The sequence below is a fragment of the Colwellia sp. 75C3 genome (assembly GCF_002836255.1).
Taxonomy (GTDB): domain Bacteria; phylum Pseudomonadota; class Gammaproteobacteria; order Enterobacterales; family Alteromonadaceae; genus Colwellia.
Window position 1 is genome coordinate 1 of record NZ_PJAU01000053.1, and the last position, 57671, is coordinate 57671.

At 37.6% G+C, this 57671-nt stretch carries 55 protein-coding genes (1 of these 55 running past the window's edge); 23 read left to right on the forward strand and 32 right to left on the reverse strand.

Annotated elements, in window-relative coordinates; all coding sequences use genetic code 11:
* Positions 1 to 690 precede the first annotated feature (690 nt).
* The 3 genes from CXF85_RS12360 to metB form a co-directional block, all read right to left on the reverse strand.
* On the reverse strand, positions 691 to 2070 hold the full coding sequence (locus tag CXF85_RS12360) for a hypothetical protein (RefSeq protein WP_101228914.1): 1380 nt from the start codon (positions 2068 to 2070) through the stop codon (positions 691 to 693).
* A 603-nt stretch (positions 2071 to 2673) separates the two neighbouring features.
* Complete coding sequence (gene metL / locus CXF85_RS12370) at positions 2674 to 5220, reverse strand: bifunctional aspartate kinase/homoserine dehydrogenase II (protein WP_101228916.1); 2547 nt, start codon at positions 5218 to 5220, stop codon at positions 2674 to 2676.
* Positions 5221 to 5271: 51 nt separating this feature from the next.
* Positions 5272 to 6438: a cystathionine gamma-synthase gene (gene metB, locus CXF85_RS12375; RefSeq protein WP_101228918.1), complete on the reverse strand. Its 1167-nt coding sequence runs from the start codon at positions 6436 to 6438 to the stop codon at positions 5272 to 5274.
* 203 nt (positions 6439 to 6641) lie between these two features.
* On the opposite strand from metB, the gene metJ reads away from it, so the two are divergent.
* Both metJ and CXF85_RS12385 read left to right on the forward strand, forming a co-directional pair.
* Entirely contained in the window at positions 6642 to 6971 is a 330-nt protein-coding gene (gene metJ, locus CXF85_RS12380; RefSeq protein WP_101228919.1) for a met regulon transcriptional regulator MetJ, read from the forward strand.
* A gap of 278 nt (positions 6972 to 7249) precedes the next feature.
* The gene (locus CXF85_RS12385; RefSeq protein ID WP_232771179.1) at positions 7250 to 8530 is read left to right on the forward strand and encodes a sensor domain-containing diguanylate cyclase; all 1281 of its coding nucleotides are present in this window, start codon (positions 7250 to 7252) and stop codon (positions 8528 to 8530) included.
* Positions 8531 to 8630: 100 nt separating this feature from the next.
* On the opposite strand, the gene CXF85_RS12390 is transcribed toward CXF85_RS12385, so the two are convergent.
* The 4 genes from CXF85_RS12390 to hemE form a co-directional block, all read right to left on the reverse strand.
* Positions 8631 to 9539, reverse strand: coding sequence for an ABC transporter permease (locus CXF85_RS12390; protein WP_101228922.1), 909 nt, complete (start codon positions 9537 to 9539; stop codon positions 8631 to 8633).
* Entirely contained in the window at positions 9539 to 10396 is an 858-nt protein-coding gene (locus tag CXF85_RS12395) for an ABC transporter ATP-binding protein (protein WP_101228924.1), read from the reverse strand. The genes CXF85_RS12390 and CXF85_RS12395 overlap by 1 nt, the downstream gene beginning before the upstream one ends.
* A 2-nt stretch (positions 10397 to 10398) precedes the next feature.
* The gene (locus tag CXF85_RS12400; RefSeq protein ID WP_101228926.1) at positions 10399 to 10758 is read right to left on the reverse strand and encodes a GntR family transcriptional regulator; all 360 of its coding nucleotides are present in this window, start codon (positions 10756 to 10758) and stop codon (positions 10399 to 10401) included.
* 471 nt (positions 10759 to 11229) lie between these two features.
* Positions 11230 to 12297, reverse strand: coding sequence for a uroporphyrinogen decarboxylase (gene hemE / locus CXF85_RS12405; RefSeq protein WP_101228928.1), 1068 nt, complete (start codon positions 12295 to 12297; stop codon positions 11230 to 11232).
* Positions 12298 to 12965: 668 nt separating this feature from the next.
* On the opposite strand from hemE, the gene CXF85_RS12415 reads away from it, so the two are divergent.
* Positions 12966 to 13493 (forward strand): DUF2780 domain-containing protein, encoded by a 528-nt coding sequence (locus CXF85_RS12415; RefSeq protein WP_101228932.1) that lies wholly within the window; start codon positions 12966 to 12968, stop codon positions 13491 to 13493.
* A 65-nt stretch (positions 13494 to 13558) separates the two neighbouring features.
* On the opposite strand, the gene sodX is transcribed toward CXF85_RS12415, so the two are convergent.
* From sodX to CXF85_RS12435, 5 genes are all read right to left on the reverse strand, one after another.
* Positions 13559 to 13858, reverse strand: a complete 300-nt coding sequence (gene sodX / locus CXF85_RS12420) for a nickel-type superoxide dismutase maturation protease (protein WP_101228934.1) — start codon at positions 13856 to 13858, stop codon at positions 13559 to 13561.
* Positions 13859 to 13868: 10 nt separating this feature from the next.
* Positions 13869 to 13991, reverse strand: coding sequence for a hypothetical protein (locus CXF85_RS23310; RefSeq protein WP_269801178.1), 123 nt, complete (start codon positions 13989 to 13991; stop codon positions 13869 to 13871).
* A gap of 23 nt (positions 13992 to 14014) precedes the next feature.
* On the reverse strand, positions 14015 to 14197 hold the full coding sequence (locus tag CXF85_RS12425) for a hypothetical protein (RefSeq protein ID WP_101228936.1): 183 nt from the start codon (positions 14195 to 14197) through the stop codon (positions 14015 to 14017).
* Positions 14198 to 14222: 25 nt separating this feature from the next.
* A complete protein-coding gene (locus CXF85_RS12430) occupies positions 14223 to 14651 on the reverse strand; it encodes a hypothetical protein (protein ID WP_101228938.1) in 429 nt (142 codons plus the stop codon).
* A 150-nt stretch (positions 14652 to 14801) separates the two neighbouring features.
* Positions 14802 to 15539 carry a PEP-CTERM sorting domain-containing protein gene (locus CXF85_RS12435; RefSeq protein ID WP_101228940.1) on the reverse strand — a complete coding sequence of 246 codons (738 nt, stop codon included), beginning with the start codon at positions 15537 to 15539 and terminating at the stop codon, positions 14802 to 14804.
* Positions 15540 to 15767: 228 nt separating this feature from the next.
* Here CXF85_RS12435 and CXF85_RS12440 point away from each other — a divergent pair, with 228 nt between their 5' ends.
* Positions 15768 to 16244, forward strand: a complete 477-nt coding sequence (locus CXF85_RS12440; protein ID WP_101228941.1) for an acyl-CoA thioesterase — start codon at positions 15768 to 15770, stop codon at positions 16242 to 16244.
* A gap of 169 nt (positions 16245 to 16413) precedes the next feature.
* Here CXF85_RS12440 and CXF85_RS12445 read toward each other — a convergent pair whose 3' ends face one another.
* Positions 16414 to 17673, reverse strand: coding sequence for a glycosyltransferase (locus tag CXF85_RS12445; protein WP_101228942.1), 1260 nt, complete (start codon positions 17671 to 17673; stop codon positions 16414 to 16416).
* A 370-nt stretch (positions 17674 to 18043) separates the two neighbouring features.
* Positions 18044 to 18817 carry an FKBP-type peptidyl-prolyl cis-trans isomerase gene (locus tag CXF85_RS12450; protein ID WP_101228944.1) on the reverse strand — a complete coding sequence of 258 codons (774 nt, stop codon included), beginning with the start codon at positions 18815 to 18817 and terminating at the stop codon, positions 18044 to 18046.
* A 171-nt stretch (positions 18818 to 18988) separates the two neighbouring features.
* On the opposite strand from CXF85_RS12450, the gene CXF85_RS12455 reads away from it, so the two are divergent.
* A complete protein-coding gene (locus CXF85_RS12455) occupies positions 18989 to 19972 on the forward strand; it encodes a WD40 repeat domain-containing protein (protein WP_101228946.1) in 984 nt (327 codons plus the stop codon).
* Positions 19954 to 20223, forward strand: coding sequence for a SlyX family protein (locus CXF85_RS12460; RefSeq protein ID WP_101228948.1), 270 nt, complete (start codon positions 19954 to 19956; stop codon positions 20221 to 20223). Before CXF85_RS12455 ends, CXF85_RS12460 begins: the two co-directional genes overlap by 19 nt.
* A gap of 135 nt (positions 20224 to 20358) precedes the next feature.
* Here CXF85_RS12460 and CXF85_RS12465 read toward each other — a convergent pair whose 3' ends face one another.
* Entirely contained in the window at positions 20359 to 20562 is a 204-nt protein-coding gene (locus CXF85_RS12465) for a YheV family putative zinc ribbon protein (RefSeq protein WP_101228950.1), read from the reverse strand.
* Positions 20563 to 20764: 202 nt separating this feature from the next.
* Here CXF85_RS12465 and CXF85_RS12470 point away from each other — a divergent pair, with 202 nt between their 5' ends.
* On the forward strand, positions 20765 to 22690 hold the full coding sequence (locus CXF85_RS12470) for an ATP-binding cassette domain-containing protein (protein WP_101228952.1): 1926 nt from the start codon (positions 20765 to 20767) through the stop codon (positions 22688 to 22690).
* Between the two features lie 152 nt (positions 22691 to 22842).
* On the opposite strand, the gene CXF85_RS12475 is transcribed toward CXF85_RS12470, so the two are convergent.
* The gene (locus CXF85_RS12475; RefSeq protein ID WP_101228954.1) at positions 22843 to 25761 is read right to left on the reverse strand and encodes an HD-GYP domain-containing protein; all 2919 of its coding nucleotides are present in this window, start codon (positions 25759 to 25761) and stop codon (positions 22843 to 22845) included.
* Positions 25762 to 25898: 137 nt separating this feature from the next.
* Here CXF85_RS12475 and CXF85_RS12480 point away from each other — a divergent pair, with 137 nt between their 5' ends.
* The 4 genes from CXF85_RS12480 to CXF85_RS12495 all read left to right on the forward strand — a co-directional run bounded on the left by CXF85_RS12480 (position 25899) and on the right by CXF85_RS12495 (position 27989).
* Positions 25899 to 26663, forward strand: coding sequence for a tetratricopeptide repeat protein (locus CXF85_RS12480; RefSeq protein ID WP_101228956.1), 765 nt, complete (start codon positions 25899 to 25901; stop codon positions 26661 to 26663).
* Between the two features lie 78 nt (positions 26664 to 26741).
* Positions 26742 to 26879 carry a DUF3149 domain-containing protein gene (locus CXF85_RS12485; RefSeq protein ID WP_101228958.1) on the forward strand — a complete coding sequence of 46 codons (138 nt, stop codon included), beginning with the start codon at positions 26742 to 26744 and terminating at the stop codon, positions 26877 to 26879.
* A gap of 99 nt (positions 26880 to 26978) precedes the next feature.
* Positions 26979 to 27665 carry a flagellin gene (locus CXF85_RS12490; protein ID WP_101228960.1) on the forward strand — a complete coding sequence of 229 codons (687 nt, stop codon included), beginning with the start codon at positions 26979 to 26981 and terminating at the stop codon, positions 27663 to 27665.
* Positions 27666 to 27752: 87 nt separating this feature from the next.
* A complete protein-coding gene (locus CXF85_RS12495) occupies positions 27753 to 27989 on the forward strand; it encodes a YheU family protein (protein ID WP_101228961.1) in 237 nt (78 codons plus the stop codon).
* A 172-nt stretch (positions 27990 to 28161) separates the two neighbouring features.
* Here CXF85_RS12495 and CXF85_RS12500 read toward each other — a convergent pair whose 3' ends face one another.
* The 3 genes from CXF85_RS12500 to nudE all read right to left on the reverse strand — a co-directional run bounded on the left by CXF85_RS12500 (position 28162) and on the right by nudE (position 30854).
* Entirely contained in the window at positions 28162 to 28962 is an 801-nt protein-coding gene (locus CXF85_RS12500; RefSeq protein WP_101228962.1) for a DUF1338 domain-containing protein, read from the reverse strand.
* A gap of 463 nt (positions 28963 to 29425) precedes the next feature.
* Positions 29426 to 30247 (reverse strand): 3'(2'),5'-bisphosphate nucleotidase CysQ, encoded by an 822-nt coding sequence (gene cysQ, locus CXF85_RS12505; protein ID WP_101228964.1) that lies wholly within the window; start codon positions 30245 to 30247, stop codon positions 29426 to 29428.
* A 55-nt stretch (positions 30248 to 30302) separates the two neighbouring features.
* Entirely contained in the window at positions 30303 to 30854 is a 552-nt protein-coding gene (gene nudE, locus CXF85_RS12510) for an ADP compounds hydrolase NudE (protein ID WP_101229027.1), read from the reverse strand.
* 126 nt (positions 30855 to 30980) lie between these two features.
* Here nudE and yrfG point away from each other — a divergent pair, with 126 nt between their 5' ends.
* Positions 30981 to 31652 carry a GMP/IMP nucleotidase gene (gene yrfG, locus CXF85_RS12515; protein WP_101228966.1) on the forward strand — a complete coding sequence of 224 codons (672 nt, stop codon included), beginning with the start codon at positions 30981 to 30983 and terminating at the stop codon, positions 31650 to 31652.
* 103 nt (positions 31653 to 31755) lie between these two features.
* On the opposite strand, the gene rplI is transcribed toward yrfG, so the two are convergent.
* The 6 genes from rplI to CXF85_RS12545 form a co-directional block, all read right to left on the reverse strand.
* A complete protein-coding gene (gene rplI, locus CXF85_RS12520; protein WP_101228968.1) occupies positions 31756 to 32208 on the reverse strand; it encodes a 50S ribosomal protein L9 in 453 nt (150 codons plus the stop codon).
* A gap of 17 nt (positions 32209 to 32225) precedes the next feature.
* Positions 32226 to 32453, reverse strand: coding sequence for a 30S ribosomal protein S18 (gene rpsR, locus CXF85_RS12525; RefSeq protein ID WP_011041278.1), 228 nt, complete (start codon positions 32451 to 32453; stop codon positions 32226 to 32228).
* Positions 32454 to 32507: 54 nt separating this feature from the next.
* Positions 32508 to 32822, reverse strand: a complete 315-nt coding sequence (gene priB, locus CXF85_RS12530; RefSeq protein ID WP_101228970.1) for a primosomal replication protein N — start codon at positions 32820 to 32822, stop codon at positions 32508 to 32510.
* 7 nt (positions 32823 to 32829) lie between these two features.
* Entirely contained in the window at positions 32830 to 33261 is a 432-nt protein-coding gene (gene rpsF, locus CXF85_RS12535; protein WP_101228972.1) for a 30S ribosomal protein S6, read from the reverse strand.
* Positions 33262 to 33442: 181 nt separating this feature from the next.
* On the reverse strand, positions 33443 to 34798 hold the full coding sequence (locus CXF85_RS12540; RefSeq protein ID WP_101228974.1) for a hypothetical protein: 1356 nt from the start codon (positions 34796 to 34798) through the stop codon (positions 33443 to 33445).
* Positions 34799 to 34957: 159 nt separating this feature from the next.
* Entirely contained in the window at positions 34958 to 36034 is a 1077-nt protein-coding gene (locus tag CXF85_RS12545; RefSeq protein ID WP_101228975.1) for an acyltransferase family protein, read from the reverse strand.
* A gap of 249 nt (positions 36035 to 36283) precedes the next feature.
* Between CXF85_RS12545 and CXF85_RS12550 the strand changes: the two genes are divergently transcribed.
* The 4 genes from CXF85_RS12550 (at position 36284) to CXF85_RS12565 (ending at position 40400) form a co-directional block, all read left to right on the forward strand.
* The gene (locus CXF85_RS12550; protein ID WP_101228977.1) at positions 36284 to 36724 is read left to right on the forward strand and encodes a transcriptional repressor; all 441 of its coding nucleotides are present in this window, start codon (positions 36284 to 36286) and stop codon (positions 36722 to 36724) included.
* A gap of 183 nt (positions 36725 to 36907) precedes the next feature.
* Complete coding sequence (locus tag CXF85_RS12555) at positions 36908 to 39286, forward strand: M1 family metallopeptidase (protein WP_101228978.1); 2379 nt, start codon at positions 36908 to 36910, stop codon at positions 39284 to 39286.
* The gene (locus tag CXF85_RS12560) at positions 39286 to 39810 is read left to right on the forward strand and encodes a DUF6702 family protein (RefSeq protein ID WP_101228980.1); all 525 of its coding nucleotides are present in this window, start codon (positions 39286 to 39288) and stop codon (positions 39808 to 39810) included. Before CXF85_RS12555 ends, CXF85_RS12560 begins: the two co-directional genes overlap by 1 nt.
* Positions 39811 to 39935: 125 nt before the next feature.
* A complete protein-coding gene (locus CXF85_RS12565; RefSeq protein WP_101228982.1) occupies positions 39936 to 40400 on the forward strand; it encodes a chemotaxis protein CheX in 465 nt (154 codons plus the stop codon).
* A 106-nt stretch (positions 40401 to 40506) separates the two neighbouring features.
* Here the strand turns inward: CXF85_RS12565 and CXF85_RS12570 are convergent, their stop codons facing one another.
* From CXF85_RS12570 to CXF85_RS12590, 5 genes are all read right to left on the reverse strand, one after another.
* On the reverse strand, positions 40507 to 41127 hold the full coding sequence (locus tag CXF85_RS12570; protein WP_232771181.1) for a flavin prenyltransferase UbiX: 621 nt from the start codon (positions 41125 to 41127) through the stop codon (positions 40507 to 40509).
* 65 nt (positions 41128 to 41192) lie between these two features.
* Positions 41193 to 41693 carry a peptide deformylase gene (gene def, locus CXF85_RS12575; protein WP_101228986.1) on the reverse strand — a complete coding sequence of 167 codons (501 nt, stop codon included), beginning with the start codon at positions 41691 to 41693 and terminating at the stop codon, positions 41193 to 41195.
* A gap of 63 nt (positions 41694 to 41756) precedes the next feature.
* Positions 41757 to 43205, reverse strand: a complete 1449-nt coding sequence (gene mpl, locus CXF85_RS12580) for a UDP-N-acetylmuramate:L-alanyl-gamma-D-glutamyl-meso-diaminopimelate ligase (RefSeq protein ID WP_101229028.1) — start codon at positions 43203 to 43205, stop codon at positions 41757 to 41759.
* Positions 43206 to 43598: 393 nt separating this feature from the next.
* Entirely contained in the window at positions 43599 to 44693 is a 1095-nt protein-coding gene (locus tag CXF85_RS12585; RefSeq protein ID WP_232771182.1) for a DUF481 domain-containing protein, read from the reverse strand.
* Between the two features lie 85 nt (positions 44694 to 44778).
* Positions 44779 to 45903: a DUF481 domain-containing protein gene (locus CXF85_RS12590; RefSeq protein WP_101228988.1), complete on the reverse strand. Its 1125-nt coding sequence runs from the start codon at positions 45901 to 45903 to the stop codon at positions 44779 to 44781.
* A 420-nt stretch (positions 45904 to 46323) separates the two neighbouring features.
* On the opposite strand from CXF85_RS12590, the gene glnA reads away from it, so the two are divergent.
* The 4 genes from glnA to glnG all read left to right on the forward strand — a co-directional run bounded on the left by glnA (position 46324) and on the right by glnG (position 51164).
* Complete coding sequence (glnA, locus tag CXF85_RS12595; protein ID WP_101228990.1) at positions 46324 to 47730, forward strand: glutamate--ammonia ligase; 1407 nt, start codon at positions 46324 to 46326, stop codon at positions 47728 to 47730.
* Between the two features lie 244 nt (positions 47731 to 47974).
* Positions 47975 to 48493 carry a DUF4124 domain-containing protein gene (locus CXF85_RS12600; protein ID WP_101228992.1) on the forward strand — a complete coding sequence of 173 codons (519 nt, stop codon included), beginning with the start codon at positions 47975 to 47977 and terminating at the stop codon, positions 48491 to 48493.
* A gap of 158 nt (positions 48494 to 48651) precedes the next feature.
* The gene (glnL, locus tag CXF85_RS12605) at positions 48652 to 49767 is read left to right on the forward strand and encodes a nitrogen regulation protein NR(II) (protein ID WP_101228994.1); all 1116 of its coding nucleotides are present in this window, start codon (positions 48652 to 48654) and stop codon (positions 49765 to 49767) included.
* Positions 49764 to 51164, forward strand: a complete 1401-nt coding sequence (gene glnG, locus CXF85_RS12610) for a nitrogen regulation protein NR(I) (RefSeq protein WP_101228996.1) — start codon at positions 49764 to 49766, stop codon at positions 51162 to 51164. The genes glnL and glnG overlap by 4 nt, the downstream gene beginning before the upstream one ends.
* A gap of 27 nt (positions 51165 to 51191) precedes the next feature.
* On the opposite strand, the gene CXF85_RS12615 is transcribed toward glnG, so the two are convergent.
* Positions 51192 to 51581, reverse strand: coding sequence for a MerC domain-containing protein (locus CXF85_RS12615; protein ID WP_101228998.1), 390 nt, complete (start codon positions 51579 to 51581; stop codon positions 51192 to 51194).
* Positions 51582 to 51748: 167 nt separating this feature from the next.
* Positions 51749 to 52648 (reverse strand): TIGR03899 family protein, encoded by a 900-nt coding sequence (locus CXF85_RS12620; protein ID WP_232771183.1) that lies wholly within the window; start codon positions 52646 to 52648, stop codon positions 51749 to 51751.
* A 295-nt stretch (positions 52649 to 52943) separates the two neighbouring features.
* Between CXF85_RS12620 and CXF85_RS12625 the strand changes: the two genes are divergently transcribed.
* From CXF85_RS12625 to fadA, 3 genes are all read left to right on the forward strand, one after another.
* Positions 52944 to 55166: a bifunctional diguanylate cyclase/phosphodiesterase gene (locus CXF85_RS12625; RefSeq protein ID WP_101229003.1), complete on the forward strand. Its 2223-nt coding sequence runs from the start codon at positions 52944 to 52946 to the stop codon at positions 55164 to 55166.
* A 289-nt stretch (positions 55167 to 55455) separates the two neighbouring features.
* Positions 55456 to 57624 carry a fatty acid oxidation complex subunit alpha FadB gene (gene fadB, locus CXF85_RS12630; RefSeq protein WP_101229005.1) on the forward strand — a complete coding sequence of 723 codons (2169 nt, stop codon included), beginning with the start codon at positions 55456 to 55458 and terminating at the stop codon, positions 57622 to 57624.
* A 15-nt stretch (positions 57625 to 57639) separates the two neighbouring features.
* Positions 57640 to 57671, forward strand: partial view of an acetyl-CoA C-acyltransferase FadA gene (gene fadA / locus CXF85_RS12635; protein ID WP_101229007.1) — the start only. 1129 nt of this gene lie beyond the right edge of the window; 32 of the gene's 1161 nt are visible here — the first part of the coding sequence; its start codon is at positions 57640 to 57642; its stop codon lies off the right edge, out of view.

Here is a 57671-nt window from a genome sequence, read left to right on the forward strand (position 1 = left end):
AATTGATAAAACCGAGCTGCTATTAACAAAAATGATCCAGCACTACTGTTTATAATTTTTAGCACCCATATCAACGAATAAATTGATAAAACCGAGCTGCTATTAACAAAAATGATCCAGCACTACTGTTTATAATTTTTAGCACCCATATCAACGAATAAATTGATAAAACCGAGCTGCTGTTAACAAAAATGATCCAGCATTACTGTTTATAATTTTTAGCAGCCATATCAACGAAGAAATTGATAAAACCGAGCTGCTGTTAACAAAAATAATTCAGCATTACTGTTTATAATTTTTAGCAGCCATATCAACGAAGAAATTGATAAAACCGAGCTGCTGTTAACAAAAATAATTCAGCATTACTGTTTATAATTTTTAGCAGCCATATCAACGAATAAATTGATAAAACCGAGCTGCTATTATCAAAAATGATCCAGCATTACTGTTTATAATTTTTAGCAGCCATATCAACGAATAAATTGATAAAACCGAGCTGCTATTAACAAAAATGATCCAGCACTACTGTTTATAATATTTTTCAGTCATATTAATCGTATGGCTGCATTTTAAAATTTTACTTCATTAGCGGTTAACTAAATAAAATCAGATGTTGCCTTTATGTTGCCTTTATTTAAGCTCTCAAACCTTAAATAAAGGCAACTGGACGAATACCGATATTGAATAACATTATGAGTCGGCTTTGTTCCAAAGGTTTTGATTTACTTTTACAGAGAAAAATTCATTAGCGTGCCAGCAGCGAGGAAGCAAATCCAATTCCTTTCGCTCTTGAGAATTTGAACTTAATAATTCTAATATTTCGTTCAAACGCTCTTTACTCAATCTTGCTAACTTCTTTGCCGTTTGAGTAAAATAAAGGTTACTATTATTTGGGATCAATAAATTTTGTCCATAACCAATAAACGTTAATTTCCGTGTTGCCATTCTGCAATTGGGGTGTTCAGCTTTTACTGGATACAAATTATTCACAATAGCATACTCATAGCACTCCCCTTGCTCTCCAATTCCGCCTAACGGCATATACACAATGCCAAAACCTTGTGGGAACATGCCGGTAATGGCGTATAAGGAATCAACGACACTTTGTGAACAGGCACCAAGCTCTGCATTTTTATTGAGTACTTGGAAGACTTGGGGCAATAACTTGTAGTTATAATTTTCTTTGGTTGACAGGATGATTGACGTATAAATTTGTGGGACCTTTAATACGTTACCAATCGTATTTTTGGGATTAACACTCGTTTTTAATAACAACTTGATAAAGGAAAGTTTACCTTGCTCGTCCACCAGGAATTTATCACGCTCAATCTTAGTATTGCCAACAAATGTTGGCATGCCAATGCCCTCACTTAGATATTTCAACGTTTCACGATAGTTAATCTGTAGTAATTCTTTCCGTTCCTTAACCTCTAACGTACGAAAGGGATCTAACGTGCCATTACCACCACAAAGTACAGCTTGAGCTTTAGGGTGATAATTACCAATATCTTGCAATAATGCAGCCATAACAAGCGGGATTTTTACTTGCGCAGTAAAACGTTGATGAGCATCACTATCATGACTAGCAAAATGAATATATTGCTTAGGGGTAACATCGATTAAGAATTTATTGATGTATGGCTCAGCCATATGGCCTTCAAGAATTAAACGGTCGAGTAAGCGTAGGCATAATACCGCTTTATAAATCGATTTACTCTGTTCATTACTCGTAGCAACACGCCTGCCTTCTGTAGGACTTATAAGTTGAATGGTACCCAAGAATTGTGATGATTTTCTGTTATTTTCAGCATAGCTTTCACCTTCCGCCAGCTCAATAATAGCAAGGGAGATAGACAATAAACTAGAGTGACGCTCAGTACGCTGCATCTGTTCAAGCTGAGACTCATCTGTAGATATTTTTTCATCTGAAGGACGAAATTCTTCATGTTCAAAATATCCGATAGCGCGATCTAACAAAGAGTCTTTCACGGCACTTCGCCCGTAGACTTTTGCTAACAAATACTGAATTTGTCGAGTGTAATGTGTTTGGTGGGGAGAGTCTTTAGCCATTGCACCGCAAGAATGAATAAATAATATCTATCATGCTAGTAATAATAGCTAAAAGCAATAGTTAGGCAAGGAGCTATTACTTTGATGAACAAAATAAATAATGCTATTAACATTGTTCATCAAAGTAATTACAGTTCAATGTGTCGACACCTAGCGAATATATAGCCGTTAACCTGCAAAGTGCAGATTTTAAATGCTAGGAATATAATACCAATCAGACCAATAAATTAATCTGCTTGGTATTACACAAAACATAGGCTATTAGTTACAGCTATTACTCGCAGTAACTTACTAGGGGCTGTTGACCTTTCGCGGTTAAATTTTGTTCGAGATAAAAACGTTTTAATCGCGGCGGGTAGTGTGTAGCCTAGTCATTATAAGCAAAGACTGCTCAACAAAGAGTAAAATGTTTTTAGCCGAATCCTTCGGACAGCGTTTGTTGGTCATTTTTACAGCGTCATCGCCTTTTTAAGTGACGCTGCATGGATGTAGCTTATTAGACAATGCAGGAGCTATTGTCCTGAAAACCACATTACAAAGACTCTACCTTGTATAAATACCCAACAAATAGCTGCAAAAATAATCTCGAGAGATCAACAGGCCCTAATTTATACCTTTTATTTTCACTTGATTTTGTTTGTGCGCCAGCTGCTGACAAGTTTTAACGAGATCTGAATGTAAACCACCCGCGGTAACATCTCGCCCAGCTCCTGGTCCACTAATAATTAATGGATTGTCTTGGTACCATTGACTACTTATTTGGAAAATGTTGTCGCAGGGTGTTAAGTTGGCAAAAGCATCACTTTGAAATAAGACTTCTAAACTCACTTTTGCGCTAACGCCTGTGGCTTCATTATGCTGAAAACGAGCAACATAGCGAATACACTTCCCGATGCTATTTGCGTCAGATAACGCTGTGGCAAAGTACTCATCTAACTCATTAGCTCTGGCTAAAAAATCACTGGTTGATAATGACTGTAATGCCTCAGGCACTAAATTTTGACAATCAATATCTTCTAATGCTAATTCAAAGCCTGCTTTACGCGCTAAAATTAATAATTTACGCTGAACGTCTCGACCTGATAAATCTTCACGAGGGTCTGGTTCGGTAATACCTTGTGCTAAAGCATTTAATAACAGTTCTGAAAATTTTGAACTGCCATCATACGTTTCAAATAACCAAGAAAGTGTACCTGAAAATATACCAGATATTTCACTAATACTGTCGCCACTTTGACGTAAGTCATCAATAGCATAATTGATCGGTAAACCTGCACCAACAGTAGTATTGCCTAACCATAAACTGTTATTGCTATCCGCGGTATTTACTAAATTATTATAATGAGCAGTACTACTTGAAGCAGCCCATTTATTGGCACCGATGATATGAATACCTAAAGAAAAAATTTGTTCATACAATAAACTGAAATCTTCACTTGGGGTGATATCGACAACAATTAACTCGTCATATGGGTTCTGAGTCAACCAAGTAATAAGCTGTTCACTATCGTAATCTTGTGCTTCTTGAGCGAAGAGTGACGTGGCTTGATTTACATCAATACCATCATTGTTGATCAAGGCTTTTTTCGACGATAGTAAGCCAACTAAGTGCAAATTTTCTAACGCGTATACTTTGTTAAGCTGCGCTGGTAATAATTCTAAAAAGCGTTCACCTATATTACCCATACCCGCAACGACTAAACCAATATGACGAGCATCTTTTGTCATTTCATGGTGAACCGTATTTAAGAGTTCGATAGAACAAGACTCAGGTAAAACAGCGATAACACTATGGCTATTATCACTACCCACTAAGTTTAATGGTTTAGCTGTTTTTAATGAACGTTTAAAGCGCGCTCTAATATCACCACGTTCAGCCACTCGATGACCAACGGTTGCGATAATAGCTACGGGTCTAAAGCTGATTTCAACATCATGACTCGCCAACCACTGACTTAATGATTTTTGTTGTGCTTGGGTGATAACCATAAAACCTTTCTGGTCATCCATACAAATAGGGGAGAATTCTGCTTTAGCATTAGCAGCCGCCTCTCCGATAAAACTCACTGATTGCGCTAGCAGTAAATCATTAAGGTAAGTTACTGATAACTCTTGTTTAGCTATTTGACCAAAACGACCTATTTCAGTCCCTATGACTTGTGCATCAAAACTACTGGCAACATGTAAATGGGTGTGATGTTCACTTAATGGATTAATAAGCGGTAATAATGTTTTGGCATGTAAAACAGGGTTACCTAAACGTCCTAGCTCTTTTGCAACACCGTTAGGTAAGCGATGTAGTTTTCTAGCACTGGGCACTACACGAGGATCGGCACTATAAATACCATCGACATCAGTCCACAAAGTAACATTACCTGCAGCAACTAAAGAAGCAATAATGGTGGCAGAATAATCACTACCGTTACGGCCTAAAGTACAACTTTTCCCTCGAGTATCTTTACTGATATAGCCGGTAATAACGGCTAACTTACCAAATTGACGTCGTTGTCTTAATTGCGCCGCACTTATCGCAGTATCAACCACACAACTTTGTTCATTGTCGATAACGAGAAAATCACGAGAATCAATGAAATTACTTGGGCAAACCTGCTCATTAAGTAACGCTGACAACAACCTTGCTGACCACACTTCACCTAAGGCTAAAATATCATTATGGTGCTGAACAATATCATCGGCTAACCAAGCAGTTAATTGCTCAATGTCTTTATTCAAGCGAAGCAATAATTGCTTGGTATTATTGCCATTTAATAATTCAGTAATTAACTCTGCTTGCGCTTTCGCCAATGCAGTAATAGCTTGCGTTAAGCTATCATTTGTTTGTATGCCTTGGTCAGCAATAGTTTTTTCAACCAGAGAATAAATAGCAAATAAACTATCGGTAGTTTTACCATTAGCTGATACCACGACAATATCGTTTAACTGACAATTTTCACGGATAATTTCAAGGGCACGTTTAATGCATTTGGCCGTAGCTAATGAACTACCACCAAATTTGTGTACTTGAATGGCATGTTTAGCCAATTTATTTTCTGCGGTTACTTCAGTGACAAGTTCATGCTCCGCAATATTTTTGCTTCGCACTGCTTTATCTTCGTTGACCGTCTTTAAGGTAATATTTTCTTGTGTCATCTGTCTGCCTGCTTAACTGCTAGATTATTATCACAATTGTTTATTTAATGTTTACTGTTGGCTTTGCGTTAAACCATGCGCTAAATCAGCCAATATATCTTCAATATCTTCAATACCGACTGATATACGCACTAAGGATTGGGTAATGCCTGCTTCTAACTGGTCGGCTATTTCCATTCCTGCGTGTGTCATAGTTGATGGGTGACTAATTAAACTCTCAACACCACCTAATGATTGCGCTAAGGTGAACAACTCAAGGTTATCAAATAATTTTTTAACTGCTTCAACGCCACCCTTAACTTCGAAACTTAACATTGCACCATAACCAAATTGCTGTTTTTTGGCAATATCATGTCCTTTGTGCTCAGGTAAACCAGGAAAATATATTGCATCAATAGCATCATGATTTTTAAGAAAGTCGGCTACTTGCAACGCATTTTCTTGATGTTGCTTCATTCGTACAGGTAACGTTTTTAAACCACGTAACGCTAAGAAACTATCAAAGGCACTACCCGTAATGCCGATACAGTTGGCCCACCACGCAAGTGTTGCACCTAATTCTGCAGTTTTGGTGACTAAAACACCGCCAACAACATCACTATGACCATTAATGTATTTAGTGGTTGAGTGGAAAACTATATCAGCGCCAAGCGTTAAAGGTTGTTGTAATGCTGGCGATAAGAAGGTGTTATCTACCGCGACTAAGGCACCAACGCCATGACATGCTTTGGTGACTGCTTCAATATCGACGATACGTAATAAAGGATTGCTTGGGCTCTCCAGTAAAACTAATTTAGGTTTGTGTGCTAAGGCTTTATCGAGTGCTTGTTGATCATTTTGGTCAACAACAATAAGTTTGAACTGGCCACGCTTAGCTAAATGGGTAAATAATCTAAAACTACCACCATAACAATCATGTGGAATAACAACCGTGTCATCAACCGACAATAACTGACAAAGTAAATGTACTGCGGCCATGCCTGTACTGGTAACAATACCAACACTACCTTGCTCTAAATCTGCAATCACTTCAGCAAAAGTCGCTCGCGTCGGATTACCCGTTCGAGAATAGTCAAATTGACGTTTGTCATTAAAACCCTTTAATGAATACGTACTGGATAAATGAATAGGAGCAACGACAGCGCCATGATGCTGATCGGTATTAATGCCTGCTCTTACTGCCGAAGTGGTAATATTACTTTTGTGATTAATCGACATATTGTTCTCCAATGGTTATCACTTTTGCGTGAAATTGTTATAAATTACGTTTAGATGTTTGGACGTCTATAACTCTAAACACTTTCATTAATAGGGTCAAGTATTTTTAGACTTCTAAACTTCTACTTGACTGCTTTTATGCAACAGGTAAAATCTACACTATTACAATATAGAATACGTTATAACAAAACAGAGGAATATTCATGGCTCAGTGGAATGACGAGTATATAAATCCCTATGCCGAACACGGTAAAAAGAGCGAGCAAGTAAAGAAGATTACCGTTTCTATTCCTTTGCGCGTCTTAAAAGTGTTGACCGATGAACGCACCAGACGTCAAGTTAACAACCTTCGTCATGCAACCAATAGTGAATTGTTATGTGAAGCGTTTTTACACGCCTTTACTGGACAGCCTTTACCTGACGATGAAGATTTAGCAAAAGATAATAATGAAAAGTTACCTGCGAGTGTTAGACGCTTGCTTGAAGCCAAAGGTATTACTGATTTTAGTGCTTACGAAGTTGAAGATGAATAACGTTAGAAAATTCAATTAAGCAGTCTAAAAAAGGTACTTTACTAAGTACCTTTTTTATTGCACTTTTATTAAAGAATACCCAAGCAATATAGAACTATTGATAAAGCCAACTGAAATCTAATATAGAAAGTAATAATGGGCTTTTAATGTAGCTTAAAAACTTTAAATAGATCAAGAGCCGGTTATTTTTCACTCATCGAAATGTGTTAGTATTTCATTAGCCGACAATACTCACTTTGATAGTGACTTTTTTATTCCTTTTACCTTAGGCGATTACTTTGAGTAAAGAAAAAAATACAGCCACCGCTTTTGATTCCATAAAAGGTCAAGTATTGAATAGTATAGATTCCTTTATCTATACCAAAGATTTATCGGGTAAGTATACCTATGCCAACCAAGCTGTTTTAGATCTATTTGAGAAAAGCTTGACTGAGGTTGTCGGCTTTGATGACAGTCATTTTTTTGATTTGGCGCTATCTAAACAATTACAAATAAATGATCGCTTAGTCATGGACCAAGCTTTGCGGGTTGAAAGTGAAGAAAGTAACTTTATCAAAGCTAAAAATGAAATGCATATTTTTAAGGTGGTCAAAAAACCTCTTTATAACTGTGACGGTATCGTTGATGGTATGTGTGGTATATCTACTGATATTACTGCAGAAAAAAAGCTGCAAGAACAAGTAAATGAGCAAAGCTATTTACTTGATACCATGCTAAATAATATCGATGCCCATATTTATGTTAAAGATTCCGAACGCACCTTTTTATACATAAATTCCCGCGTGGCTGAATTATTTGGCGACAAGGCAGAGAATATCATTGGTAAAAAAGATACTGAGGTTTTACCCGAAGAAGTGGCTGAGCACTTTTATCAATCAGATAAGCAGGTTTTTGAAACCAATAAAAAACAAGTAATAGAAGAGACTACAGAAAATGACGAGGGTGGTACCTGTCATTACATCAGCACTAAAGTTCCTTTTAATCGGCCTGATAAATTACCTGCGTTAATTGGCTTCTCAACTGACGTAACTGAATTGTTCAAGCTCAAAGAAGAGTTTAAAAAACTAGCTAATACTGATCCATTAACCAATTTATATAATCGACGTTTCTTCACCGAACAATCAGGAAAAGAATACCAGCGAGCAAAACGCTACTCATTATCTATGACCCTTATTTCCATTGATATTGATCACTTCAAAAGCATCAATGACCAATATGGTCATCCTGCTGGCGATCAAGTATTAATCGAAGTTGCCAAGCAACTTCAAGAAAATTTAAGACAAACGGATATTCTAGCGCGTATCGGTGGTGAAGAGTTTTCTATTCTTTTACCTGAAACATCACCTCAATCTGCTATGGCATTTGCAGAGCGCATTAGAGAAGAACAAAGTAAGTTAACAATTATCGGGGACTGGCAAGGTGAAATAACACTTTCAGTGAGCATTGGGGTTTCAAGCTTCCTCGCCACTGATGAAGCCTTTGATGACTTATTCTCTCGCGCTGACAAAGCGTTATATCAAGCTAAAAATTCAGGGAGAAATAAGGTTTTCTACTTATAAAAAATGCCAATATTTTAATACTAGCGTTCTCTTAGTACAGCACGCTTAACTTAACTACGTAACTAACCAATCACTGGGTTAGTCACGTAGTTGATTAGCATTATGATTCTTGTTTATTCACTCTAAACCAATACGTTGCGAATAATAAAGCAGCTGAGACGATTACGGTACGATAATCAATCTTAGCAAGTACAGCCAGTACCGGTGCGAATATTGACGCGTTGTCATCACCAATTTCAAACGATGTGCTATTTTCTGGGGCAATAGAGAAATAATCTCCGATAAACTGACCAAAAAATGGCTGCGATAAATGTAAATAATGTACCACAATGCCTTCAATAATTAGCAACACAACGATAGGTAACACCGCCCATAAAAATGGCGCTTTCTTAGCATAAATAGACATCAACATTAACCAGGCATACAGTGGTAATAACCATAGTGCTGTTGGTAATAATGTTAACCAAATAGAAGCTAAAACACTTACTATGTTGGTACCTGACCATAAACCCCACAGCGAAATATCAAAACCTATCGATAAAATAGCACAAGCGACAAAGGCTAACACTAAACCTATAAAGAATAAAACGGTCGCTGCCGAGTAAAATATTGCCGGGATAACAACGGCACCGGTTAATGCTTTACTTGCAATAGTCACCGTATCTGACACCGGTAAAGAACGCCAAAACATCACAGACTGATCACGTCTCTCATCATATAAACAGGTAATAAAGTAATATAATTGCACAATAAAACCAACTAATACAAACGGCACAAATAACGCAATAGTTGATACAAAAAAGACTTTCTCAACTTCATCACCGTATTGAACTTCACTCAAGTGTTTAAACCCTTCAAGTACCGAGGTCATATCTACGCCATTAAGCAGCATAATTAATAATGGGATAAAAATGAAAATACCCGCTAGCGCCACTGGCACCCAAGTCAACATACCACTAAATTCCCACAGCTCTTTTTTCACTGAGGCTTTCATTATAGAAACATTCATTAGCACATCTCCTTATTCATGATACCGACAAACACATCGGCCAAGCTAGGTACTGTTACTTTCCCAAAGCTCTGTAGTTTTTCTTTATCTTGATTATCAAACAACATAGTGGTTAATCCCATCATGCTATTTTTAAATAACGGCGTTAATGCATCAGCGTTATCAACCTGCTCATTACTAACTGCGACGAGATTAAAACGCTCTCTAATTTCATCGGTACTTTGTGCTAAGACAATCTCACCTTGTTTAATAAATGCGACATCGGTAAGAATGTGCTCTATCTCTTCTATTTGGTGAGTGGTGATTACAATGCACTTTTCTTCAGTGTAGAAATCTTCAAGCAAGTGATTATAAAATTGACGACGCGTTAAAATATCTAAACCTAACGTTGGCTCATCTAGCACAAGTACTTTCGCATCAACCGCAAGAATAAGGGCTAAATGTAACTGAGCAACCATGCCTTTTGATAACATTTTAACTTTATCTGTTAGCGCTATATTTGTTTTGGCTAAGAAGCCTTCAGCTTTTTCAAGATTAAAGTTTTTATGGATATCTTGCATATAGGTTAATGCTTGTGACACTTTTAGCCATTTAGGCAAAATAGCAACGTCTGCTATGTAGGTCACATCGTTTAGCATGCTAACGCGATCTTTTTTAGGGTGAAGGCCTAAAACACTAATATCACCCTCGAAATCTGTTAAGCCTAAAATAGCTTGTAAGCAGGTAGTTTTACCTGCGCCATTTGGCCCAACTAAACCTACAATTTGTCCTGCATTTACAGAGAAATTTACCGACGAAAGCACCTTCTTTTTACCAAAGGATTTACTGACGTTATTTACTGAAATTAATGCACTCATAATTAACCCTCCATACTGCTGGTTAATAACTCTTCTGGCGAAAGTTTAAGTCGGACGATTTGTTGTAATACTGCCGGCCACTGGTGTGACAAAAAGCTTTCACGCTCTCTATCTAGCATCAACACTTGTGCTCCTGGCATAACAAACAATCCTTTACCGCGTTGCTTTTCTACAACTTCTTCGTCCTGTAACATCTGATACGCCTTTGAAATAGTCATTGGATTAAGCTGATACTCAGCTGCAACTTTTCTTACAGAAGGTAAAGCTTCGCCTTCTTTAATATAGCCATCTAATATGCGAGTGACTACTTGCTGATACAGTTGTAGGTATATCGGTTTTTCTGGATCCCATTGAGGTGTCATGCCCTATTCCTTAAATAATACCAAAAAGATATTAGTGTTATACATCACCAGTACACCATAACACAAGTACAGTTTGTTATTAATTTTAGAAAACGAATACGAAAGCACGGGGTGACAGACTAGAAAGACCAGCTAAACAACTGATAAATAATATAAAAATAAAACTGTGATGTTTGATTATTGAAAGTTTTAGCAATGTAACAGAGTATGTCCGCAAGTCTACATTGAGACCGTTTGAGAGTCGGTACTCCTTCAGTATAAAAACAACACACCTTTAATATCATCAAAGTAATGGCATAAATAGGGGGTTCTAAAAGAGACAGGGATTGTAAAAATTCGAATAGATTTGACTAAAATGACCTCATAAAAAAACCGCTGTGAACTTAACATACTCAACGTAAGTTAGTTCACAACGGCTTCATTGCATTTAATATAAAGCGGGATGTAGATTCCCGCGATAACTAAAACGGCTTATTTATGATAAGGCTTACTTAAACGGTGTACTGACTCAATGAAATGACCTGCATGATCTGGGTTCACATCAGGGTGAATACCATGGCCTAAGTTGAATACATGGCCTGTACCGCCGTCACCAAAACCTGCTAGTATTTTTGAGACTTCTTGTTCAATACGTGGCAATGGTGCATATAACATAGATGGGTCCATATTACCTTGTAGCGCAACTTTATCACCAATACGTGCTTTTGCGTTTTCAATGTCAATGGTCCAATCTAAACCAACAGCATCACAACCTGTTGCCGCGATAGACTCTAACCACATGCCAGCATTTTTAGTGAATAAGGTTACTGGTACTTTACGACCTTCATTATGACGTGTTAAACCATCAACGATTTTCGCCATATATTGTAATGAAAACTCATTATAATCACGTGGAGATAATACGCCGCCCCAAGTATCAAATACCATCACTGATTGTGCGCCTGCAGCAATTTGTGCATTCAAATAACTAATAACTGAGTCAGCTAACTTATCAAGCAATAAATGTAATGTTTGTGGCTCAGCAAACATCATCTTTTTTATTTTAGTGAAAGCTTTAGAACTACCACCTTCGATCATGTAGGTTGCTAATGTCCACGGACTACCTGAAAAGCCAATAAGCGGTACTTCGCCTTTTAGTTCTTTACGAATAGTACGCACGGCATTCATTACATAACCTAGTTCATCTTCCGGATCAGGTATGCCAATTTTATCAACATCCGCTTTACAGGTAATAGGACGTTGGAATTTTGGTCCTTCCCCTGTCTCAAAATATAACCCTAAGCCCATTGCATCTGGAATAGTTAAAATATCACTAAACAAAATTGCAGCATCTAACGGAAAACGACGTAACGGTTGAATGGTTACTTCACAAGCCAATTCAGCATTTTTACATACCGACATAAAGTCACCGGCTTCTTTACGTACCGCACGATATTCTGGTAAATAACGGCCAGCTTGACGCATCATCCATACCGGCGTGTAATCTACTGGTTGCTTTAATAGCGCACGTAAATAGGTATCATTTTTTAATTCAGTCACCAATAGTTCCTCTTATTTTTTATTTTATAGCCACTTTGCAATACTACTTATTTGTAATAATGCCCTGACTCATTGAATTTTGTTAATCAATGGCGATAGTTAACAACAACTCACCAATGTATTTTATGCTGCGCAGTTTAGCATCGACCAGCCTTTTGATCTATGCGCTAAATCAACACACCTGAAAAAATTAAATGTCAGTGAATCAATCATAAAGTAGCTTAAAAATATAAAAGTTCAATTTATTTTACTTTTTTTTAAAGTGTTCAATTTACGCTTGATTTTTACCAATGAACTTTGAATCAATAGGTTAGCGGCATATGCTTGTTCAACCAGTTTACTACGAAAAAACTCGTGGAGTTTATGCTCTACTAAAGTTCTTGCGATGGTAAAAAGGCTTTGGTATAAAATGCCTGCGCTAAAGAAAAACAATAATAAAAACAAAAACAAAAATAGCTAAACACTAATAATAATAAAAAATATAATAGCTAGAAATTAATAATAAGAAGCTTGGTAACAAGACCATAATGCGAGCATTTCCGGCCTTTCTCTTTTGAGAAAGGCCTTTTTATTTGTGCAACGCTATTCAATGCCAGTAAAATCCCCCTCACTAATTTCAGTAAGCATGTTAAAGTAAGTCATTACAAAAATTTAACATTGAGTTAACCATGAAATTATTAATTATATGTCTATCTGTCTCAGTTGCCTTAACTAGTTTAACAGCATCAGCTATCGACTTAGGCGCTATCACCAAATCTTCATCTGAACAGCTTAAAGCTGTAGCTAAGGATGCAGGTGTGCCATTAGAAACAAATGCTATGATCGAATATGCAGCCAAGCAGTTAAATTTATCTGAAGGCACAGTCGCAGCAAGTTTTGGTTCACTATTAAAAGTAGCACAAGATAACTTATCTCAGGAAAACTTTGCCTTAATCAGTAAAGCGGTACCTGATGCACAAAACTATTTAGATAAAGCCCCTACAGTAGCTAAATCATCAATGAGCTCTTTATTTTCTAGTGCTGGTGATGCCGGTAAAAAAGCAGAAAGTGTCGACTATTTAAATTCGGCCTTTAAAAAACTGGGGGTTTCTACTGAACAAGTTCCCGGCTTAATAAATACCTTTAGCACTTATTTAGACAAGAGTGGTTATAAAGAAGCAGCAGCAACATTAAAGCAGGGCTTAAGCTTACTATAATAACGTATAAGTAATAATATCCGCGACTGAGAAGTCGTGGCTATTCCTCCTCTACGAAATATTATCTACTGTTTAGGTGGAAATACCCACAATACCTTACCTTGTATTTGCGACTTTCCTACAGGACCTAACTTCTCAATAGGCATGCTATTCTTATGGTGCCCTTTAAGCCAAAACAAGCCATTTCTATCCACTTTAGCTAATGACTTAACTATGTGGCCATAGCGAGGATGAAACACCTTAAGTAAACTGCCCTCTTTCAAATTAAATATTTTTAGCCAAGGCACAACAAAAACATAACTGTTTTCAGGTATCCTCGGCGACATGCTCATTCCGGTTACTTTACAAAAATGGAATCCAAACATAATTTTCTCACTATTGAAAAGCAACAAAGGCGCTAGTTGACGATAAACCAACGTTTCTGTTGGTGGAATAAGGACAAAGAACAGGAAAGATAAGTCTTTTATCTAATTTCTCAAAAATACTGTGAAACAACATAATTTCCTTCCTCCATTGCCCGATCAGTTTTTTGAGGCTGTGATCTCTTTGAAGACCACAACAACGGCAGCAACAATAACGGGCACTAACCATAATAAATGCGCTAAACCTGCGCCACCAGTACTATGGCCATGCCCTGGATGGGCAAACAATGGGTTACTTAGTAGTGATGCCAATAAAGAAAAAATATAAGCTGTCTTTTTCATCGTAATATCCTTAATAGTCCGTAAACTAATGCATTACCGGTTGGTTAGCGTTTATTGCCGCTTCCATTTTTTTTAGTGATGACAAACAACCATCACAAGCAGGGTACTTCTTGCTAAACGCCAGCAAAGGCATCAATGTGAATTTTAAAGTACGTAGCGCAACAAACTTAAGATCATCACTGTATTGCGATTTTTGTGATAATTCATACATACGTTGATGAGGTATTTGTAAATACCTGAAAGCAATTTTCGGCTGCCCTTGCTGTTCATACAAAACCGCCAGATTATGAAAAGCACTGATCCATGCCATTAGCAGGTTGCTATCTTCAATGTCAGCACACCACTGTTGCTCTAAACATTCTATAGCTTGGTGATAATATTCTTCTGCTAATGGTAACTCGAGTCTGTTAAAACTATCGTTGCCCTTTAATAACAGTGATTGCCAAACTTCCATAACACACCAACACAAATGATAACGATTCTCATTCTATTGAATTAAGTAGTTCATGTAAAGGTCTTCTTTGTAAAATAAGCCATCGTTTTCCAAGCAAAAAAAATCCCCGCTGATTAGCGAGGATTTAAACAATATTTTATTTTCTATAAGTTATTTTTTGATAGTTTTTCTGCGTGCTAAGCCAAATAAAGCTAGACCAAATAAAGCAAGCATGGAAGGTTCAGGTACGGCAACAGTGTTGGCATTAAAATTATCAACAACCTGACGACTCATAGCCCAACCAGTTCTCGCACCAAAATTAAATTGACCACTATAAGCTGACCAATTAGCCACTTGATGAGTAAAAATTGAAGTGCCATCTAGTGAAACACTCACTAAACCTTCATCCATAGTAATTGCAGTATTGTGTACTACACCATCCTGTAAGCTAGGCGCAGAAATATGTTGCTCTACTAATAAAACACCATCGTAACGTAAGCTAATGTGATTTCCTGATGTTTCATCATTGTTCCAAGTATCAAAGCCTATAGCAAGACCAGAAAATAACCCTTCCTCACTTGCTACGCCAACCTCGCCTAAACGACTATAAGTTAATGAGATACCATCAGCACCGCCATTGCTATTTCCATCGATTCTGAAATCAAAATCAGCACCCCATGACTTAATTAATTGACCGTTATCTTGATCAGAGAAGGACATGCCGCCTAATAAACTAGGGTTTGAAGATGTTAATTGTAATTCGTTATTAACTACAACTGAAGGGCCGTAGAGAGTAGCTCCATTTACAGAACCCGAATTAAAATCTTCTGATATCAAACCTGCAAAAGCAGTGTTTGATAATAAAGCTGTCAAAGGTAGAGCAATTAAAAGCGTGCGTAATTTTTTCATTAAAGAGTAAACCTAAAAAGTTATATAGACTGTACGCATGTGCAAATAACATACCTAAATGTATTACAGTGAGTTTTCAATCAATTAGAAAGAGATCTGACATCTATATGCATATATTGTAAAAATTGCTGACAGATATTATTTGCTAATTAACCGCTAACACTATATTTTGAGCAATCTTGCTAAGATCCTCCAAATTCAACCTCATTAACGATAAAGAGCTCACTTATGAATACACCACAACGCGACATTACTTTAAGATTTTTAGCTGAACCACAAGATGTGAATTTTGGTGGTAAAGTCCATGGTGGCGCGGTGATGAAATGGATAGATTTAGCGGCTTATGCCTGTGCTGCTGGTTGGAGTGGTCGTTACTGTGTTACTGCTTATGCGGGTGGTATTCGTTTTGTTGCCCCTATCCATGTAGGCAGTTTAGTTGAAGTAGAAGCCAAAGTAATTTATACCGGTAATTCTTCAATACATATTGCCCTAGAAGTTAACGCCTGCGATCCTAAATCATTAAACCGCCGCTTAACTACCCATTGTATTGTTATTATGGTTGCCGTTGATCAAAATGGTCAATCAGAACGTGTACCGCAGTGGAAGCCAGAAACGGAAGCAGATAAGAAGCAGCATGCTTCGGCAGTGAAATTGATGGAAATGCGTAAGCAAATTGGTGAAGAGATGCAAATTTTTGTCGATTAGCATTTAAGCCGTTATCTAAAAATTCCCTTATGGTTATTATTTAGGGGGATTTGGCTATTCAGTCAATCGCGCTTTGTCACCCGCTAAAAACGGCATTCCAGCCTAAGTAATAACTGAAATGACGAAAGGACGGCTAGCCGATTAACCAAAGCTAACCACCCTTTCTTCTTTATTTATCCTCTGTATCCTCTGTCAAAACTTTCAACTGCGTTTTAACATCAATCCACTGCGCCATATATTGGGTACTTTTATGATGGTGATGATTAAGCATACTGCCAATAAAGTTATTTTGTCTGTGCTGTGTAAGATTAGTTTCAAGCGTTGATAAACACTCACCTAACTCGGCTAATATAGCTTCTTGTTGATACATTACTTGGGCATTTTGTTGCCCTAAATCACTGGCTACTTGCCAAGCTAAGTCATCTTGATACAGCTTAACCGCAGCATCTGCAATAGTTTGTGGGTCATTGGCTATTGCGCCAGCCCAGGGTAAATCAGTTTGCATGCTTTCTACACCAATATCTGTGGTCACAGATGGCGTTGAACAATACATAGCCTCGGCTAACTTGCCTTTAATACCGGCACCAAAACGTAACGGCGCTAAACAGACTTTGGCACTTTGCATAGCAAGTACCGCATCATCGACCCAACCTTTCACTAAAAAACCTGATTTTTCATCATGCAAGTCAGTCGCTTTCGGTGGCGGATAAGCGCCATAGATGTTCAGCTTAGCATCAGGCAGTTGTTTACGTATCAGTGGCCATATTTGCTGTTTTAACCATAATACTGCGTCCCAATTAGGGGCATGACGGAAATTTCCTATCGCCATAAAGTCTTCGCGCTGTTGATAACTTAGATTTTTTTGGGTTAATTGCGTTTCGTTTAACATAAAAGGGCAATAGTGAATTAAACTGGCATCGACTTTAAATAAACGCTGCAGTAACTCTACTTCAATACTTGAAATCATTAAGCTGATATCAGAACGAAAAATAGAAGCAACTTCACGTTTTGCCATATCACTGGTGAGTAAGTCTTCATCGGTGATAGCACGTTTTTGTTTATAACCTTGGTGACGTGCATTGCGTAAACAAAACAGATCTTCGGTATCTAAAATACGTAGTGCTTGTGGGCATTGCTCACTAACGCGCCAGCCAAATTGCTCTTCCATCATAAAGCGATCAAACATCACGGTATTAGGTTGTAATTCCTTAATGAAATCATCAAAGCTGGTGCAATTGAGATTGATATTCTCAACGACTATATTTAAGGCACGTAAGTCAACCATATGCTCAGTTTGTTGCGCTGGGCTGGCAAAAGTAATGTGATAACTTTGCGCCTGAAAGAAATGGATTAACTGCATCATACGGCTACCTGCCGCTGAAGAGTTAGGCTCTGGCCATACATAGCCAATTATTAGGAGTGTTTTCATTGGGACATTTTACGTGAAAGCTTAACCATAAAGCTAATAGTTACGCGACTATTTCTCGAGGACAGTTTAAAAGCTAATGCCTAATACCAATTCCGTTAAATTATTGACCACTTGTACTGGCTAAAATTATTCATGACGGCGTTGCTTTCAATCCCAATAGCCAGCTATTGGTCAATCAAGCGCCTTGCCCTGAAATATTTTCACTTCGTACAACAAGACCAGGAACTTATCGGAATTGGTATAACAAAATAAAAATGTAAATTACAAACAGGTAAAAACAAAAAACCACCAGTAAGTAATTACTGATGGTTTTATATTTTTCTAGTATGCGTTGTATAAATTAAGAATACTTAACTTATACAAAAATTAACTAGTGAGCTGCGTGGTCATGACCGTCAGCTTTTGGTGCTGCATCAGCTTTTTGAATTTCTAATAATTCAATTTCAAACTGTAGTACTGAGTTACCCGGAATGCTTGGTGGGTTACCGTTAGGACCGTACGCTAAATCTGAAGGGATAGTAAACTTGTACTTAGCACCAAGAGGCATTAATTGTACGCCTTCAGTCCAACCTTTGATTACACGATTAAGTGGGAATACTGCTGGTTCGCCACGCTTGTAAGAACTATCGAACTCTTCACCGTTTAAGAAAGTTCCTTTATAGTGAACTTTAACAGTATCAGTTGCTAAAGGTGTATCACCTTCGCCAGCTGTTAATACTTCGTATTGAATACCAGATTCAGTTACTGTAACGCCTTCTTGTTTAGCGTTGTCGGCAAGAAATTTAGCACCGTCAGCTAGGCTAGACTCAGAAGCGGCAATTGCTGCTGCTTGTTGTTTTTCTTTCATGCTGGCATCAAGGTTCATCAATAACGCTTGAATTTCTTCTTTTTCGATAACGGCTTTACCGTCAATGCTGTCTACAAAACCGCGTACGATAAGCTCTTTATCTAATGTTAAACCTAGTTTGTCATGCTCTTCTAAGTTACGTTGCATGTACATACCAATTGAGGCACCTAAGCCGTAGGCTTGTTTTTGCACTTCAGTATCTAATACTGGTGCTTTAACTTCTTCAACAGCTTTTTCATTACAACCAACAACGGCAACTAGCGCAAGGGCTATTAGGGTAGGCTTAAACAATTTCATTAATATCTCCACTTAAACAATACAATTGGAGAATTCCCCAATTAAAAACTAAAAAACTGTGATGTTACCTTTGAAAATTTAACTTTTCATTTTAAGTAAAGATAACACTAAACAATTTCAAAAAAGAACTTATACTAACGATAAATGCGCAAATAAAAAAGTATTAATATTTTGTTAAATTGTAATTGGATTTTTCCAGTCATTTTATTGACCACACTCACTGCTTGTAAGCCTATTACGCAAGAGCCACTTCAGCGCTGGCAACAGTCTGCACAAGGCGCCTATGCGGGTCAGATTTCTAGTGATGCCAAATTCTCAGTAGTGTCTTCTATCCATCATGGTCTGAGTGTTTGGGATTTAACTACAAATGAGCGACTTTATAACTGGTCACAAGAACAAAATACCAGCGACAACTTAGTACTTTCTATAGATATTAGTGACAATGCTAGCCATGTATTGACGGCTAATAGAGATAACTTTGCCCTGTGGAACTTACAATCAGGTAAGTCTGAAGGTTATTGGCAAGTGCGCGAATCTCATATTAGAGATATCGCTATTAGTAATGGTGGTGACTACTTACTTATCGGCAAAAGCAACGGTACCGTACTACATGTTGCCGTTGATACTGGAAGACGGTTAGAATTTTTAGGCCACAAAGAAAAAGTAAACTCGGTAGATATGTTACCCAATGGCCGTGTGGCTATCTCGGGTGGTAATGATTTTACTGCCTATGTTTGGGATACTCAATCGGGGCAAGTGGTTTATCAATTTAATCATAGCTCGCGCGTATCAAAAGTCGCATTAGATGCCAAAGGCCGTTATGCTTTTTCTGCCGATAGTATGAAAGCTGCCTATATTTGGGACTTAAAAACAGGGAAACGTATTAGTAGTTTGCAAGGTACAAAACGTCATGAGGTTTTTAGTACCGTTCGTTTTTCTCCTGATGGTAAAACATTAATCACCGGCGCCGCGACCAGAAAAGTTAGCATTTGGGATATTGCCACTGGTAAACGCCTGTCACATTGGTTTGTTACCCCTAAAGAAGCAAAAAGACCTACAGGAGCGGTTGTGTATAGTGTCGCATTTGGCGATAATAACGATCTATTAACGATAAGCTCATCAGGATATGTTGAATCATGGCCAATAACGAAATAACGCTCAGTGCACACAGCACCAATGCCAATTATGTTCAACGACTCGAAGCGCGTGTTGACGATTTAGAGTCACGCAATGTTTTTCAAGACGATGTGATTGATCAATTAAGTGAAGAATTAGCTGCCCATCAGCATGAAATTTCAGAGTTGAAACATCAAATTCAATTAGTTGCTAATCGTATAAAAGATGCAGGTAGCTTATCGAGTGACAATGAAAATGACAATATTGAGCCACCACCTCCGCATTACTAAACAGATATACACATCTTAAGCATTACCCTTATAAAATTATATCCTCGGTCAAATATACCAAGGATTACCCGCTGAAGTACTTTCTTCCTAGAAGGAAATCACTTCAGCGGACTTAATGCCTATTAGGTCTATAAATTAGGGTTTAAAAACACCAATCACTTGTTCATGCTCACGTACAACCTTTTCTACATGTGCTTCTGTTTGTACCATTTGTTCGCCGCAGCTCACACAGGTTACTTTTTCAACACCATTCTCTTTGGTTAATGCCATAGTATCCATCGCCTTACATTTAGGACAGACTGCACCGGCGATAAATCTCTTCTTTAGGGCTTTGCTCATAGTTATCTACTACTTATTATTAGGCTCTGTGGCTCTTTACTGATTGCTTTTTCAATATGAAAGTTCAACAGGCGCGACATTAAATCCAGAATTATCGCTATTTTACCTTGAATAGTGGTCATAGGAAAAGCGACAATGCATCAGCATTTTTTTAGTGGGTATTATCTCTGTCTCACTATGCCATTTTCCCGAGGAAATACCATTGATTATCGCCACAGACCTAAGTTTAGATAGAGGGGCTAAAAACCTAATAAAATCATCTAGCTTTACCATACACCCTAATCATAAAGTTGGCTTAGTTGGCAGTAATGGTTGTGGAAAATCATCTCTTTTCGCCGCACTTTTAGGTGATTTATCACCTGACTCTGGCGATTTAGCTTTACCGTCAAGCTGGGATATTGCCACCGTAAGACAAGAAACCCCTTCGTTAGAACAAACAGCTCTTGATTACGTGATGGATGGCGATAAAGAATTCCGCCAATTAGAGCAACAGCTTGAGCAAGCACGTAGTGCTGATAATGGTAACCTTGAAGCGACCCTTATCAATAAAATAGATACCATCAGCGGATATAGTTTACCTGCCCGAGCTGGTGAGTTATTACATGGTTTAGGTTTTTTACAATCACAACTTGATAACCCAGTGAAAGACTTTTCGGGTGGTTGGCGCATGCGCTTAAACTTAGCTCAGGCACTAATATCTCGTGCTGACTTGTTGTTACTCGATGAACCAACCAACCATTTAGATTTAGATGCGGTTATTTGGCTACAACGCTGGTTAAAGCGTTTTACTGGTACCTTAGTACTGATTTCACATGACCGTGACTTTCTTGATACGGTTATTGGCCAAATTCTGCATATTGAACACCAGCGCGCTAAATTATACAGCGGCAACTATACTGCTTTTGAACGTCAACGCCGTGAACATTTAGCGCAACAAGACGCACAGTTTCAAAAGCAGCAAAAAGAAGCCGCACATTTAACCGCCTTTGTTGATCGATTTCGCGCCAAAGCAAGTAAAGCAAAACAAGCACAAAGTCGATTAAAGCGTTTAGAGAAGTTACCTGATTTAGCGCCTGCACATGTTGATAGCCAATTTACCTTCAGCTTTGCCGAGCCTGAAAGCTTGCCTTACCCGCTTTTATCACTTAAAGAAAGTCAGTGTGGTTACCCTAAATCTGACCATGGCGAACAAGCGATTATTTTAGATAGCGTAGGATTAACGTTAATACCTGGTAGTCGCATTGGTTTATTAGGTCGAAACGGCGCTGGTAAATCAACATTAATAAAGTCCCTTGCCGGTGAGCTTTCCTTACTCGGTGGTGAACGTTACTGCGCACAAGATTTAACGGTAGGGTATTTTTCTCAGCATCAATTAGAACAATTGCATGCCCCTTCAAGTCCTGTTGATCATATTTTACGTGCTAAACCTGCGTTAGGTGAACCACAAGCCCGTACCTTTTTAGGGAAGTTCGGCTTTAGTGGCGACCAAGCACTGTCACAAGTTTCGACCATGTCTGGTGGTGAAAAGGCTCGTTTAGTACTGGCTTTGATTGTCTTAGAAAAACCGCAGTTATTACTGCTAGATGAACCGACCAACCATTTAGATTTAGAAATGCGCCAAGCACTCGTGATGGCACTACAAGACTTTGGTGGCGCGATCATTTTGATTGCCCATGATAGGTTCTTATTAGAATCATGTGTTGATGAGTTTTATCTTGTTGCCAACGGCCGAGTAAGTGATTTTAACGGTGATATTGATGATTACCAGCAATGGCTTAATGACGATAAAAAACAAGCGATAAAATCGATTAAAACTGAACAACAAAGCGCTGATAAAGGCTTAGACAAAAAGCAACTTCGCCAGCAACAAGCCGAACTAAGAAAAAAATCAGGCCCTTTACGTAAAGAAGCCGATAAATTAGAGAAAAAAGTTCATGCATGGCAAGAAGAATTAACTAAGCTTGAAGCTTTATTAAGTGACAGTGATCTTTACCAAGCAGAGCGCAAAAATGAATTAACCGACTTAATAAAAAAACAGGCTAAATTAAAAGGCGATATTGAAGAAAATGAAATGCTTTGGCTTGAGCTGGCTGAGCAGATTGAAGAGATGATGACGGATATAGGTTAGCTGCCAAAGTAATAATAAATTCGTCATAAAAAACTAAGTGCTCTACAACCAGAGAGCACTTTTATTATCCTACCCTGATATTTAAACCACTGATGCCCCTATTTCAGTGAATCTAATCAAATGGGCCGCTCAAACTATCAGCAATAATACTGCTAGTTTGATAGGTATTGGTTAATATCTACTGTATCTATTTGATCTTTACTTAAGAATTTATTAGCATAATCAGTGTAAACACCTGAGCTTAAAAACAATTCAAATAAGTCGTTATCGATATGTTCGGTTTTACGCATATGATCGAGAATAGCGATACTTTGACTTAAGGTTTTAGCCGTTTTATACGGCCTATCACTAGCGGTTAGCGCTTCAAAAATATCTGCAATCGTTAAGATTCTTGATTCTATCGATATTTCGTCACCTTTTAAGCCTTTAGGGTAACCTTTACCATTTAACTGTTCGTGATGTGCACCCGCTATTTCAGGAACACGCTTAAGATTCTCAGGAAAAGGCAGTTGCTCAAGCATTTCAATTGTTTGCACTATATGGTGATTAATTATATAACGTTCTTCATTATTAATAGTGCCCCGTGTAATCGACAAGTTGTTTACCTCACCTAAATTAAAACGATATTCCGGTATCTCCATGGTAAACGTTGAATCAGACTCTGCAGGTAAATGACTAGCAATATGCTCAATGCAGTGTTCATCTTTATCAGCCAGTAAAAACTCTTCTACCGGTAACTGCACTTTAGTCGCTGGCATACGTTCTTTTTCAGCGGATGATAAACCTAAACTATCATCAAAATAACGTAGCCACTTTCGCTGTGATATTTGATTAATACGATCCACCGCTTGCGCAGACATCATTTCTTCACCCAAATTACATTGCGCGATAAAGGCAAAATCATCTTCTAAGGCTAACATTTCCTTTGCTAGGTATTGTTGCGCTATGACTTGATTTTCGCCAGCAATTATTTGCTGTAATGATTGAACCTGTGCATCTCGCCTCAATACCTCAAAGCGCATTCTCACTTCATGAACTCGGTTATAAATAGCTTCCAGCTTGGTTGCCTTATCAACAACATTTTCGGGTGTTGTTACTTTGCCGCAGTCATGCAGCCAAGCCGATATTTTTAACTCCCCCCATTGTTCATGCGTTAAGGTAAAGTCCTTTAAGCTCGTTTTTTTTGACTTAGTTGCTTCTTCAGCCAGCATCATTGTTAGCGTAGGTACTCGTTGACAATGTGCACCGGTATAAGGTGATTTGATATCAATTGCGCCAGCAATGAGCTGTATAAAAGACTTCATTAACTCTTTTTGACTTTCAAAAAGTTCACTGCCCTCAATGGCAACAGAAATATACTTAGAGAGTGCGGTAGCAATGCCGCTATATTGCTCTCGTTCAAACAAACTGAGGTCTTCAGTAAAGCTAAAACCTAGCAGACCATTTATCTTCTCATCGCGATCAATTAATGGCAAAAACAAAGAATAAGGTCTGTCGCTTTGTTGATATATTTCACCTTGTATCAAGCTCTCTTTAATTGATGAACTCAATGACGAAAATTGTACTTTGCCTTGTAAAAAACTTTCAACATTTACCATTAATTCCTGACTTAAATCAATGGGGCTAAACTGCTCAATGGCTAACGAAGCTTTATGACCCCAAGCAAAACACGGTAATAGTTTACCCTCGGTATCTTTGTCTGTTAAAAAGATCAAAGCAGCATCGGCTTTTAACATTTCACATGCTTGACTACATATTTTTTCAGCGAGCACTTTCATATTTTTTTCTTTCGCCAACATGTTAATGATGGAAAAAGTATTTTGTAGGGAATTACTTACTGCAAGCATATCTTGCTCAAGTTCATTTAATTCTTCAATAAAAGAGTCGCCTGAGGAAACTTGACTGAATTGTAAACCCGCCAATTTGTGAGTGTTTTTGAGTAAGCGGTGCACAGGACGGACAATGACACCCGAAAATAACCAAGTAAACGGAATAAATAGTAAGATGATTAAGCAAGATATCAACAGCTCATCAAACAAAGATTCCTTTACCGAGGTAATGACCTTTGCTTTTGGCGTAGCAATAAATAGCTTCGTACTGGCTTTGTCGATTGGATTTAATAGCGCTATTTTCGCCATCCACAGTTCGCCACTTAAATAAACCTCACTCAAGCCGACTTGATTCAAATGACTCTTAGCAAAGTTTTTAATGGCCCTTTTATCTTGCGCACTAAAGCCTATTGCTGGGTCATTAACAGAATCGAGATGAAAGTCACCAGAGCGTTGATGCGCTAGTATTTCATTTTCGGTACTCAGAATTATTTGTACGTCGCTATCAGTAACGTTGCTGAGTTTCATTAATTCAGCTAACGCTAACACGTTGATATCAACTGCATGAACCACCTTTGCTTCACGATCACTCAAAACAAGACTGATCATACGGTGTTGCTCTTGATATTCTTGATAAGGAGCAACAACAGAAATTTCTTTCGCATTTAGGCCTTTGACATACCAAGGCCTGTTAAAGATTTCATATGTGCTATTACCGACGATAGTGCTGCCAATAACCTCTAATTGAAAATTTAAGAAATTACGTGTGCTCTTACTTTCACCATTAGGGAAATATTCAAGTACTTCAAAAGCAAAATGGGCATCTGACGGTGCTTGATACTGCTGCCGATCAAATTCATTAAGCAACTTTTTTACTGAAACAAAGTTACCATTTTTAAAACCTACATGTACCGCAATGCTTAAGGGATCAATGGCAATGTAATTTGCTAGTTCAAAGAGTAGCGTGGTGTTATTTTGATAGGCTGAAAAATATTGCCATTTATCCACGTTTGTCTGTAGCTTTAAACGGAAATAAACAGGAGTAAGATGTTTTCGAATACTTTGCGCTTCAAGTTTTATCGCTCGGTCAAATTGTTGCAACGTTTCTTCAAAAGCGAATACAGACATACGGTAGTAGTTAACTGCAACTAATGTACCTGCGCTGATAAATAAAAAAAAGATAAAAGCTAAACTGACATAACTAGTTAAAGAGAGTTTAAACCCTTTCAATAGTCCCTTCATTGATTGTTTCCGAAGATATGCAAAAATGCATTATAACAATAACTAAAATATATAGGAGCAGAAACAGTTATTTCATGTAACTTAGATAAGTTCTAAGCTACACTTATTCATATTAATCAAGCTAATCTAGGATAACCATGTTTATCAAAACAAGTCTTAAAGCGCACGTTAGTGCCAAAGTAATTATCCCTGCAATGATATTATTATCCAGTTTTTCAGTGCTGGGCAATGATCTTGAACTAGGTGTTTATGAGTTAAACCGGGGTGCATTTAAAGCGGCTATTACTCAGTTTCGTCCGTTAGTCAATGAAGGTTACGCCCCTGCTCAATATCAAATGGCCTTAGTTTATCAACACGGTTATGGCGTATCTAAAGACGGCATGAAGGCATTGGAATTATTTAAGCTGGCTGCAGATCAACATTATCCCGATGCACAATTTGAATTGGCCTTAATTTACTCTGAAGGCAAGTTAGTAAAAACAGATCTGAAAAAAGCGTTTGAACTTACACATAAAGCCGCCAATAAAGATTTAGCAAGTGCACAATTTAATTTAGCCGTGATGTACGCCAACGGTACTGGTGTTAAACAAGATGACTTTAAAGCATCGCGTTGGTACAAAACAGCTGCTAATTTGAATTACGCCCTTGCTCAGTATAATTTGGCTTTACTTTATAGTGAGGGTAAAGGCGTAGAGAAAAGCATCGATTTATCTTATGTATGGAATACCGTTGCCGCATGGAATGGTTACCCGAATGCAGAAAAGAGCCGCAATATGGACGCGCGTGAGTTATCTCAGCGAAAAATTGAAGAAAATATAGAAACGGCTAATAAAATCTATCGAAAAATTATAGAGCAGCAAGAGAACAAAGCAAAAATGGCAGAAAAGCAGCGTTTCTATTGATCTAAATCAGTTTAGTCATTGAGCAACTTAATTACACTAGGTACATCAGAAATTACTTAGAAAATTATGGAGCTCAATATGAACTTATTATCAATGTTAGCCAATGACCCTGTTGTGATGTTTTCTTTTGGCGGTATAGCCATTATGCTCGGTATTTGCGCCTTTTATGTATATTACTTTATTACACATATTCAAGATGATAGTAAAAAACATTAACTTGATACGACTATATCCCCTGCTTCTATAGGCTAAATAGCGTTCGATTGCTATACTATTAAGTAGCAATGTTATAATTTAGTCTGTGAAGGTGTCGTTATGTTGTCGATCAATCAGCCCTCTACCAATTTAAGCTTTATTGATAAGCTCAGTCAGCAACGTGAAGAACAAGCCGAAAAACTCGCGTCAGGTAAGCGCATCAATAAAGCCGCAGATGATGCTGCCGGTTTACAAATAGCTAACCGTCTCACCACTGAAATTACTCAGAGTCAACAACTGAGCTTTAACGCACAAGACCAAGCCAATATAAACGATGTTGAGAGTGGAGCCTTATCTGCAATTAATGAAAGTTTGTTTCGCGCACAAGAGTTATCGATTCAGTCAGGTAACCCAATATATAATACAGATGCCATTCAGGGTGAACTGAACCAAATCACCGAACAAATAAATACCCTTGCTAGTGGTGTTCTCGGACAAGATAATTTTATTAGTGGACTAGACGCTAGTGACCCAGCAGCCACTCAAGCCATACTTCAAGACACCTCAACCTTAGTAAATGATAGTGCCAGTGCTTTAGGTGCACAAACAAATGCGATTGTTAGCCAAGTATCTACCTATCAAACCAGTGTTATCAATGTTAGTGACTCCAGGTCACGCATTGAAGATACGGATTATGCTGCAACATCAAGCGAACAAGCAAAAAATGAAATACTTTTACAAAGCGCTATTATGATTCAAAAAAAGGACCAAGAGCATAAAGGTTTACTCTTTAATAAATTAGTTTAGAGTATAGTAAATCAATTAATGCGTTTGGTCTGATGCGATTCAGCGATACAATAGCGAATCACTGTTTAAATTCCTGAAGACACCGTTATGATCATCCCTTTAGAACAACTATCACATGAAATATTAACTGCCATTATTGAAGACTTTATTTTACGTGAAGGCACTGAATATGGTGCTGAAGATGTAAGTAAAGAGGCTAAAATTGGTCAAGTAAAAAAACAACTTGAACAAGGTCATGCCGTATTGGTTTATTCTGAACTCCATGAAAGCATCAATATATTGCCCAGTGATCAATTTAAAGCAGGCATGGAAGAGCAACTATAATATATACCCGTTTACCAAAGAATATGCATGCTTCTAGTGCACTTTGAATGGTAATGGATAGTTAATATTGATGACTTAGCCCTAATAAAAAACCAATAAAAAAGCCAGTGGCATAGCACTGGCTTAAAAATTTTACTTATTTATTTCTACGGTTAAAACCGCTTAAAATAGCCTAACCTTTAGCGTTAGTACTATCAAAAATCTTATCCGCTGATGCTGCAACAAAACCAGTATATAGCTCACCATTGGCAAGAGGATAACGTTTAGCAAATTCATAGAAACAACTTGGAATTTCCATTGTTTTATCAGAAAAATCTACTGGCGCTTTATCAGCAAGTGTCGATGATTGCTCTAATTTCACTACCTCATCACCTTTGATTTCACCACCATTGGTATTGAGTGCATAACCAGCTTCTTTAAGTTTGGAGTTAACGACTTCTATATCTTCGTAACCCGCTAAGTGATTAATGCTCACAGTAAAGTGATTTGCACGGTAACCCCATGCTGCTAACCATGCTGCATATTCACTAACATTTAACAGTGTCTCATAGTCTTTTGAACTAATTTCCCAAAGACGACCAGAGTAAAGGAAATCAGCACGATCACTAACATCATCAGGTAACTGAGCAATTAAACCCGTAATAATTTCTTGGACTTCACTAGAGAATTCTTCAACACGCAATTCACTAATAAACACTTTAGGCATAGTACTATCTGTATGTTCAAAGTGTTTCGCATCCAGTTTTTTTGCCGAGAAGTCATATTGGCCACATTCAGTGTAACCTAAAGCCAAAAGTCCCTTAGCCAATTGCACTAAGTTAATTTTGGGGTGATTAAAGGTACGGTAAGCGACATGATCATTAATTACATCATTGCCATTTCCTAACAATTGGTGAATTTTTTTTGCTGAGGGTGTCACGCAGAGATATTGTTCCCAGATCTCATTAAAAAGTGCGGTTACTTGAGCTGCCATGGTTTTTCCTCTTACTTATTGAGTAGTTTTAATAAAATAATACGAATTGAATATTTATAGTTTATTGCTCAGCTTATTAACATTACGGGTACAGATAAAGTTAATAGCTGATAAAGCAGCAGATAGCAAAATGGTCGGAAAAATAACAAAGTGATATTTTGGCTGACAGCATAAGCTATCTACCAAAAATTTAGATTTGATCGATACTTTTAAAGAAGCAAGGTCGATGCCCTGCTTGATGGTGAGATATATGTTCTTTTAATACGTTTGATAACATAGCTAAAACAAAATTACCTAATCACGATAGTACGGAAGCAGCCGTTAAGCTCACTTCAATGAATAGCGCTAATTTAGCACAAATCTTATGCAAAACGAACTACTTCGTTTTAACTGTAACTTAATCCTCCATTACTTAACCTTGCTTAAAGATAATGAGAATGAGATTTTTTATTTTAGCTGATTGTTATTCATATACTTTTCTGTGGGCGTTAATTATTTTTTGCCAAGAAAAATCTCTTGACCCTAAACTAACAAAGTCAGGGTTCAGTAAACTTTCACGTTTATTGTAACTTAAAGGGTTAAATTCACTGTCGATAATATCACCGCCGGCTTGCTCTAAAATACATTGGCTAGCCCCTGTATCCCATTCACCCGTGACGCCTATCCGTAAATAACAATCTGCTCCACCTTCGGCAATAAGACAATTCTTTAAGGAACAGCTCCCCAAGGCAACATAATCATAGTCGTAATCATTATTTAAGTATTGCCCCATTAATTCAAGCTGTTGACGACGACTTATAGCAACTTTAATACGACGGTTTTCTTGATATTCTGCTACACGAATAGCATGACTAGCCTGGCTGTTATCTTTAAAAGCACCAAGGTTTTTTTGCCCATAATAAGTAAGGCAGTGATCTGGCGCGTGAATAACACCCAGTGTCGGCCAACCATTTTCAACTAGCGCAATATTTACTGCAAAATCACCACTGCCAATGATGAATTCACCCGTGCCATCAATGGGATCGAGTAACCAGTAACGAGACCAATTTTTTCGCTCGCTTAATTGTACTGTACCTACTTCTTCTGAAATAATAGGTATATCTGGTGTCAGGGTTTTAAGCTGGTCCATTAATATATCGTTTGATGCAATATCAGCACTGGTTACTGGGCTTTTATCCGCTTTAGTTTCTTCAGTATAGTTTCCCTGACGATAATATTTCATTACTTCTACGCCAGCTTTTTTTGCGCTTTCTAAAGCAATGTTCAGTAATTTATCTTGGTTCATCGTTATACCTCTTTCATCGTGCTTTAGTACTATGTCACTTTCAATTTATTTGCTATTAATTTTCAAGAAGATCTCGTACTAACATTAATGCTGCAATACTACGTGCTTCGGTAAAATCTGTTTGTTGTAATAGTTCTTTATAGTCTTTAATTGGCCAAGACACCACTTCTAATGGCTCTGGTTCATCACCTTCAAGCTCAGACTTGTAAAGATTTTTAGCTAAGAATATGGTCATTTTGGCATTAAAAAAGGCAGGTGCCATCATCAATTCTGTCATCTGCTGTAACTGTTCGCTACCATAACCAATTTCCTCTTGTAGCTCTCGATTGGCAGCTTGCTCAGCAAGCTCACCTTCATCAATAAGCCCTTTGGGAAAACCTAATAAGTAACTATGCGTACCTGCACAATATTCACGTACCAGTAATAAGGTCTCATCATCAATCATGGGCACTATCATCACAGCACCACGACCTGTGCCCATCATACGCTCATATTGCCTTTGTTCACCATTACTAAAGGTGAGATCTATTTGTTCAATTCCAAAGAGTCCGCTTTTAGCCACTTGTCGGCGATTAGTAATGAGTGGTAATTGATTTTTATCAGCCATAGTTCTAGCTACATTAGTTAATTGTTTTTCGTTAGATATCACTATAATGCCACGATAAACAATACTTTTGGAATAGCAAAATGTTAATATTTATTACACTGCAACTTATTTTGAGGAATGACCAATATGGCAAACATTAATTGGTCCGAAATTTCTACCGTTTTAATTGATATGGACGGTACTATTTTAGATTTACATTTTGATAATCACTTTTGGCTAGAGCACTTACCTTTACGTTATAGTGAAAAAATGTCGATATCTCTCGATGCCGCAAAAGCTAAACTTAAAGCTGATTACTTAGCTGTTGTTGGTACTATTGAATGGTATTGCCTAGACTACTGGACTGAGCGAACACAAATGTCCATCAAAGAACTCAAACGAGAAATCCAGCACCTTATCCAATTACGCAGTGACGCGAAAGATTTTTTATTAGCACTGAAAGCCAGTGGTAAAGATATCGTTATGGTAACAAATGCTCACCCAGAGGCACTGTCACTTAAAATTGAACGTACTCAATTAGATCAATACTTTGATACGCTTTACTCTACCCATGAATTTGGCGTCAGTAAAGAGTCGCAGTTATTATGGCAACGTCTACAAGACAAACATGGCTTTGATTGTGATAAAACACTGTTTATTGATGACAGTATAGAAATACTTAAATCAGCTCAGCAATACGGTATTAAACATTTACTGGCGATTGCAAATCCTGATAGTAAAAAACCAACCAACGTCATTAAAGAGTTTCCAGCCATCACCAATTACGATAAATTAACGGCACAACTTAGTAAGACTTAACTCAGTTCAGTCAGTTAACAGAAAATTAAGACAAAAAAATACCGCAGCCTCAATGAGAATGCGGTATTTTGTTTTATAATCTAAGCAAATGCTTAGTTATAAATTATGCTTCAGCGATAACTACAACTTTGATGCTAGTATCAACATCATGATGTAAGTGAATTGCGATTTCGAATTCACCTGTTTCGCGGATAGCACCTAATGGTAGACGTACTTCAGCTTTAGCAACTTCAACGCCAGCTTCAGTGATCGCATCAGCGATATCACGAGTACCAATAGAACCGAATAATTTACCTTCGTCACCAGATTTTGATGCGATAGTAACTTCAGCTAGCTCAACAACTTTCGCTGCACGAGCTTGAGCTGCAACTAGAACTGTAGCTAAGTTAGCTTCCAATTCAGCACGACGAGCTTCAAAGTGCTCAACGTTAGCTTGTGATGCAAATACTGCTTTACCTTGTGGTAATAAGTAGTTACGTGCATAACCTGATTTAACAGATACCTTGTCACCAAGGCCGCCTAATTTGGCGATTTTATCAAGAAGAATTACTTCCATTTCAAACCCCTATTAGCTTACTTATGTAAGTCGGTGTATGGTAACAATGACAAGTAACGAGCGCGTTTGATCGCACGAGTTAGTTGACGTTGATATTTAGCAGCAGTACCAGTGATACGGCTAGGAACAATTTTACCACTTTCAGTGATATAGTTTTTTAAAGTTGCAATATCTTTATAATCTATAGATGTTGCGCCTTCCGCTGTGAAGCGACAAAACTTACGACGTCTAAAAAAACGAGACATGGAGTTCTCCTAATGCGGTTTTATTAAATTAACAATTTTGTTAGTTAATAAAGCCTAATTAATCATTTCAATTTGCTGGGCATGTAATGCTAAAAGCGGATTCCCGTTTCTAGATTCGTGACGATTTATAAAACCTGTCACTTTTATTACAGTACCCGCAACTAATTCACGAGTTAAGTGTGATAAATCACCTGTGGCAACTACTTGTATTCGGACAAAAGCTTGTCGATTCATGCCAGCTTCATTTTGTATAGACTTGTGGTCTATTGAAAACTGACTATGACTAATACCTGCAGGGCTGGTTGACTGTTTAGGGGTTCTCACCACCTCACCGATCAACACTAGGCAATTCTCTTGCGAGACAATCACAGATTACTTATTCTTCGCTAGCAGCTTCTTCAGATTTCTCTTCAACAGAGTCTTCTTTAGCTTCAACTGGCGTAGCAGCAACATCTTTCTTAACTTCGCGGCGATCGTCACGACGCTCTTCTTTAGCAGCAGCCATTGGCGATGCTTCAGTTACTGCATCTTTAGTACGCATAATCATGTTACGGATAACAACATCGTTATAACGGAAAGCAGTTTCAAGCTCATCAATAACTACTTGTGGCGCTTCAATGTTCATAAGAACATAGTGTGCTTTATGTAGTTTATTGATTGGGTATGCTAATTGACGACGGCCCCAGTCTTCTAGACGGTGGATTTTGCCTTCAGCAGCATTGATCAAGTCTGTGTAGCGCTGGATCATACCAGACACTTGTTCACTCTGATCAGGGTGAACCATAAATACGATTTCGTAATGACGCATTACGAGTTCCTTACGGTTGTAGTCTCATAATCTGGCTCAGCCAACACCAGTTGAGACAAGGAACAAAAGTTCAGGCTGAATTAAGGAGGCGTATTGTAGGGAAAACACTCAGAAAAAGCAAGCAATAACTAAGCGATGTTGACTGGCGTAGACCACAATCGGCTGCACTATTGAGGTGCGGCTATTTTATTGGTTCAATATTGACTATTTCTGAACGGTTTAAAGTGATTTTAAAACGCTGTAAGGATTCTTCACCTTGACAAACATGACGCAAAATAAGGTTGATTTGATAACGTCGCTCTACCCCTTGGCTTGATATTTTTTGCCCTTCCAAGCTATATAATCGACCAGCCCCTTTTTTCAGAAAGCGAACAAAAGGTGTTAAGTTGAAAAATGTCTGTTGCTGAATTTCGTCATAGCCAGGCAAAAAAGCCTTAGCCATAACCTTATTATCACAGCGAAAGTGCAATAATTGGGCATCCTGTTTATTTTGCTGTCGGCGTCGTTGAAACATAGCGTTGACTGTTTTGGGTAAATCTTTGCTTTTTATATATTCAAGCCATAGGATTTGGCTCAAAACACGTTTCTTAGTCACGCTATTGGTAAATAGGTTTTGCCACTTGGGCCGACCTTTCTGTATTTTTCGCCATATCAAACTGGTTAAGTCTTCCTTAAAGGTTTCTCGTAACCCGTAAATAAGTCCTAAGAAAGCCACTAAAGCAAGCGTAACTTCGGTAAAGTTAGTACGTGCATTTAGCACTAACAACATAACAAAAGCCATGATGAAGGCAGTAACAATGCCACGGACAAAACGTTTCAAGTTAACATTTAAGTAGCGAGTTTGGCGCTGAAAGACCACACCGTATTCTATCAATCGTTGTAACAGTCGCATTTTGTTAGTGATGCGGTTAGCATCATCAAGCGTAACTTGTGAGTTATATTTATTGTCGATACGATATTCATTTTCATTTCGGCATAAACTTAACAATAGCTCTCTTTCAGCGGTAAATTCAGCACTTTTCGGACCTGTTGTCAGTAATTTTAAGAAGGACTGTTCTATATGCCAACTTAAATAGTTATCTGCATTTTCAAAGAATGAGTTCAGTTTTTTATCAGAAGGCGTATAGCGCCTTAACTTTTTAGTCAACGAGGAGGTTTGTTCAGCTAATTCAACTGCCGCTGGATAAAACTCTTCCGCCACTTTTAACTTTAACGCTTGTTTAACATCTGCATCGAGTGCCTTTTTAACCTGATAGGAATATAAATTAAGGTTTAATCGATAGTCACTTTGTTCACCTTTATTTTGGCTAATAAATCGACTTCGCACTAAGGGCAGATGCAATTGGTCAGCGTGATAGGCGCTATGATTTTTAATATTTGAGTGGAAGAATTCTTCTTCGTTGAGCGTACTGGGGTTTATACCCATTTCAACTGGCAGGGAAAAGTACAAATCAATACGTTGATAGGCTTGTGGCAATAATTGGTGACTAACTTTAAACGACAAGTTTTCATCTTGACTAAGTTTAGCTTTATTCACTCGTAAAAAAGACTCCCTTTGTTATGATTAGCTTATAATTCATGATTAAAAATCATAAGCTAAGCATAGCAAAAACAAGGCTTTTTGATAGTCTTTTCAGACCTTAATATTAACAAAAATTAAAGTTAAGGCCTGAATATTACAACTAAGGGCTCCCGCTTATATTTTGATAAATATTTTGCGTTGATACAGCTTTAACGAAACATACCAGAAAAATGCTACATGTGAAAAAGCAAAAATAAATGAGGCTAATTTAGCTGCAAATACTTCACTCAGTTGTTGATATAACCAAGCATACATAGAAACATCACCAATATTAATGTTTAAGTACACTGTTACCACTAAAAATGACAACACATAAACAAAAAGTGGATTAGTACCATAAACCAATAAAGGCTCAGCCAATTTCACTTGTTTCATGATATCAATTAACCAGATGAAAGCGGCTAATAATAGACAAGCAAAACCTGTGGTGTAGATGACATAAGACGGTGTCCATAACGACTTATTAATAGGTAAGACTAAACTCCAGAGGGCACCAAAGCCAACTGCTAGGCCTCCAATAAGCGTTAACTTAATAACACTACTTTTTTTATCTTTAATACTGGTTAAATAACGTGTTAATTCAAAACCAAGCAGCATATTCACTACGGCTGGAATAGTACTTAATAATCCTTCCGGCTCAAAAGCAACACCGCGCATGGTATACATGTGATTAGCACCAATTACGGCTAAATCAAACTGACGAATAATATTACCTTCAATAGTTAAAGCACCTTCTCCAACACTAAGCAGTAATGCCCAATATGCTAACAAAATGACAGTTGACGCAATAAATATACCGGTACGGTTAAGTATTAGCACTAAACAGGCCGCTACCGCGTAAGCAATACCTATACGTTGTAAAACCCCCATAATTCGCCAATCGTCAATATTAGTGGTAAAAGGAATAACATTGAGCATAAAGCCAATAAAAAACATGATAAAACCACGTTTAATGATTTTTTTAAATTGCTCGGGACTGGCAGCGAAGTTACTTTTCTTGAAAGAAAAAAACATAGCGGAGCCAATGATGAATAAGAAAAATGGGAAAACTAAATCCGTTGGTGTTGCACCATTCCAATCTGCATGTAATAAAGGCGCATACACATGCGACCATGTTCCCGGTGTATTCACTAAAATCATTAAAGCGATGGTAATGCCTCTAAAAGCATCAAGTGCGAGATAGCGAGTCATGTTAATTTCCTACCAAAATTTATCGTCAAACAACACCAAAAGACAGCGCTGTCTTTTGGCAAATATTCCTCATTGTAATGTAAGGTTAAATAAATGGCGAATTGTTTATAACTGCCCTTTTAGGCTTTAGCTGCCAAGCCATACTAGCTATATGATTCGGCTAAGTTAAAAATATTTACTCGCGGATAAATAGCTATGATACACTGGAAAACTTATCCGCTTTTATACAACAGATAACCAAATAGCACCATGACGGCAGAATCTTTATTACAACAAGCACAACTCGTTTGCCAAAAAAAAGGCGCGCGCTTTACTAAAGTTAGAGAACAAGTTTTTCTGCTATTGGCTAATCGTCAAGGGGCCGTTGGCGCCTATGATTTATTGGCTGAGCTAAAAGAGTTAGATGCTGCGGCAAAACCTGCCACCATTTATCGTGCTTTAGATTTTTTATCTAAACAAGGCTTTGTCCATAAAATAGAGTCAATTAATGCCTTTATCATGTGTCACCACTTCGGTGAATGTAATCATCCTGTGCAACTCTTAATTTGTGATGAGTGTGGTCATGTTGAAGAAATACAGTCTAATAATTTTGATTTAGCTTTGCGCACCATGGCTGACGCTAATGGCTTTACTATCAGTCATCAAATAGTTGAAGCGCACGGCCGCTGTAAAAACTGTACCAAGGTTTAATCCACTCAAGACCATTTAAACTCCCCCTGCCGTTAATCTTATTAATGCTGCTTTTTATCGCAAATTTTACCTGGCAAGTAACAAGATGTTTCTGATTATGGTATAAATTCCGGATCAGTATTAAATATTGTATACATTCTATAAAAAACGTTAAAAGCGTGTGTCACTCTACTTTGGAAAATTATGAAATATTCAACCTATACTGCCTTAATTGGCCTAGTACTGGCTCTTTCTGGCTTACTGTCAGCAGATAGCCAGGCAAGTAAACTTGTCTTCGACGATAAGTTTCGTCAATTAGAAGAAGTTTTACCTACACCAAACATTTATCGTGCCGCTTCTGGTGCGCCAGGTCATAAGTATTGGCAGCAACAAGTTGATTACGACATTTCCATTGCTATAGATGACGAAACTCAGCGTTTAACCGGCGCGCAAGTAATGGATTACCAGAATAACTCTCCTGATACCTTGCGCTATTTATGGTTACAGCTTGATCAAAACCGCATGAAGCGTGATTCAGCGTACAAAATGACAAGTACTGCGCCAAGTAAAGATAAGGTCACTTTTAAGAGTTTCCGCGGCTTGGCTGAAACCCCTGCTTTCGATGGTGGTTATGGCATTACTAAAGTAACCGCAAGTAATGGCAAACCACTACATTATGTTATCAATGGCACTATGATGCGAATTGATCTGCCTAAACCATTAAAGTCTGGTGCTAGTGTAGAGATAAATATTAATTGGCATTATCAACTACACGAGCAAAAAGTGCTTGGTGGTCGTTCTGGTTATGAATACTTTAAAAAAGATGATAACTACCTTTATGAAATTGCGAGTTGGTTTCCTAGAGCTGCAGCTTATTACGATGCTAAGGGCTGGCAAAATAAACAATTTTTGGGTAGTGGAGAGTTCACCCTAGAATTTGGTGACTATGATGTAAAAATTACTGTACCTGCAGATCATGTTGTTGCAGCTACAGGTGTATTACAGAATGAAAGTAAAGTCCTTACTAGTACACAACGAAAACGCTTAAAACAAGCCAGAAAAGCTAAAAAACCGGTATTAATCATTACGCCAGCAGAAGCATTAGCGAATGAAAAATCACGTAGTACTAAAACAAAAACATGGCACTTCAAAGCTAAAAACATTCGTGACTTTGCTTTTGCTTCAAGTCGAAAATTCATTTGGGATGCACAAGGTTACCAACAAGGCACTAGCGATACTATGGCCATGTCATTTTATCCTAACGAAGGTAATCCTCTTTGGGAGAAGTATTCAACTGAAGCCATAATCCACACAATGGAGCAATACAGTAAATATACTTTCGATTACCCTTATCCTGTTTCTATATCAGTTAACGGCCCAGTGGGTGGTATGGAATACCCGATGATCACCTTCAATGGTCCTCGTCCTACACTCGATGAAAAAACGGGTGAGAAAACTTATTCACGTCGTACTAAATACGGCTTAGTCGGTGTTATTATTCATGAAGTGGGTCACAACTACTTTCCTATGATTGTTAATTCTGATGAACGTCAATGGACGTGGATGGATGAAGGGTTAAATACCTTTTTACAATTCCTTGCTGAACAATCATGGGAAGAAGGTTATCCGTCTCGTCGTGGTCATGCGGCTAAGATTACCAGTTACATGAAAAGTACTAACCAAGTACCCATTATGACTAACTCAGAATCTATTTTACAGTTTGGTAATAACGCGTATGGCAAACCAGCAACAGCATTAAACATTTTACGTGAAACCATTATGGGTCGTGAGCTGTTTGATTTTGCTTTTAAAGAATATGCGCAACGCTGGAAGTTCAAACGCCCTACGCCAGCTGATTTCTTCCGTACTATGGAAGATGCCTCGGCCGTTGATTTAGATTGGTTCTGGCGTGGCTGGTTCTATACTACTGATCACGTAGATTTAGCTATCGATAATGTGTATTTATATCGCCCAAATAGCCAAAACCCTGATGTGGAAGAAGCTTGGGAACGTGCAATGGATAACGAACAGCCTGAATTTATCAGTGATTTACGCAATAAAGGCCAATGGCTTCGTACTCAAGACAAACCTGAATTATTAGATTTTTATAATGAACATGATAAGTTTACTGCCACCAATGCTGATCGTAATAAATATAATAAAGCTCACGCTGAATTAAAACCTTGGCAAAAAGACTTATTGACGAATGATAGTAAGTTCTATGTCATCGATTTTTCTAATCATGGTGGCTTAGTCATGCCAATTTTACTTGATATTACTTATGCTGATAGCACCACAGAGCATGTTTATATTCCCGCTGAAATTTGGCGTCGAAATAGTAAAAAGGTATCGAAACTATTAATCCGTGATAAAGAAATCACCGACATTGCATTAGATGCCAATTGGCAAACTGCTGACGTGAATGTAAATAATAACTACTGGCCAGCTCGCCCTATTCAATCACGTTTTGATCTTTATAAAGCAAAGAAAAAAGATATGATGCGTGATTATAATAAGAAGCTTAAAGATATTTCAGTTGAGAAAATCAACGATGAAAAAGAACATAAAGAAGAAGGCCAATAATGAATAAAGTGTTTAGCAAGTACATCATTGCTATCTGCTTTTATGTGGGACTTGTAGCTTCGGCTACGGGTCACACCTATTTTTTTGGGGTGAGCGACCTAAATGTTAACCCAAAAACTCAACGCATTGAAATAATGCATCAATATACTGGCCATGATATTGAAAATGCTATCGCTGAACGTAGGCAGATTCACTTTTCTGCCGAGCACAAAAATTATGACTTATATATTCAGCAGTATTTTGAGCAACAATTTACCCTAGCGAGAAACCAGATAAAAGTACCGCTTAACTGGCTTGGTTTTGAAGTTATTTCAGGGAAAATAATAGCCTACCAAGAAAGTAAGCAACAAAGTTTTTTGCCACAAATGGTGGTAAAAAATGCAATACTCACCGATACTTACCCTAAGCAAGTGAATACAGTTAACTTTCAAGGTATAGATCTTCAAGGCGAAGCTTTTTTTGGCAGCTTAACTTTTGATCACAGGAGTAATAAAGAAAAAATTACTCCTCAATTAACTCACTAGTAAAGTCACTGAGCGATTTTCCACACAAATTATACAACTATCACGCTATTTGATTTACATTTGTAAAATAAGCATGCAGAATCAGATTAAGCACTTTATCTAAACAGTTAAGATTCGGAACCTTCATGAATGTAGAGTTTATCAATCCATTTTTATCTTCCATGCTTAATGTCATGTCAACGATGGCTCAAATGGAATTAATTCCAGAAAAGCCACGTCTTAAAAAAAATGAAGTCGCCTTGGGTGATGTTTCAGGTTTAATTGGTATGGTTAGCGATCAAGCAAAGGGCTCACTTTCTATTACTTTTGAAGGGGGTTTGGCATTAGCGACTATGAAAAAAATGGTCGGTGAAGCTCCTGATGAAGTTAATGAAGAGATTATCGATTTAGTCGGTGAAATAACAAATATGGTTACTGGTGGCGCGAAACGTATGCTGAGTGAAAAGGGCATTGAATTTGATATGGCCACCCCGATTGTTGTTTCTGGATCCAACCATTCTATTCATCATAAAGCTAAAGGACCTATCGTTATTATTCCACTAAAAAGTGATTTAGGCAGAGCTTATATTGAATTCAGTTTTGATGAGTAAGAAACACGAGTCATAGTGTGGTGTGTCTAACACCTGTAATATATTCATAAAAAAAGCGACTAACGTCGCTTTTTTTATGTCCGCAATATTACTTAATGCTTAACGTCTAAATGTTATAACCCCATCGCGGCATTATGTCTTGTTCAATACCAAGGTGATCTAATACTCGACCCACCATAAAATCAATAAGGTCTGCAATACTCTCTGCCTTATGATAGAAACCTGGAGAGGCTGGCATAATTGTGACACCTTGCTGAGAGAGGCTTAACATATTCTGTAAATGTAAGGTTGAATAAGGAGTTTCCCTTACCATTAAAATTAACTGACCTCGCTCTTTGATCACCACATCGGCAGCCCGCTCAATTAAGTTGTCGCTCATACCATGACAAATAGCCGCCATAGTTCCAGTAGAACAAGGACAAACAACCATTTGTTTTGGTGCTGAAGAGCCTGAAGCAACAGGAGAGAACCATTGCTCCTTACCAAAAACCGTTATTTGCTGGTCTTTTGCCTGATACTTTTCAGTAAGAAACTTACTGGCAGCGTCAGGAGAACTAGGAATTTTCACACCAACTTCCGTATCCACAACAATACGACCTGCACTTGAGCACAGAATATACAGTTGATAGTTTGCTGATATTAAACATTCAATGAGACGTAAGGCATAAGCAGCACCAGAGGCACCTGTGATGGCAAGGGTAATTTTACCATTAAAATCACTTTTCACTTTAGCCACCTTATTCAAATTTCGTATCATTAGTTAACAAGCCACGCTTTAATCTTTGATTATGCTTAACCATTTTTAATGGTTTTTTTAACTTTTTTAAGTGCCATTTGCTGTTTTAGTGGCGATAAATAATCAATAAATAATTTACCTTTTAAATGGTCTATTTCATGTTGCATCACAATCGCAAGAAATTCATCACTGGTAATAGTAAGCTCTTTTCCATCGCGATCTAGTGCTTCAACGGTAACGTGAGTGAAACGCTCAACATCTGCATAGTAGCCCGGTATAGACAAACAACCTTCTTGTCCCTTAGCGGTTTCTTCACCATGAGTAATCACTGGGTTTACAAGTATAAGTGGTTCATCTCGATTTTCTGAAATATCAATAACCACTACGGCTTCACTACGGCCAACTTGTGTTGCAGCTAAACCGATACCATCTTCGGTATCGTATAGGGTTTCAAGTAAGTCATCGATTAACACTTGAATTTTGCTTACATCAGATACAGGTAATGCTTGGTCTATAAGCTTATCGTTAGGTGCGGTAAGTATTGTTAATACGGTCATTGTACTGGGTTCTCTTTACTATTTTGATTAAGCTAAATTGGTTAAATATTTTATTTAAACAGGCTATACGATTCTATTCCCCAAACGGTTCAATAATTTGTCATGAATTCCGGCAAAACTACCATTACTCATCACAACAATTATATCGCCCGCTTGTGCTTGTTGAGTGATATTCTCAACTAATTTTTCAATGTTTTCTTCTACTTGGCAAGGTGGCTTACATTGATTGATTAAGTCACTCACTGACCACGTTATTTGCTCATCTTGATAAATAAATACCTGATCCGCATCAATTAACGACTGTGGTAGTGATTGTTTATGTATACCTGACTTCATAGTATTTGATCTAAACTCTAATACCGCAAAGATACGCCCTGCTTGTGCGTGTTCTTCTTTTTGTTGTGCAAGTTTAGCACGTACACCCGCTAATGTTTTTGCGATAGCCGTTGGGTGATGAGCAAAGTCATCATAAACGCTAATATTATTAACTGTGCCACGTAGTTCAAAACGACGCTTAGTATTGATAAATTCAGCTAATGCTTCCGTAGAGACTGAGCTTGGCACACCAGCATGACGCGCAGCAGCTATTGCCATCACCGCATTATCAATATTGAAATCGCCAATAAGATCCCACTTAACAACACCTTGTTTTTTACCGTTAAAGTTAACGATAAACTCACTACCTTGCGCATTTAATTTTTCTACTTGCCAGCCCATTGCTAATTGAGGGTCTTGCTTAAAAGCTTTTCTCGACAATTGTTGAACATCTCTAATAGAGAATTCGTTCGGTGTCCAGCACCCCATAGCTAACGTTTCACTAATTGCTTCTTCATCAGCCGGTGACAAAATCAAACCATTACTGGGTACCATCCGGATAAGGTGATGAAATTGTTTTTGAATATCACTGAGATCATCAAAGATGTCGGCATGATCAAATTCTAAATTATTGATGACTAAAGTACGTGGTCGGTAATGTACAAATTTAGATCGCTTATCAAAGAAAGCACTGTCATATTCATCAGCTTCAATAACAAAAAAAGGTGCATCACCTAAACGAGCAGAACTAGAGAAATTTTGCGGTACCCCACCAATAAGAAAACCAGGAGACATATGGGCATATTCTAAAATCCACGCCAGCATACTACTGGTCGTTGTTTTACCATGTGTACCCGAAACAGCGAGCACCCAGCGATCTTTTAATACATTGTCGAGTAACCATTGTGGACCTGACGTATAGGGAATATTGCGATCTAGCATATATTCCACCATGGTATTGCCCCGAGACATAGCATTGCCAACAATAACCAAATCAATATCATCAGAGAAGTTATCAACTTGATAGCCTGACATTAATTCTATGCCTAACTGCTCTAACTGGGTACTCATTGGCGGATAAACATTGGCATCAGAGCCACTGACTTTAAAGCCGAGTTCCTTGGCAATAGCAGCAAGTCCACCCATGAAAGTGCCACAAATACCTAATATATGAAGATGTTGAATTTTATTAGTCATAAATATAATAATCAAAAGATAAAGATGCGCTAGAATTGGCGATATCATACATTAATAACTAAGTTTTATCTGTAAACAGGTTCTTTAAAATTAGTTGAGCAAACTAGAAATGACGCATCCAGCACAATGCTCATAGGACAAAAATTTAAAATGTTGACTCACGGTTTAAGCAAGAGGGTGTTTCGGACTTAATTCAACTGATTCATATAGAGCAAGTTGTTGCGGCTCTTATAAAGTAAAACTCATAAGCGGTTAGGTTTCTTATAATTGAACCAATGTGTTATCAGCATATGAGGAGCAACAAGGTATTGTTTTATCGTACGGTTGTCGTTCATTAACTGACATTGAATTCAACCATATTAATAGATGTTAGATCACAGGACATGTCTTCTGCTAGAAGTCATATCCGAGACTCAGTATTAACCTATAATCATTCGATTTTGGCGGTAACGAATCCGCGGAAGCGACAGGCTTTGCTACTCGGTCTATAAAAAATGTAAAATCTAATTCAAAATTGTCTCTAAATTCAAATTCTAAGCCTGTTTTTAAATGTGAATTTCGCTTACCTGAATTTTCTTCAACAAATTGTAATTGATAATCAAAAATATAATCTATTTTACTTGAAATACTATAATCAAATAAAGTGCCTAAAGCGATAACACCACTTTTTTGGTCACTTTCGTCACTCGTATTGTAATATACGGTTTGTTGATAACTAGGTCCAAGGGTTACATCCCATTGAAGACGCTTATTTTTTACGAGGTGATAACCTAAACTGAGCCCTAGAGTATCTCTAGATTTAATGTTTTGTTGAACATCGGTAAAATATTCATAATCGAATACACGAAAGAAAGTTTTACTGCTGTAAAACCAATCAAGATATAAGGTGAGTCGGCTTGTATCAGTAAGAACTTTGTCTTCATCATCAAAAGTAGACTTACTATAGTTATAGATATAGTCGACTCTAAAACGTGTAAAAGGTGTTCTTCGCTGAATTCTAGCGTTAACTAAATAATCTAATTGATTCACATTACCTGAATTGACATCAATACCTAAACTAATTTTACCATCCCATAATCCTTTCCTGTCATCAGAAGATGAGGTTATTGATAAGAGTTCAGATAAAGGGTAGTGCTGTTCACTGCCACCACTGATTAAAACAAGGTGTTGATCTTTAACGATAAGGAAGCCTTCTTTTACTTCTCCATTAGCGAAACGAATTTGCTGGTCAAAACGACTACGCAACTCTGTTACATCTTGCCAATCAAAAATAATGGTATTGAACTCTTCACTTTCAAATTCAAGTTCATCCTCATACATCGAGATGATATCGCCTTTAAGCCATTCTCCTGAACGTAGTTTTAGCCAGTCAAAATTTTGTGAAAAAACAGGTGTTGGTGGACTCCATATATCCATATGCTCTAAGATTTCCTGCCCATAGCTGGTAAAGCTAATTAAGGCGATAATTAATGATAAATACTTATTCACAATATTACGGCACTTACTCTAACAATAATAAAAACGGCAGTATTAGATGAAATACAAGCCCGAAACAAAAAACCGAGTTGGTTAATTAAAAATCATAGCCAAAACTAACCACTAAACGATAATCATTTTTTTCTGGTATATTATCATCACTGTCTGCTTTTGGATTTTCAGTACGATCGGCATATAAGGTCAAATCCAAATCAAAGTCATTAGTAAGTTCAATCTCTAGACCTGTTTGAAAGTGGTGGATATTACCGCCTGACGCTTCATTAACCATTTCAATACTATACGAAACATCGAAGTCAATATCACTCGTGACTTCAAAAGTATAATCTGTACCCAGAGTTAAACCAAAAGAACTTTCTACATCGCTTTCAGTCTCTTGAACATCAAGGAATTTACTTTTTTGATAACTTGGACCTATATTAACATCCCAAGTTGTCCTGCTTGTGTCAAGAATGTGATAACCCAATGCGATACCATAATGGATACGATAGTCTAAGTTTAGAAATTCATCCGCTGTGTATTCAATATCAGCTGCTCGAAAATAAACTTTAGGACTAAAAAACCAATCATAAGATGACGTTAAGTGCTCGCTGTCAGCGGTAACTTTCATTTCTTCTGTGTCTTGATCTTCATAGCGACTATAATCTGCCGTATAATCAGTTTTAAATCGACTACTCGAACTTCGTCGCTGTACTCCAGCAGAAAATGTATAATCAAATTGTACTGTATTACCTTCGCGTAAATTAATACCTACATTGACGTAGCCATCCCATAAATCTCGTTCATTTTTTCCTGATGATGCAATAGATAAAAGGCTACTCAATTCATAGTGGCTGGTCACACCGTGTTTGACTAAAGATAATCGCCCCTCTTTTAACACTAAATACCCTTCAGCAATGGTTCCATCAAACATACGAATGCTTTGCCATTGTTTACTTCGTAACTCAGCTATATCTTCCAAATCAATTGTCTGTATATCAAGTTCATCACTGTCGAATTCCAGCTTCTCATCATACATAGAAACGATATCGCCTTTTAGCCATTCATCAGATGTCAGCTTTATCCAATCAAAATCTTGCTTAAAAATGGGTGTTGGTTTCTGCCACTTGCGATTGTCTACCTCAGCATAACTAATCGTTGGCAGTGCCAATGAAAAGAGGAAAATAAAAGCTTTAGCTAACAGAGTTACCATCAATTTGTTCATAAAAATTTCTTTTTCAGGTGATTACTTAATAGAAGACCATAAATATCGATAAGCCTAACATGAGCTTGTTTATCTAAAAACAATAGAGCTTTATCTTGATCGTTATTTTAAGCATAACAATACAAAAAAAATATAAATTATAGGGGAAAGCTGCTAAATATATTCTATAGTAGGATTCTCACAACAACCACTAACGCACCACAATGATGCACATCAAGCACCAATTAGGTGCAACCCAAACAACTAAAAGAATAAAAAAGCTTATTAATCAATGGACTTTGTCTTGGCACGATTTTAGCTAATTAAATGAACAATAATAGATGAATAATGGTAATAACCAACCTTTATAACTTCATCCATTTTACAACTTACTCGATAATGTATAAAAATTTATAAAATTAACTTCACTGGAGACACAAAATGTCACAAGCAGTATTCGATTTAATTAAAGAACACGATGTAAAATTTATTGACCTTCGCTTTACAGATTCAAAAGGTAAAGAGCAGCACATTTCTATTCCTCATCACCAAGTTACTGAAGATTTTTTTGAAGATGGCAAAATGTTTGACGGTTCATCTATCGAAGGTTGGAAAGGCATTGATCAATCAGATATGGTAATGATGCCTGATCCATCAACAGCTGTCCTAGACCCTTTTACTGATGCAGTAACACTAAATATCCGTTGTGACATCGTTGAACCTGATACTATGTTAGGTTACAGCCGTGACCCTCGTTCAGTTGCTAATCGCGCTGAAGAGTACATGCGTTCTACTGGCCTTGCTGATACCGTATTAATTGGTCCTGAGCCAGAATTCTTCGTATTTGACGATGTACGTTTTCATACTGACATGAGCGGTTCTTTTTTCAAAATTGATGATAAAGAAGCGGCTTGGAACTCTGGTACTGAGTATGAAGAAGGCAACATGGGACATCGTCCTGGTGTTAAAGGTGGTTATTTCCCAACGTCTCCGGTAGATTCTTCACAAGATTTACGTTCTGCAATGTGTTTAGTTATGGAAGATATGGGCTTAGTTGTTGAAGCTCACCACCATGAAGTAGCAACTGCAGGTCAAAACGAAATTGCATGTCGCTTTAACACTATGGTTAAAAAAGCTGATGAAGTGCAAATATACAAATATGTTGTTCATAACGTTGCTCACGCATACGGTAAAACAGCGACTTTCATGCCTAAGCCAATCGTTGGTGACAACGGCACTGGTATGCATGTTCACCAATCTTTAGCTAAAGATGGCGTTAACTTATTCTCTGGTGATAAGTACGGCGGTTTATCTGAAATGGCACTTTACTACATTGGTGGTATCATCAAGCATGCTAAAGCATTAAACGCTTTTACTAACGCATCAACTAACTCATACAAACGTCTTGTTCCTGGTTTTGAAGCTCCGGTAATGCTTGCATACTCTGCACGTAACCGTTCAGCGTCTATTCGTATTCCAATTGTACCTTCTCCTAAAGCAATGCGTATAGAAGTTCGTTTCCCTGATCCTACGATGAACCCTTATTTAGGTTTCACTGCTATGCTAATGGCTGGTCTTGACGGAATTAAGAACAAAATCCATCCTGGCGATGCTATGGATAAAGATTTATATGACTTACCTGCTGAAGAAGCAGCTGCAATTCCACAAGTATGTGCTTCATTAGCAGACGCGTTAGATAGCTTAGAAGCTGATAACGATTTCTTAACGGCTGGTGGCGTAATGGACTTAGACATGATCAATGCATACATTGGTCTTAAGCGTGAAGAAGTTGAGTTATTAAACTCTTCTACGCATCCAGTAGAATTCGCGATGTACTACAGCGTTTAATCTCGTTTAGCTTCTCTTTGAAGCGTTCTAGCTCAGTAAAAAGCTCACTTCGGTGAGCTTTTTTATGCGCTAAGTTACAATAAAAATACAATTTATCTACATTTAATCTATAAAAACCACTTATTGATAGAAAAACAATAAAAAACATTTTTTTGTATAAAATATAGATATATACTTTAATTAGCGTACGTTATGGAATGATGCGGATATTGAATACCCAATGCACAGGAAAATATAAGGAATTATGATCAAGCTATTACTACTTACACTATTAGGCATCACGTTAGCTGCACCTGTGCACCCAAAAACGTCTAAAATTTATGTGTGGCGTAATGAGAAGGGCGTATTGGTTTTTTCTGACTCTCCAAGGGCTGGTGCTGAAGAAGTAAAAACTAAACCTGGTAATATCATCCAATCAAGCACCTCTATTGATACTGAAGTACTCGATATCACTCCTCAAGAAATGACAGAAAAATACGAAATAGCTATAGATACACCTAAAAATAATGCCACCATTCGCGATAATACCGGTTCGATATACATTGGTGGTGGTATCAAGCCAAGATTTAAGCCTGGCTTAGAAGTGCAGTTAATACTTGACGGAAAACCCCATAAAAAACCACAAAAACACTCTATGTTTTCTCTGAGAGATATTGAGAGAGGTGAGCATAAAATAAAAATGTTACTACTTGATGAAGAAGGCAAGGTTATTGCATCATCAACATCAGTAACGTTTTATATGCATAGAGCTTCATCAAAATAAGCCAAACAGATACCCGTAACCACATGTCATAAAAGGGTTAAGGATATAATTTAGCTATTTGAAGTCAAGAAAAACAACACTGCAAATAAAACCTTTCTTTAGTAAACTTGCACTGCACGCACTAAAACAGTGCACAAAGTTATCTATCTAGGATTTTTATGCATAGCCGTAGTTATATACAAGATCACAAGTTATCTTATCAACAATCACTCGCTAACCAGCTGGTTACCGCGATAATTATCCTCAATGATAAACTCGCTATCGTGTATGTAAACCCTGCTGCTGAAGCATTATTAAATAAAAGCCTGTATCGTTTATATAATACTGAATCTGAAATTATTTTTGCTAATACGAGTATTAGTAGTCCACGTTTAAAGCAACTCCTTGCCACTGGACAAGAATTTACCGACAGCGATATTGTAATAGAGCTAAATGAAAGTCACCGATTTACTGCAGAAGTAACAGCTTCTTCAGTCGAGTTTGAAAGGACTCCGCATGTATTACTTGAATTAAAACAGATAGATCAACAAAAACAAATTAGCCTTGAAGTTTTTCAACATCAGCAATGGCTTGCCGCTCGTGACCTTATTAAAGGACTGGCACACGAAATAAAAAATCCGCTTGGTGGTCTTCGAGGAGCAGCACAATTACTCAGTAAAGAATTGAATAATGAACAACAAGAATATACCAGCATGATCATTGAACAAGCTGACAGATTAACTAATTTAGTTGATCGTCTTCTTGGTCCCAATCAACTGCCCCAAATTCAAGCACAAAATATCCACGGAATACTCGAGAAAGTATGCCAGTTGGTTAGTTATTCAAATGGACATAAAGTTAATTTATTACGTGATTATGATCCGTCCCTACCCGCTGTAGAATGTGACCAAGAGAAGCTGCAACAAGCAGTGCTCAATATTGTTAACAATGCTATTCAAGCCATTGATGAAAATCATAACATTACCTTAAGAACTCGAATTGCTAGCAATAAAACGATCCATGGCAAGCGAATAAAATTAGCGGTTCAAATTAGTATTATTGATAACGGCCCTGGTATTCCAAGTAAAATTCAAGATACGCTTTTTTATCCTATGGTATCCGGACGGTCTAACGGTACCGGCTTAGGTTTATCTATTTCACAAACTTTAATAAACCAACACAACGGTAAACTATCATGTCATAGCCGACCAGGTCATACAGAATTTACAATTCTATTACCACTTACACAAGCCCCTTTACAGCAAGCACCTTTATCACAAGAGAATGAATTATGATCACAGAACAAGTGTGGATAGTTGACGACGATAGCTCAATTAGATGGGTACTTGAGAAAGCCTTTGCCAGTGCAAACATAAGTTGCGCCGCTTTTGAGAGCGCTGAAAACTTATTGATTGCATTAGATCATGGACAGCCAGAAGTAATTATTTCTGACATTCGCATGCCAAATATTGATGGTATGGAGCTATTAAAGAAGTTAAGAAAGCACCATAGCCATATACCTGTGATTATTATGACTGCTCACTCTGATTTAGACAGCGCGGTTAATGCCTATCAAGGTGGTGCATTTGAATATTTGCCTAAACCGTTTGATATTGATGAAGCCGTCAACTTAAGTAAACGTGCTCTCACTCATGCTAGAGAGCAGAATGAGAAAAACCAGCAACAACCGAATGCTCCTTTAGCAGTCGGTCTGATTGGTGAAGCGCCTGCCATGCAGGAAGTATTTCGAGCGATTGGTCGACTATCACGTTCTAGCATTAGTGTATTAATTAATGGTGAGTCAGGTACCGGTAAAGAATTGGTTGCCCAAGCGCTACATTCTCATAGCCCTAGAGTTAATGAACCTTTTATTCCGTTAAATATGGCCGCTATTCCAAAAGACCTTATTGAATCTGAGTTGTTTGGTCATGAAAAAGGTGCTTTTACTGGTGCCAATGCTGTTCGACAAGGGCGATTTGAACAGGCACATGGAGGGACTTTATTTTTAGATGAAATTGGTGATATGCCATTAGATATTCAAACTCGCCTATTACGTGTACTTTCTGACGGCCAGGTTTATCGTGTTGGTGGTCATTTACCTGTACAAGTCGATGTACGTATTATTGCAGCTACTCATCAAAACCTTGAAGAACGTGTAAATAAGGGTGAGTTTAGGGAAGACTTATTTCATCGTCTCAATGTTATTCGCATCCACTTACCTAGCCTTAGAGAGCGTAAAGAAGATATAGCACAGCTGAGTCAGCATTTTTTAGCACAAGCAGCTAATGAACTCAGTGTTGAAGTTAAAACATTAAGTAAAAAAGCCAGTAACTTCCTTAACAATTGCCTTTGGCCTGGAAACGTTAGGCAATTAGAGAATATTTGTCGTTTTTTAACAGTAATGGCAAGTGGTCAAGAAATTCTTATTGAAGATTTACCTAATGAATTAACAGAGAAGTCTGCTCCTCTAAAACATGATTCTAATGATTGGCAAGAAGTACTCAGTACTTGGATGGATCAAGAGTTAGTCCAGGGCAAAGAAGCTATTCTTGATTACGCTCAAATTGAATTTGAAAAAATAATGCTTGATCGAGCGCTAATATTCACTCAAGGCCATAAACAAGAGGCCGCAAAGAAACTAGGCTGGGGAAGGAATACCTTAACGAGAAAGTTAAAAGAATTTGGTGACTAAAAGCTTAGTGCTAAAGCCTAAACTTAGTTACTGAGCTTCGCTAGTACAAAGGTCATCATCACATTGCTTGCAGTTATTACACAATTTGATATTAATGAAGTGGGCCGCGATAATAAGGCTCGCTCCACCGATGATAAAGTACATTTCGTATTCAGGAGAGAAATCATGCTTTATCCAATACAGGGCAACACCTAAATAAAGTAAGTAAAATGGATAAATTCTTTTGTGGTAACGTTTAAACCCAGAAAATAAAGCAATGGTACCCAAAGCAGCAGTCATAAGAAGAAAGACATGTTCCCACGCGTGATCAGCTAAAAAGCTTAGCCCCAATAACGGTAACATAGGTAATAGTATAGGTAGTAATATGCAATGTAATGCACATAAAGAAGTTGCTGTAATACCTATTTTATCTAACATGATAATTCCGAGATTGTGGGATAATTTACAATTAACAGGTTAGTTACAACCCTTAAAATGAGATAATATCACAATTGATATAATATAACATTAGTAAATTATATCATGACATGCAAAACTTACTCAAACCTGAGCAACTTGTGATGCACATCGCCGGAATATATTAGTTAGTCACTATCTATTGAAAAGTAATAACCCAGTTTACTTTTTAGATAGGCAAAAAACTCTTCGTTACTTTTATCACTAATCAAATGAGCAAGCTCAGCGCCTAAAGGTGTAAATTTATAAAACTGAAGGCTTACATTGGCTTTTTTTGCCGTTAATTTGAGAGGTAAACCGTTATAATTAAACTGAAGAACTTCTCCCTTGGCTATTAAACTCGATTCACTTTCTTGTAAATAAATAAGATGATTTTCAGCTAACGCTAATAAATCAGCGTAGCTCAAACCAAAGTTATTTAAGTTGCAATATTGCTGTCGTTGTTTTGAGAAAAAGTTGAGTAGTCCTGGCTGTTGATACACACCACTAACTAGGCGAATCCCCTTTTTGTTTGGTTCTTTTATTGCTAATGAGCAAGCTTTAGCTAATAGTTTTGCATCAAAAATGCTCATATCACGAAAAACTTGTAATGCTTTGAATGAAAAAGAGCCTGGTTTAGTGAGTTCACCTGCTAAAATTTTTGCCCATAGGTCTTGCATCGTAGGGTTACTTACTTCTTCAGATAACGTTATATATCGACTCAACCAGTCATGATCTGTTCTTTGTCCCAATTCAAAATCAGCACAATAATTTAATGTTTTTTGCATAATATGTTCAATATTTTGCTGCTTGCGTAATTGACTCAATCTGGCTCGCTTTACCGTTCGATCTTCAATTAGCATTTGTTTTTCTTCTGGTAACAAAGCACCATCTATCACAAAACGTTTAGCAAGCTTCAAAAACTGCTGAGATACACTCGACTCTGTAGAGTTTTGAGGTGATTTATTACTCTTTACTATGACCTTATCATCAGCTTCTTTTTTAACATCCTTTTCAAGTCTGACAACGTCTAAATTATCTTTATTCACTTTAACTAACTCCATTTCACTATCTCTAGGATCAAGCAGAAATATTTGCTGAATCCTTATGATTAAGCACTTTATTACACTATGCTAAAAGGCAAACGAACGTCAACAACATAGGGTTAAATTCAATTTAGTATAACCCAGTTAAATAAATCGAATAAATAATTACCTAACGGGCTATTATTATCTCGTTCAATGGTGTAAAAAAGAAGTATTAGGTTATAGTTATACTAAATAAATTAGATTTCAATTTTAACTACGTATATTAAAAGCAAATACGCTTAGTTATGAGGGCAGTATGCAAGCATCAGAAAATTCACACGATGACTTTTTATTTATCGATGATAGTGATGAAGACGAGATTTTAGCCTGTGGCAGTAATGAAACTTGGCAAGTTCTCATTGTAGATGATGATCCTGAAATTCATTCAGTGACTCAATTAGCATTGTCCGATCTTATCGTCTTAGGCCGCCGTCTTGAATACTTACATGCCTATTCAGGTAAAGATGCATGTCGATTAATTGAAGAAAATGATGACATTGTGCTGGTATTGCTCGATGTTGTTATGGAAACTGATGATGCTGGTCTTAATGTTGTAAAACATATCAGAGAGACATTACAACGCAAGGATATCCGTATTGTTTTACGTACGGGACAGCCTGGTTACGCTCCCGAAGAAAGTGTCATAAAAGAATATGATATCAATGATTATAAAACGAAAACAGAGCTTACACGTCGTAAGCTAGTCACTACGGTTTTTGCTGCTATTCGTTCTTTTCAACAAATAGCTACCGTTAATGAGAACCGTCTAGGTCTTGAGAAAATAGTTTCTGGTGCTACTGAATTATCCTCACAACATTCTCTGTCTAAATATAGCCACGGTGTTTTATCACAATTAAAAACCCTCGTAGGTGGTGAAATATCCGCAGTATTTTGCGCAAGAGGTCAAGGCATCATAGAAAATATTGATGATTTGAGTTTTTATGTACTAGCGCAAATAGGTTTTGATGATGACTTAATTAATCAAAAGCTTGATCAGTTACAAGATGAACAAGCGAGTAAACAGGTAAAAGCTTGTTTCTTACAGCAAAAACATGAATACCTCGATGACAGCCTTAATCTTTATGTTGCTAAAGGGGATTACCGTGCAGTTATCTATGTCAAACTTGCTAGTCCGTTAACTGAAATACAAACTCAGCTATTAAATGTATTTTTAACCGGCGTCGCTGTCGGTTATGAAAATGTCCATTTATTTCAAAAACTCACTAATGCTGCCTATAAAGATTCGCTAACCAACTTACCTAACCGTCTAGAGTTTGTGCGTTTACTTGATGATTTTGCTCAAAATGATTGCAAAAATCAGGTTGCGGCTTTAATTGATATAAATCACTTCAGTGATATCAACGATGCCTTAGGACAAGATATTGGTAATAAACTACTATCAGCAGTCGGTCAGCGCATGCAAAGCATCGATTGTGAATGTCAATTTGCCCGCGTAGGTGCTGACGTTTTTGGTATTATTGGCCCTGCTGATTGTTTAACTCCTGAAAGTTTAATGGCTTTATTTCACCAGCCTTTTAGAGCGGGTGAACAACATCTTCCCATTAATGCTTGCTTTGGCTTATGTACGAAAGAACATGCACAAAGCAGTGGTGTACAAGTACTAAACCAAATTAATATCGCATTAAATATAGCGAAAAAGAATCGTTTAGAGCATTTTGCGTATTATCATTCGGATATAGAAGATCAAATGCAATGGCGTCTAAACATGATTCGCCAACTACGTAATGATTTTTCAAATAACTGTCTTGAGCTTTGGTATCAGCCGCAATTATCATTAACCACAGGTAAAGTTATTGGAGCTGAAGCTCTGCTACGTTGGCGTACTGCAGATGGGAAGTTTGTTTCTCCTGCTGTTTTTATTCCCTTAGCCGAATATTCAGGACTCATTATTGAAATTGGGGACTGGGTTATTAGTCAAGCATGTAAGCAGCTTAAAATGCTTGAAACAAGCTATGCCGACCTCAGTATTTCAGTCAATGTATCTATTCCACAGTTCCGACAGGAAAACTTTGTCGATAGTATAATAAATACCATTACTCAGCATGATATTAAGCCGAGTAAACTGGAATTAGAAATAACAGAAAACATCTTAATGGATGAACCGCAGATCATCATTGATGCATTAACCAAGTTAAAAGCTCAAGGAATAAGCATAGCGCTAGATGATTTCGGTACTGGATTCTCTTCATTGAGCTACTTACAGAAACTGCCGCTTGATCGATTAAAAGTTGATCGTGCATTTGTTACCGATATTGATAAAGAAGGTCAGTCTGTTATTGCTGAAACGATTATTAATTTAGGTAAAAAAATGCAACTTAAAGTTATTGCTGAAGGTATTGAAGAAGTTGAACAGCAAGATCGTTTAATTGAGTTAGGCTGTGATGAAGTACAAGGTTTCTATTATGCTAAACCGATGCCATCAGACGAGTTCATCAACTTTCTTCAAAAACAAAGTTAACACTCGTAGAAGGTGAGTTTAAACCTCACGTCATACATTCAAAGACTCATTAAAGCACTCCTCCAATTTATTGGTCGAGTGTTTTTTTGTGTGTTGGTTTTATATACATCAACATAAACTAAACACACAATTAAAACACTTGTTTTAATTTATTGCATTTAATTTTTATTCAAGGCACACTCAGTCAGCTATTATTAGTTATCTACGTTTTTTAGAACAAAAATAGTGCTAAAAAATATAGGTTAATCATCAAAACATCAACACCACTTATAGGTGAAGGAGACGAAGCATGATATATCAAGGCAACAGCCTTTCAGCCCAATTACTCGAAGACGGCATTGTAGAACTTAAGTTCGATGCTCAGGGATCAGTAAACAAATTTGATCAAGCAACTTTTGAAGAATATATCGCTGTAGTTGCAGCAATTAACAATTGCAGTGACGCTAAAGGCGTTATGGTAACCTCTGGCAAATCAACATTTATTGTTGGGGCAGACATCACTGAGTTTTTAGCGTCGTTTAGTCAGCCCGAAGATGAATTAGCGGCATGGGCAAAAAAAGCATCTGACGTTTTCGATTCATTTGAAGATATTCAACTACCTACAATAGCTGCTATTAATGGCATCGCATTAGGTGGTGGTTGTGAAATGACGTTAGCCTGTGATTATCGTGTTGCTGATACTAATGCCAGCATTGGCCTTCCAGAAGTTAAACTTGGATTGATGCCTGGTTTTGGCGGTACAGTAAGACTACCTCGCCTTATCGGTTTTGATAATGCCGCAACGTGGATGTCTACAGGTAAAGCATTTAAACCAGCGGCAGCGCTTGCACAAGGTGTTCTTGATGCGGTTGTTGAACCACAAAATTTACGCACTGCAGCGATTAGCATGCTTAAATTGGCAATGAATGGAAAACTAGACTGGCGTGCGAAACGTCAACCTAAACTAGAACCATTAAACCTATCTCCAACAGAACTAATCATGTCGTCGACAACATGCAAAGGAATGATTGCTGCTAAAGCAGGCAAACATTACCCTGCTCCAATGGTGATGATAAATACATTAATTGCGAGTGCTAATTTAGATCGTACTGGTGCAATGGCTAATGAAAATGCTGGTTTTGCCAAATTAGCTAAAACTGATGCGGCAACAGCGCAAATTGGCTTGTTTATGGCAGACCAAGTCATTAAAGGCAAGGCTAAAAAAGCAGGTAAACTTGCAACAAAAGTTGTTAAAAAAGCGGCTGTATTAGGTGCTGGCATTATGGGTGGTGGTATTGCATACCAATCAGCTTATAAAGGCACGCCGATCATTATGAAAGACATCAATGATCAAGCGCTTGATTTAGGGTTAACTACCGCGACAGGTATATTAACTAAACAAGTCGAACGTGGTCGTATGAATGCTAAGAAAATGGCCGGTGTCTTAAACAACATCACGCCAAGCTTAAGTTATGACAGTGTTAAAGATGTAGATATTGTTGTTGAAGCCGTTGTTGAAAACCCTAAAATTAAAGGCATGGTTTTAGCTGAAGTTGAAGGTGTAATCAGTGAAGATGCTATTCTTACTTCAAACACGTCGACTATCTCAATTGACTTATTAGCGCAAAGTGTAAAACGTCCACAAAATTTCTGTGGCATGCACTTTTTCAACCCCGTTAACAAAATGCCATTAGTTGAAGTTATCCGCGGTAAAGATACCTCTGACGAAACCGTAGCTGCTGTTGTTGCTTATGCCGCTAAAATGGGTAAATCTCCAATTGTAGTGAATGATTGCCCTGGTTTTTATGTGAACCGTGTTTTATTCCCATACTTTGCTGGCTTCAGTCAATTAGTGCTTGAAGGTGCTGACTTTACAGCTATCGATAAAGTAATGGAAAAACAATTTGGCTGGCCAATGGGTCCTGCATATCTACTTGATGTTGTTGGTGTCGATACTGCCGATCACTGTACTGGTGTTATGTCAGCTGGTTTCCCTACGCGTATGACCAAAATTGATAATGATCCTGTAAGTACTCTGTATGCAAATGACCGTTTAGGTCAGAAAAATGGTAAAGGCTTTTATGATCACATTAAAGATAAACGTGGTCGTCCAATGAAAGTTCCTGCTCCTGTAGCTTACGAGTTACTTGGACAACATTGTGCTGATAAAAAAGATTTCAGCAGTGAAGAAATTATTGCTCGCATGATGATCCCTATGGTGAATGAAGTGGTTCGTTGTTTAGAAGAAGGCGTAGTTGATACAGCAGCAGAAGCTGATATGGGCTTAATCTATGGCGTTGGCTTCCCTCCATTTAGAGGGGGTGCAATTCGCTATTTAGAAACACTTGGCCTAGATAACTTTATCGCAATGGCTGATAAATATGCTGATTTAGGTGAAATTTATCAAGTGACTGATGGCCTGCGTGAAATGGCTAAATCAGGCAAATCTTATTTTTTTACCGATGTTAAAACAGCTTAAGCCGAGGAGAATAAAATGAACGAAGTTGTAATTGTAGACTGCATACG

What these genes read in the sequence shown, in the direction of transcription:
- CXF85_RS12360 (WP_101228914.1), bottom strand. Translation starts at nt 2,070, where the DNA reads ATGGCTAAAGACTCTCCCCACCAAACACATTACACTCGACAAATTCAG.
- metL (WP_101228916.1), bottom strand. Translation starts at nt 5,220, where the DNA reads ATGACACAAGAAAATATTACCTTAAAGACGGTCAACGAAGATAAAGCA.
- metB (WP_101228918.1), bottom strand. Translation starts at nt 6,438, where the DNA reads ATGTCGATTAATCACAAAAGTAATATTACCACTTCGGCAGTAAGAGCA.
- metJ (WP_101228919.1), top strand. Translation starts at nt 6,642, where the DNA reads ATGGCTCAGTGGAATGACGAGTATATAAATCCCTATGCCGAACACGGT.
- CXF85_RS12390 (WP_101228922.1), bottom strand. Translation starts at nt 9,539, where the DNA reads ATGAATGTTTCTATAATGAAAGCCTCAGTGAAAAAAGAGCTGTGGGAA.
- CXF85_RS12395 (WP_101228924.1), bottom strand. Translation starts at nt 10,396, where the DNA reads ATGAGTGCATTAATTTCAGTAAATAACGTCAGTAAATCCTTTGGTAAA.
- CXF85_RS12400 (WP_101228926.1), bottom strand. Translation starts at nt 10,758, where the DNA reads ATGACACCTCAATGGGATCCAGAAAAACCGATATACCTACAACTGTAT.
- CXF85_RS12415 (WP_101228932.1), top strand. Translation starts at nt 12,966, where the DNA reads ATGAAATTATTAATTATATGTCTATCTGTCTCAGTTGCCTTAACTAGT.
- sodX (WP_101228934.1), bottom strand. Translation starts at nt 13,858, where the DNA reads ATGTTTGGATTCCATTTTTGTAAAGTAACCGGAATGAGCATGTCGCCG.
- CXF85_RS23310 (WP_269801178.1), bottom strand. Translation starts at nt 13,991, where the DNA reads ATGTTGTTTCACAGTATTTTTGAGAAATTAGATAAAAGACTTATCTTT.
- CXF85_RS12425 (WP_101228936.1), bottom strand. Translation starts at nt 14,197, where the DNA reads ATGAAAAAGACAGCTTATATTTTTTCTTTATTGGCATCACTACTAAGT.
- CXF85_RS12430 (WP_101228938.1), bottom strand. Translation starts at nt 14,651, where the DNA reads ATGGAAGTTTGGCAATCACTGTTATTAAAGGGCAACGATAGTTTTAAC.
- CXF85_RS12435 (WP_101228940.1), bottom strand. Translation starts at nt 15,539, where the DNA reads ATGAAAAAATTACGCACGCTTTTAATTGCTCTACCTTTGACAGCTTTA.
- CXF85_RS12440 (WP_101228941.1), top strand. Translation starts at nt 15,768, where the DNA reads ATGAATACACCACAACGCGACATTACTTTAAGATTTTTAGCTGAACCA.
- CXF85_RS12445 (WP_101228942.1), bottom strand. Translation starts at nt 17,673, where the DNA reads ATGAAAACACTCCTAATAATTGGCTATGTATGGCCAGAGCCTAACTCT.
- CXF85_RS12450 (WP_101228944.1), bottom strand. Translation starts at nt 18,817, where the DNA reads ATGAAATTGTTTAAGCCTACCCTAATAGCCCTTGCGCTAGTTGCCGTT.
- CXF85_RS12460 (WP_101228948.1), top strand. Translation starts at nt 19,954, where the DNA reads ATGGCCAATAACGAAATAACGCTCAGTGCACACAGCACCAATGCCAAT.
- CXF85_RS12465 (WP_101228950.1), bottom strand. Translation starts at nt 20,562, where the DNA reads ATGAGCAAAGCCCTAAAGAAGAGATTTATCGCCGGTGCAGTCTGTCCT.
- CXF85_RS12475 (WP_101228954.1), bottom strand. Translation starts at nt 25,761, where the DNA reads ATGAAGGGACTATTGAAAGGGTTTAAACTCTCTTTAACTAGTTATGTC.
- CXF85_RS12480 (WP_101228956.1), top strand. Translation starts at nt 25,899, where the DNA reads ATGTTTATCAAAACAAGTCTTAAAGCGCACGTTAGTGCCAAAGTAATT.
- CXF85_RS12485 (WP_101228958.1), top strand. Translation starts at nt 26,742, where the DNA reads ATGAACTTATTATCAATGTTAGCCAATGACCCTGTTGTGATGTTTTCT.
- CXF85_RS12490 (WP_101228960.1), top strand. Translation starts at nt 26,979, where the DNA reads ATGTTGTCGATCAATCAGCCCTCTACCAATTTAAGCTTTATTGATAAG.
- CXF85_RS12495 (WP_101228961.1), top strand. Translation starts at nt 27,753, where the DNA reads ATGATCATCCCTTTAGAACAACTATCACATGAAATATTAACTGCCATT.
- CXF85_RS12500 (WP_101228962.1), bottom strand. Translation starts at nt 28,962, where the DNA reads ATGGCAGCTCAAGTAACCGCACTTTTTAATGAGATCTGGGAACAATAT.
- cysQ (WP_101228964.1), bottom strand. Translation starts at nt 30,247, where the DNA reads ATGAACCAAGATAAATTACTGAACATTGCTTTAGAAAGCGCAAAAAAA.
- nudE (WP_101229027.1), bottom strand. Translation starts at nt 30,854, where the DNA reads ATGGCTGATAAAAATCAATTACCACTCATTACTAATCGCCGACAAGTG.
- yrfG (WP_101228966.1), top strand. Translation starts at nt 30,981, where the DNA reads ATGGCAAACATTAATTGGTCCGAAATTTCTACCGTTTTAATTGATATG.
- rplI (WP_101228968.1), bottom strand. Translation starts at nt 32,208, where the DNA reads ATGGAAGTAATTCTTCTTGATAAAATCGCCAAATTAGGCGGCCTTGGT.
- rpsR (WP_011041278.1), bottom strand. Translation starts at nt 32,453, where the DNA reads ATGTCTCGTTTTTTTAGACGTCGTAAGTTTTGTCGCTTCACAGCGGAA.
- rpsF (WP_101228972.1), bottom strand. Translation starts at nt 33,261, where the DNA reads ATGCGTCATTACGAAATCGTATTTATGGTTCACCCTGATCAGAGTGAA.
- CXF85_RS12545 (WP_101228975.1), bottom strand. Translation starts at nt 36,034, where the DNA reads ATGACTCGCTATCTCGCACTTGATGCTTTTAGAGGCATTACCATCGCT.
- CXF85_RS12550 (WP_101228977.1), top strand. Translation starts at nt 36,284, where the DNA reads ATGACGGCAGAATCTTTATTACAACAAGCACAACTCGTTTGCCAAAAA.
- CXF85_RS12555 (WP_101228978.1), top strand. Translation starts at nt 36,908, where the DNA reads ATGAAATATTCAACCTATACTGCCTTAATTGGCCTAGTACTGGCTCTT.
- CXF85_RS12560 (WP_101228980.1), top strand. Translation starts at nt 39,286, where the DNA reads ATGAATAAAGTGTTTAGCAAGTACATCATTGCTATCTGCTTTTATGTG.
- CXF85_RS12565 (WP_101228982.1), top strand. Translation starts at nt 39,936, where the DNA reads ATGAATGTAGAGTTTATCAATCCATTTTTATCTTCCATGCTTAATGTC.
- def (WP_101228986.1), bottom strand. Translation starts at nt 41,693, where the DNA reads ATGACCGTATTAACAATACTTACCGCACCTAACGATAAGCTTATAGAC.
- mpl (WP_101229028.1), bottom strand. Translation starts at nt 43,205, where the DNA reads ATGACTAATAAAATTCAACATCTTCATATATTAGGTATTTGTGGCACT.
- CXF85_RS12590 (WP_101228988.1), bottom strand. Translation starts at nt 45,903, where the DNA reads ATGAACAAATTGATGGTAACTCTGTTAGCTAAAGCTTTTATTTTCCTC.
- glnA (WP_101228990.1), top strand. Translation starts at nt 46,324, where the DNA reads ATGTCACAAGCAGTATTCGATTTAATTAAAGAACACGATGTAAAATTT.
- CXF85_RS12600 (WP_101228992.1), top strand. Translation starts at nt 47,975, where the DNA reads ATGATCAAGCTATTACTACTTACACTATTAGGCATCACGTTAGCTGCA.
- glnL (WP_101228994.1), top strand. Translation starts at nt 48,652, where the DNA reads ATGCATAGCCGTAGTTATATACAAGATCACAAGTTATCTTATCAACAA.
- glnG (WP_101228996.1), top strand. Translation starts at nt 49,764, where the DNA reads ATGATCACAGAACAAGTGTGGATAGTTGACGACGATAGCTCAATTAGA.
- CXF85_RS12615 (WP_101228998.1), bottom strand. Translation starts at nt 51,581, where the DNA reads ATGTTAGATAAAATAGGTATTACAGCAACTTCTTTATGTGCATTACAT.
- CXF85_RS12625 (WP_101229003.1), top strand. Translation starts at nt 52,944, where the DNA reads ATGCAAGCATCAGAAAATTCACACGATGACTTTTTATTTATCGATGAT.
- fadB (WP_101229005.1), top strand. Translation starts at nt 55,456, where the DNA reads ATGATATATCAAGGCAACAGCCTTTCAGCCCAATTACTCGAAGACGGC.